The following is a 51,680-nucleotide window of genomic DNA, read 5'->3' on the forward strand; positions in this document are numbered from 1 at the left end:
GGCGCCGGGGGGGGGGGGCGGGCGGGCGGCCGCGCCCGGGCGGGGGCGGGGGGGGGGGGGGGCCGGGGGGGCCGGTGCGGCGCCGTTGCCGGGGGCGCTGCCCCCGGACCCCCGCGCCTCAAACGCCGGCGAGGCTGGAGCTGCCTCCGGCGGCGGCTCAAACGCCGGCGAGGCTGGAGCTGCCTCCGGCGAGGCTGGATCGGCCTCCGGTGGGGTCGGATCGGGCACCCGTGACGGTGAAGTCGAGGGGGCCGCGTGAGCAGGTTGATGCATGTCGCCTCCGGCGTCTACGCGCCGCCCGTCGCGCGGCGGGAGATCGTGGCGGTGTCCGCCGACGGGGCCCGGCTGCACGTCGAGGTGCACGGGGAGGAAGGGGCCCCGGCCGTGGTGCTGGCGCACGGTTGGACCTGTTCCACCGCCTTCTGGGCCGCCCAGGTGCGGGAACTGGCCAAGGACCACCGGGTCATCGCCTATGACCAGCGGGGGCACGGGCGCAGTCCGGCAGCGGTCGCACACAGCACGACCGCCCTCGCCGACGACCTCGTCGCGGTGCTCGGGGCGGCCCTGGACCCCGGGGAGCGGGCCGTCGTCGCAGGGCACTCCATGGGCGGCATGACGATCATGGCCGCCGCCGGGCGGCCGGAGTTCGCCGAGCACGTCGCCGCCGCGCTGCTGTGCAGCACCGGCAGCTCCCGGCTGGTCGAGGAGGCGCGGGTGCTGCCGCTGCGCGCCGGGGCCGCCCGGACCCGGATCACCGGCGCGGTGCTCGGCTCCCGGGCCCCGCTCGGGCCGGTCACGCCCGTCGCCCGCAAGGTCCTCAAGTACGCCACGATGGGCCCCGGCTCCGCCCCGGACAGGGTCGAGGCCTGCGCCCGGATCGTGCACGCCTGCCCGACCAAGGTGCGGCACGCGTGGTCCGAGGTGCTGGCCGGGCTCGACCTCGACGCGAACCTGGCCGCGCTGACCGTGCCCACCGCGGTGATCGGCGGCACCGCCGACCGGCTCACCCCGGTCACGCACGCCCGCCGCCTGGCCTCCGCGCTGCCGAACTGCGTCGGGCTGACCGAGCTGACCGGGATGGGGCACATGACGCCGATCGAGGCGCCGGAAGCCGTCACGCGCGCCATACGCGAGCTCGTGGGGACGGACACGAACGTGAACGGGAACGTGAACACCGACGTCGAGGAGAAGACGACATGAGCTCCCGCAGCAATCTGGAAGGCCAGGTCGCCGTCGTCACCGGCGCCGCCCGCGGAGTCGGCGAACTGCTCGCCCGCAAGCTGTCGGCGCGCGGCGCGAAGATCGCGCTCGTCGGCCTGGAGCCCGAGGCCCTCAAGGAGGTCTCCGAACGGCTGCACACCGACAGCGACCACTGGTACGCCGACGTCACCGACCACGAGGCCATGGCCCGCGTCGCCCAGGAGGTCAAGCAGCGCTTCGGCAAGGTCGACATCGTCGTCGCCAACGCGGGCGTCGCGGCCGGCGGGCCGTTCGCCGACTCGGACCCCGACGCCTGGCGCCGCGTGATCGAGGTCAACCTCATCGGCGGAGCGGTGACCGCCCGCGCCTTCCTGCCCGTACTGATGGAGAGCCGCGGCTACTTCCTGCAGATCGCCTCGCTCGCCGCGATCACCCCGGCCCCGATGATGACCGCGTACTGCGCCTCCAAGTCGGGTGTCGAGGCCTTCGCGCACTGCCTGCGCGCCGAGGTCGGCTACAAGGGCGTCAAGGTCGGCGTCGGCTACCTCTCCTGGACCGACACCGACATGGTGCGCGGCGCCGACCAGGACGAGGTGATGCGCGAGCTGCGTCAACGGCTGCCGTGGCCGTCCAACCGGACCTACCCGCTGGGCCCGGCCGTCGACCGGATCGTGGCGGGCATCGAGCGGCGCTCGGCGCACGTGTACGCGCAGTGGTGGCTGCGCGGGATGCAGGGGATGCGCGGCTACCTCCCGGGGATCATCGCGACGGTCGGACAGCGCGAGATGAAGCGGTTCGAACCGCGACTGGCCGGTGTTTCCAAGGGCCTTGTGGGGGCCGGTGGAGCGGCGGACGAGAAGGAACGCACCGTCGACCGCTGATCGAAATGCGGGGTTCGTCCGGCCGTGCAAGTCTGGTCGGGCCCGACCACCTACACCCCGCACGGAGTGAAAAGCATGGGTATCAAGGACCAGTTCCAGGACAAGGCCGAACGGCTCGCGCAGAAGGCGAAGTCGGAGGCCGCCGGAGCCACGGACGAGAGCGCCGAACGCTCTTCGCAGGCCGCCGAGCAGGCGAGGAGGAAGGCGCGGGGGGCGGACGACAAGGCCCGCGCGCGGTTCGACGACGACTTCGACGCCTGACCGATACCCGTACGGCGCCGAGGGGCGCGATTCCCGCGGTCGCGGGGATCGCGCCCCTCGGCGCTTGCTCGGGCGGCCGACAGGCCCTAGCGCGGCGGCAGCTTCGGGCGGCGGCGGTCCGGGACGTCCGTGTAGCCGGGCGGGACCGCGGCCGGGTCCTGTTCCAGCAGTTCCAGTGCCAGGTGCACGGCGTCGTCGAGCTGGGCGTGCCGGCCCTCCGCCCAGTCGAGCGGGGTGCGCAGGATCTCCAGGTCCGGTTCCACGCCGTGGTTCTCCACCGACCAGCCGTACTCCGGGAACCAGGCGGCGTTCATCGGCACCGTGATCACCGTGCCGTCGCCGAGGGTGTGCCGGCCCGTCATGCCGACCACCCCGCCCCAGGTGCGCTGGCCGACCACTGGGCCCAGGCCCAGCAGTTTGAAGGCCGCGGTGATCATGTCGCCGTCCGAGGAGGTCGCCTCGTCGGCGAGCGCCACGATCGGACCGCGGGGCGCGTTGGAGGCGTACGACACCGGCTGAGCGTTGCGCGTGAGGTCCCAGCCGAGGATCGAGCGGGTCAGCTTCTCGACCACCAGCTCGCTGATGTGCCCGCCCGCGTTGCCGCGCACGTCCACGATCAGCGCGGGCCTGGACATCTCCATGCGCAGGTCGCGGTTGAACTGCGCCCAGCCCGAGCCGCCCATGTCGGGGATGTGCAGGTAGCCGCACCGGCCGCCGCTGAGCTCGCGGACGACGGCGCGCCGCTTGGCCACCCAGTCCTGGTAGCGCAGCGGCCGTTCGTCGATCAGCGGCACGATCGCCACCCGGCGGGCCGGGCCCTCTCCGTCGCCGGGGGTGAAGGTCAGCTCGACGGTGGTGCCGCCGGCCGCCGACAGCAGCGGGTAGGGCCCGGTCACCGGGTCCACGGGCCGGCCGTCGACGTGGGTGAGCACCGCGCCGTCGCGGATGCCGGTGCCGGCCAGCGGGGAGCGGGCCTTGGAGTCGGAGGACTCGCCGGGCAGGATCCGCTTGACCACCCAGCCCTCCTCCCGGTGCACGAGGTTGGCGCCGAGCAGCCCGATGGCCCGCTGGTAGTGGGGCGGTCCTTCGTTGCGTCGGGCGGGGGAGACGTAGGCGTGCGAGGTGCCGAGTTCGCCGAGGACCTCGCGCAGCAGGTCCGCGAACTCGTCGGGGGAGGCGACCCGTTCGACGAGGGGGCGGTACTGGCGCAGTACGCCGTCCCAGTCGATGCCGCACATCTTCGGCTCCCAGAAGTACGCCTGGATGAGCCGGCCCGCCTCCTCGAAGGCCTGGCGCCACTCGGCCGCCGGGTCCACCTCGTGCAGGATGCGCCGCAGGTCGAGGTAGACCGTCGAATCGCTGTCGCCGGACTCGGTGGCGGGGGCCGCGCGCAGGTCGCCGTCGTCGTTGATGACGAGCCGGGTGCCGTCGCCGCTGACCGCGAACCAGTCCAGCCCGGAGGCCAGTTCCGTCTTGCGGGCCTTGGTGAGGTCGAAGTACTCCAGCGTCGGCTTGCCGCTGATGTCGTTCGGGTTGGCGAAGGTCTCGCCGAGCGCGCCCGAGATGGGCCAGCGCAGCCAGACCAGCCCGCCGCCGCTCACCGGGTACAGGGCCGAGTACTTGGACGCGGTCACGGGGAAGGGCGTGACCCGGCTTTCCAGCCCCTCCACCTCGACGGTCACGGTGCCGTCGCCCGTGTCGCCCTCGGCCGGGTCGAGTCCGCCCGCGGCGGGCCTGCCCTCGGCGGAGAGCGCGAACGGGGAGGGGGTGGCCGAGGACAGCGGCACCAGGTAGGGGCGGCAGCCCAGCGGGAAGGAGAGGTCGCCGGTGTGCACGTCGTAGACCGGGTCGAAGCCGCGCCAGGACAGGAAGGCCAGGTAGCGGCCGTCGCGGGTGAAGACCGGATTCTCGTCCTCGAAGCGTCCGTTGGTGACGTCGACGATGACGCGCGGCCCGGGGCCGGAGATCCGGGCCATCTTGATCTGCCGCAGCGAGCGCCCGATGCCCGGGTGCGACCAGGTCAGCCAGGCCCCGTCGGGGGAGAACGCCAGGTCGGTGACGGGCCCGTTGATGGACGTGATGAGCTCGGTGACCTCCCCGTCGGACTCCTCGGTGGCGTCGAGGAGCAGCAGCCGCCCGTCGTTGGAGGCGATCGCGAGCCGTTCCCCGTCCGGGTCGGACAGCAACTCCAGTACGCGGCCCAGCGCGCCGGAGGCCAGCCGGCGCGGCTCCCGGTCGCCGGAGGCGCGGGGGAGGTAGGCGATCTCGATCGCGTCCTCGCCCTCGGCGTCCGTCACGTAGGCGACCTGGCCGCCGGAGCCGAGCATCTCGGGCAGCCGGACCCGTACGCCCGGGGTGTCGGCGATGGTCCGCGCCGGCCCGTCGCGGTGCGTCAGCCAGTACAGGCTGCCGCGCACGACGACGGCACTGGCCCGCCCGGTGGTGTCGACGGAGAGGGAGTCGACGTGGCTGGCGGCCGGGACCTGGTAGGTCCTCCGGCCGGCGCGCGGGCCGCCGAGCCGGACGTCGAGCTTGCGGGGCACGGAGTCGGGGGCGAGGGAGTCGACGAGCCAGATCTCACCGGCGCACTGGTAGACGACCCGGCGGCCGTCGCTGGAGGCGTGCCGGGCGTAGAACTCCTCGTGGTCGGTGTGGCGGCGCAGATCGGTGCCGTCGGGCCGGCAGGAGTACAGGTTGCCGACGCCCTCGTGGTCGGAGAGGAAGGCGATGCGGCCGTCGACGAACATCGGGGCGTCGAGGTGGCCCTCGATGTCCTCCAGCAGCCGTTTGCCGTGCAGCCACAGCCGGCCGGTGGCGCCGCCCCGGTAGCGCTTCCACGCGGCGGGTTCGTGCGGCGGCTTGCCGGTGAGCAGCAGGGTGCGGTGCTCCCCGTCGATGTCGGCGACCTGGATGTCGGAGACCGGGCCCCAGGGCAGGCGCCCGCCGGGGCTGCCGTCCGTCGGCACCTTGTAGGCCCAGGAGTAGTAGGAGAAGGGCTGGCCCTGCGAGGTGACCGCGAGGACGTTGCCGTCCGGGTCCCAGCCGCAGACGCGGGTGTCGGTGGCGCCCCAGTAGCTGAGCCGGCGGACGGGCCCGCCGTCCACGGGGGCGAGGTGGATCTCGGGGTCGAGGCTGCGCCAGTTGGTGTAGGCGATGTGGCTGCCGTCGGGGGAGAAGCGGGGGTGGCTGACCCTGGTCCGGTCGACGGTCAGGCGCCAGGCCCGGCCCACCGGATCTCCAGGGGGAACCAAGGGCGCGACCCAAAGATCGTCCTCGGTGGCGAAGCACAGCAGGTCGTCGTGCAGATGCGGGAAGCGGAGGTACGCGACGTCGTGACTCACCCCCCAATGCTTTCCGCGCCAGGGGGGCCTGGCAACTCGTACAGGTGATCCAGACCACTCCCGCTAGCGAAACGGAACGGTTTCGTTTCGTTGGGGTGAGGGGGTATGGTCTTATGAGTACGAAGTGGTTTCGTTCGGGTGGAGGTGCGGAAATGGCCGAGGCGAGCGTGTCGCGGCGCAGTCGGATCACCCCCGAACGGCAGGCCGAACTGCACGAGGCGGTCCTCGACCTCCTGCGTGACGTCGGCTACGAGGCGTTGACCATGGACGCGATCGCCGCCCGTACGAAGTCCAGCAAGGCCACCCTCTACCGCCAGTGGGGGAGCAAGCCGGAGCTGGTCGCCAAGGCCCTGCGATGTACGCAGCCCGTCTCGCTGCGGGAGATCGACACGGGCAGCCTGCGCGGTGACTTCGCGCGCATGGTGGAGCACTCCGACGACGCGCAGATGGCCAAGGACACCGCACTGATGCGGGGTCTGACCCACGCCATCCACGAGAGCCCGGAACTCCACAAGGCACTGCGCGAGCTGCTCGTCGACCCGGAGATCAACGGTCTCCAGTCGATGCTGCGGCGCGCGGTGGACCGGGGCGAGATCAGCCCGGACTGCCGTGCCCTCGACTTCGTACCCCACATGCTCATCGGGGCGTTCATCGCGCTCCCCTTGATCGAGGACCGTCCGGTGGACCGGACCTTCCTCGGTGACTTCATCGACGCCGTGGTGTTCCCCGCCCTCGGCGTCTGATCCTCCTCGTTTCGCACAGTCCCCACAGCCCGTCGCTTTCCGCTGCTCCTGACACGCCGCTCTCGTCGTCGGGCCGGCACCTCCTGCCTTCCATCCCACGACCTGAACGGGAGAACCACCCTCGTGGCTACCTTCCTCTACCGGCTCGGCCGCGGCGCCTTCAGGCGCCGGGGCATCGTCGCCCTCATATGGGTGGCGCTGCTCTTCGCCGCAGGATTCGGCGCCGCCACGGCGGCAGCGCCCACCTCCGGTTCGTTCTCGATCCCCGGCTCGGAGGCCCAGAAGGCCTTCGACCTGCTGGACGAGCGCTTCCCGGGCATGTCCGCCGACGGCGCGACCGCCCGTATCGTCGTCAAGGCCCCCGCAGGCGCCAAGATCACCGACCCCGGACCCAAGGCCGAGGTGCAGAAGATCGTCGCCGGGCTGAAGTCCGGACCGGGCGGTGAGCAGGTCTCCTCCGTCGCCGACCCGTACGAGACCCACGCGGTCAGCCAGGACGAGACCGTCGCCTACATCAGCACCAAGTACGACGTCAGCGGCATGGAGCTGAAGGACACCACCCGCGACGCGCTCAAGGAGTCCGGCAAGGACGCCAAGGCCGCGGGCCTGAACGTCCAGATCGGCGGCGACGCCCTGATGGCGGCCCCCGAGACCGGCTCCGGCGAGGTCGTCGGCATCCTGATCGCCGGGATCGTCCTCGTCATCACCTTCGGCTCGCTGGTCGCGGCCGGGCTGCCGCTGCTGACCGCGCTGATCGGCGTGGGCATCGGCGTCTCCTCCATCACCGCGCTCGCCAACGTGCTGGACCTCGGCTCGACCACCTCCACCCTCGCGATGATGATCGGCCTCGCGGTCGGCATCGACTACGCCCTCTTCATCGTCTCCCGCTACCGCGCGGAGCTCGCCGAGGGCCGCGAGCGCGACGAGGCCGCGGGCCGGGCGGTCGGAACGGCCGGCTCCGCCGTCGTCTTCGCCGGTCTGACCGTGGTCATCGCCCTGGTGGGCCTGGCCGTCGTCAACCTCCCGATGCTCACCAAGATGGGCGTCGCGGCCGCCGGCACCGTCGTCATCGCCGTCCTGGTGGCGCTCACCCTGGTCCCGGCCATCCTGGGCTTCGCGGGCAAGAAGGTCCTGCCTGCCGGCCGGAAGAGCAAGCTGTTCGGCAAGGGCAAGCCCGCCGGTACGAAGGAGAAGCCCAACGGCGGCACCCGCTGGGCCCGCTTCGTCCTGCGCCGCCCGGTCATGGTGCTGCTGGCCGGTGTGATCGGCCTCGGCGTCATCGCGATCCCCGCGAGCAAGCTGGAGATGGGTCTGCCCGACGACGGCGCCCAGCCCGTCTCCACCACCCAGCGTCAGGCGTACGACCTGCTGTCCGACGGCTTCGGCCCGGGCTTCAACGGCCCCCTGCTGGTGGTCGTCGACGGCGACAAGGCGCTCGCCGACAAGACGGTCGAGCGGATCAAGGGCCTGGACGGCGTGGCCATGGTCACCCCGCCGAACCCGAACAAGGCCGGCGACGCCGCGGTCATCACCGTCATCCCGAAGGACCGTCCGTCCTCCACGCAGACCGAGAACCTGGTCCACGAGATCCGCGACGGCAACGGGGACGACGTCTTCGTCACCGGCGCCACCGCGATGAACATCGACTTCTCGCAGAAGATGAACGACGCGCTGCTGCCCTACCTCGCGCTCGTCGTCGGCCTCGCCTTCCTGCTCCTGATGCTGGTGTTCCGCTCGGTCCTGGTCCCGCTCAAGGCGGCCCTCGGCTTCCTGCTCTCCGTCGTCGCCGCCCTCGGCGCGGTCGTCGCGGTCTTCCAGTGGGGCTGGCTCGGCTCGCTCTTCGGCGTGGAGCAGACCGGTCCGATCATGTCGATGATGCCGATCTTCATGGTGGGCGTGGTCTTCGGTCTGGCCATGGACTACGAGGTCTTCCTCGTCACCCGCATGCGGGAGGCGTACGTCCACGGCGAGCGCCCGGGCCAGGCCGTGGTGACCGGCTTCCAGTACAGCGCCCGGGTGGTCGTGGCCGCCGCCGTCATCATGATCGCGGTGTTCGCCGGCTTCATCGGAGCCAGTGAGCAGATGGTCAAGATGATCGGCTTCGGCCTGGCCGTCGCCGTCTTCTTCGACGCCTTCGTGGTCCGCATGGCCATCGTCCCGGCGGTGCTCGCCCTGCTCGGCCACAAGGCCTGGTGGCTGCCCAAGTGGCTCGACCGGCTGCTGCCGAACGTCGACGTCGAGGGCGAGAGCCTGCGCAAGCACCTGGCCAAGGAGTCCTCCGACGGCCCGGAGGGCACCGGCAAGAGCCGCGAGCTGATCAACGCGTAACGGCTGCCACTCCCGCAGGCCGATCGGCCCCGCACTCCCTGATCACCGGGGGTGCGGGGCCGGTCCCGTTCAGGCGAGCCGGCGACCGGCGGGGGCCGGGGCGTTCGTACGGCGCAGGAAGCGGCGCAGGGCCGCGATGTCGAACTGCACCACCGCCACCCCCTCGGGGGAGTGGAACTCGACGACCGCCTGGACGCGGCCGCAGGGCCAGACGCGTACGTCCCCGGTCCCGGTCGGCGCCTGGAGGCCGGCTTCGAGCAGGGCGCGGGGGAACACCCACTCGTTCTCCGTGCCCTCGGGGGACAGCTCGGCGGGGAAGACGATCCGTACGGCCAGCGGTTCGGACTCGGCGAAGCGCAGGGCCACCGGGATCTTCCGGTAGAGGGGGTCGTCGCTGATCACGCGCGCGATCACGCGCTCCTCGACGGAGGTGGCGGTCGCTGTGGGATTCTCGGCGGTGGCTGACACGACAAGACTCCTCTTTTCGGCACATCTGCGTCCGTTTGTCCTCCAGCCTCGCACATTCCGGCGAAACCGCACGGTTCCATTTGTGTCTGAGACGCTCTTGCCAACGGTTTGCAACTGGGCACTATTCTTGGACGGCTGAAAACTGTTGTGAGAAGCGGAGCCCCTCCATGCACGTGCCCGACGGATTCATCAACGCACCCGTCTCGGTGGCCGCCGGAGTGACAGCAGCCGCCGCGGTCGCCGTCAGCCTCCGCGGCGCCCGCCGCGAGCTCGACGAGCGCACCGCGCCGCTCGCCGGCCTCGTCGCCGCCTTCATCTTCGCCGTGCAGATGCTCAACTTCCCCGTCGCCGCGGGCACCAGCGGCCACCTCCTCGGAGGGGCGCTCGCCGCGATACTCGTCGGCCCCTACACCGGCGTGCTGTGCGTGTCGGTGGTCCTCCTCATGCAGGGCATCCTCTTCGCCGACGGCGGGCTGACCGCGCTCGGCGTCAACATCACCGTCATGGGCGTCGTCACCGTCCTCGTCGCCTACGCGGTCTTCCGCGGGCTGCTCAAGGTGCTGCCGGCCGGCCGCCGCTCGGTGACCGTCGCCGCCTTCGCCGGAGCCCTGCTCTCCGTGCCCGGCGCGGCCGCCGCCTTCACCGCGATCTACGCCCTCGGCGGGACCACCGACGTGCCCATCGGCAAGGTGTTCACCGCGATGGTCGGCGTCCACGTGCTCATCGGCATCGGCGAGGCCCTCATCACCGCGGCGACCGTGGGCGCCGTGATCGCCGTACGCCCCGACCTCGTGCACGGGGCGCGCGGGCTGAGCACCCCGCTGAAGCTGCGCGTCGGCGGGGAACTGGTCGCGGCTCCCGCGGCCGCAGCGCCCGTCGCCGCCCGCTCCACCACGAAGGTGTGGGTCACCGGCCTGGTCACTGCCCTCGTGCTGGCCGGCTTCGTCTCCTTCTACGCCTCCGCCAGCCCCGACGGCCTGGAGAAGGTCGCCGCCGACCAGGGCATCGACGCCAAGGTCCAGGAGCACGCCGCCAAGGACTCCCCGCTCGCCGACTACTCCGTCAAGGACGTCGCCGACGCCCGCCTCTCCGGCGGCCTCGCGGGCGCCCTCGGCGTCGGCGCGACCGTGGCCGTGGGCACCGGGATCTTCTGGGTCGTACGGCGCCGCCGCACGACCGAGCCCTCGGCCGTCACCTCGGCCGCCGTCTGATGGCCGCCGTCTGATGGGCGCGGGACACGCCCACAAGCTCTACCGGCACGCCCACACCCCGGTCCACGACCTGCCCCCGCACTGCAAGCTGGCGGCTACCTTCGCCTTCGTCGTGGTCGTCGTCTCCACGCCGCGCGAGGCGGTGTGGGCCTTCGGGGCGTACGCACTCCTCATCGCGGCGGCCGCGGCAGCCGCCCGCATCCCGGCCGGCTTCCTGCTGCGCAGGCTGCTGATCGAGATCCCCTTCGTCGCCTTCGCCGTGCTCATGCCGTTCGTCGCGCAGGGCGAACGCGTGGAGGTCCTCGGCATGTCGCTGAGCGTCTCGGGCCTCTGGGGCGCCTGGAACGTCCTGGCCAAGGGCACCCTCGGCGTCGCCGCCTCCGTCCTGCTCGCCTCGACGACGGAACTGCGGGCCCTGCTGCTCGGCCTGCAACGGCTGAAGCTGCCCCCGCTGCTCGTACAGATCGCCTCCTTCATGATCCGGTACGGGGACGTCATCGGCGACGAGCTGCGCCGGATGTCCATCGCCCGCCGTTCCCGCGGCTTCGAGGCCAGCGGCATCCGCCACTGGGGGGTGCTCGCCAAGACGGCCGGCGCGCTGTTCATCCGCTCCTACGAGCGCGGCGAGCGGGTCCACCTCGCGATGGTCAGCCGCGGCTACGCCGGCTCGATGCCGGTGATCGACGAAGTCGTGGCCACCCGCGCCCAGTGGGCGTACGCGGCCGCGCTCCCGGTGACGGCCCTCGCCGTCTGTCTGATGGGATGGTCCCTGTGACCCCTGCTCCTTCCGCCCCGTCCCTCGAGGTGACCGGCCTCGCCTACGCCTACCCCGACGGCCACCAGGCCCTCTTCGGGGTGGACCTGAGCGTCGGGCGCGGCGAGCGGGTCGCCCTGCTCGGCCCCAACGGCGCCGGCAAGACCACCCTCGTGCTGCACCTCAACGGCATCCTGAGCGGCGGCGTCGGCTCGGTGGCCGTGGCCGGGCTGCCGGTGGAGAAGCGGAACTTCGCCGAGATCCGCCGCCGGGTCGGGATCGTCTTCCAGGACCCCGACGACCAGCTGTTCATGCCGACCGTGCGCGAGGACGTGGCCTTCGGCCCCGCGGCCGCGGGCCTGCGCGGCGCCGAGCTGGAGGAACGGGTGCGCGGGGCGCTGGAGCAGGTCGGCATGGCGGACTTCGCCGACCGGCCGCCGCACCACCTGTCCTTCGGCCAGCGCCGCCGGGTGGCCGTCGCCACGGTCCTCGCGATGCGGCCGGAGATCCTCGTCCTCGACGAGCCCTCGTCCAACCTCGACCCGGCCTCGCGCCGCGAGCTCGCGGACATCCTGCGCTCGCTCGACGTGACCGTGCTGATGGTGACCCACGACCTGCCGTACGCACTGGAGCTGTGCCCCCGTTCGGTGGTCCTCAGCGAGGGGGTCATCGCCGCCGACGGCCGCACCCAGGAACTGCTGTGCGACGAGGAGCTGATGCGGGCGCACCGGCTGGAGCTGCCGTTCGGCTTCGACCCGCGCACGCCCCTTCTGACGCGCCCCGCGCACTGATCGGCGCCGGCCCCCGGCGCGTCGTTCCGGGGGGCCCGGGAAGCAGGGCCGACCGGCAGGCGTTGCATGGTGGCGTAGGCGCCGTCGGGGCGCCGCGGCAGGTGCTGGGAGTAGACGTGGACGTCCACGGGTCGGTGGCGGAGGGCTTCGAGCCCGTCCGAGAGGCTTTCGTACGCAACTTCGAGGTGCTCGGAGACCGAGGCGCGGCGGTGGCCGTCTACCGGGACGGCCGCAAGGTCGTCGACCTGTGGGGCGGCACCAAGGACGCCGACGGCGGCGAAGGCTCCGAGCCCTGGGGAGAGGACACCGCGCAGATAGTCCGCTCCGCCACGAAGGGCGTCGCCGCCGCCGTGCCCCTGCTGCTGCACCAGCGCGGGCTGCTGGACCTGGACGCGCCGGTGGGCTCGTACTGGCCGGAGTTCAAGACGGGCGGCAAGGAGAAGACGCTCGTCCGCGACCTGCTCGCCCACCGGGCCGGCGTTCCGGCGCTGGACCGGGGGCTGACCGTCGCCGAGGCGGCGGACGGCGTCAGCGGGGCCCGCGCGGTCGCCGCGCAGCGGCCCTTCTGGGAGCCCGGAACCGAGCACGGATACCACGCGCAGACCTTCAGCTGGCTGGTGTCGGAGCTGGTGCTCCGGGCCACCGGCCGCACCGTCGGCTCGTTCCTGGCGGAGGAGATCGCCGAGCCGCTGGGGCTGGACTTCTGGATAGGCCTGCCGGAGACGGAGTCCCACCGGGTGGGGCGGGTCGCGCCCGTCGACCCGCCGGAGTCCGCGGGCCTGCTGAAGACCCGTCCGCGGCGCAACGTTTCCGAGGCCTACGCCGACCCGGCCTCGCTCACCCGGCGCGCGTTCGCCGCCATCGACCCCCAGCCGGACGAGAACGACCCCGCCTACCAGGCCGCCGAACTCCCCGGCTCGGCCGGCATCGGCACCGCCCGCGCCCTCGCGCGCTTCTACGGCGCCACCATCGGCGTGGTCGAGGACGGCGCCCGCGTCTTCACCCCGGAGACCACCGCGCTGGCCGGCCGGGAGCTGTCGTCGGGCCCCGACCGGGTGCTGATCGTGAACACCCGCTTCGGCCCCGGCTACATGCTGCACGGCCCGGCCTCCCCGCTGCTCTCCCCGGCCTCCTTCGGCCATCCGGGCCGCGGCGGCTCCCTGGCCTTCGCGGACCCGGAGTCGGGCATCGGCTTCGGCTACGTCACCAACGCCCACGCCAAGTCGGTCACGGCCGACCCGCGGGCGCAGGCGCTGGTACGCGCCCTCAAGTCGGCGCTCTAGCGTTCGCGTACGTCGGTGAGCGTGGCGCCCGCGTGCGCGACGAGCTCCTCGGGGGCCATCGGGAACACGCTGTTCGGGGTGCCTGCCGCCGCCCAGACCTCGGTGTGGGCCAGCAGGGACCGGTCCGCCAGCACCCGGGTGCGGGTGCGGTGCCCGAAGGGCGGGACCCCGCCGATGGCGTAGCCGGTGGTCTCCCTGACCACGGCCGCGTCCGCCCGGGTGACCTTGGCGGCGCCGAGCTCGCGGCGTACGGCCTCGACGTCGACCCGGGAGGCGCCGTCCATGAGGACCAGTACGGGGACGCCGTCGGCGGCGAAGATCAGCGACTTCACGATCTGGCTGAGCTCGCAGCCGATCGCGGCGGCGGCGTCGGCGGCCGTACGGGTCCCTTCGGGGAAGCTGCGGACGGTGAGGTCGAGGCCCAGCCCGTGCAGGGCCTCGGCGAACAGGGGGTGCGTGGGGGTGGTCGTCATGGGTGGACGCTAGCGCCGCGACTCCGCCCGGGTCGAGCGCGTTTCACCCCCACGGGGCCGGCCCCGACCCGGCGGCCCCGGACCGGAACCAGCCCGGGAGCCGGGTGCGGCCGGGTCCTTGCGGGGCTGGTCCCCTACCCGCCCTTCCACCGTTCCCTGGGGCTCCGCCCCAGACCCTGCGCCTCAAACGCCGGCGGGGCTGGAATGCCCGGCGGGCGGCAGGGTCGTATCCAGCCTCGCCGGCGTTTGAGGCGCCGCCGGAGGCAAAGCAGCCCGTCCGGCGATTGAGGACCGGGGGGCCCGGGGCGGAGGACCGGGGGGCCCGGCCGCCCGCCCGGCCCGACCCCGCCCGGGAGGGCTACCCGGCGTTGAGGACCTCCGCCACCAGCGGCCCCGCCGCCTCGCCGCCGTGGCCGCCCGCCTCGACCATCGCCGCCGCGGCCACGTCGCCGCTGAAGCCGGTGAACCAGCTGTCCGGGCTGCCCGCGCCGTCGACCTCCGCGGATCCGGTCTTCGCGCCCTTGTCCGAGCCGCCGACCGAGGCCATCGCCTCGCGCGCGGTCCCGCTCGTCGCCGTCAGCCTCATCATCTTCACCAACTGCGCCGACACCCCCGGCTTCAGGGCCCGTGCGGCGGTCGCGAGGGTGCGTCCGTCCAGTGAGGGCTTCACGATCACCGGCTGGCGGAACACCCCCGTCCGGGCGGTCGCCGTGATCGAGGCGACGTTCAGCGGGTTCATCGTGATCGTGCCCTGGCCGATGTACGCGGCGGCCGCGCCCGACCCCGACGCCTCCGGGACCGACCCGTCCACCGAGGCGACCCCGGTCTTCCAGTCGAGCCCGATGCCGAAGACGTCCTTGGCCTCCCGAGGCAGTGCGCCGTTGTCGCCCACGTTGTCGATCAGGCTGATGAAGGCCGTGTTGCAGGACCTGGCGAAGCTCGACGCGAAGGTCTCCCCCTCGGACTTGAAGTTGTTCAGGTTGTGGAAGGTCCGCCCCTCCCACGTGGCCGTGGCCGGGCAGGCCGCCGGCTTGTCCGCCGACACCAGGCCCTTCTCGATCAGCATGGCCCCCGTCACGATCTTCATCGTCGAGCCGGGCGCCCGCGCCCCCCGCATCGCCGCGTTGAAGCCGTCCTTGCGGTGGTTGGCCACGGCCAGGATCTCGCCCGTGCTCGGCTGGATCGCGACCACCGAGGCCTCGGGGTACTTCCCCACCGCCTTCTCCGCCGCCGCCTGCACGTCGGCGTCCAGGACGGTCCGGATCTCCCCCGGCTTCCCCTCGGCCAGCGTCATCAGGGTCCGCTTGGGCTCGTTGGGGCCGGCCGGCTCGATCCACACCTCCGCGCCCTTCGTGCCGCCCGCCTTCTCCCCGTACGCCTTGCGCAGGTCGTCCAGGACGGCCCGCAGCGAGGGGTACTGCTCGGCGGTCAGCTCCTTGCCGTTGCGGTCGAGCGCCTTGACCGGCGGGGTCGCGGGGGAGCCCGCGCGCAGCTTCTCGCCCCGCTGGAGCTGCGGGTGGATGATCGCCTCCTTCCAGTCGACCAGCGCCTTCCCGGTGGTCAGCCCGCGCACCACCGTGAGCCGGGAGTCGTAGGCGAGGGGCTTGGTCGTCCCCTCGTACGTGATCTCCGCCTCGACCTTGAAGGGCACGCCGGTGCCGTCGTACGCGCCGGGGGTGATCACGGCCTTGGACACGTGTGCCTTGGCCGTGAAGTCGCCCACGGCGGGCTGTGCGTCCTGCGCGTTGTTCGTCAGCGCGGCCGCCGCGGCCGAGTCCCCCGCGGCCCATGCGGCGAGGAAGGCCTTGGCGGTCTCCACCGTCTCCTTCTCCGTGATCGGCCCGCTGCCCTTGCCGGCCTGGACGGAGGTCGTACCGTCCTTCTCGCCGCTCTTCCCGCCCCCGCCGCCGTCCCCGACCAGCGTGTACACCCCGTACCCGGCGCCGCCGACGAGTGCGAGGAACACCCCGCCGACGATGGCGCCCTTTGCCGCCCCGTTCATTTTCCGGTCCTCCCCCGAGTGACGGTTCCCTGAACGTGTTCAAAGAACCCTTGGTGCGGACCTTACTCCGCGTCGTCACCCGAGTTCGCTCTCGTTACCGGACCGGAACCCGCGATGGCCGAAAGAGTGGGGGAAATGGCAGGAGGGCCCACCCCGACGAAGCGGGGAGGGCCCTCCTGGACGCCGGACGGGCGGGCTACGCGGTCAGACCCACGTGTCCAGCCACATCCGGCCCCGCCACGAGTCCATGGGGAGCGTCTGGCCGGTGTAGATGGGCCAGAAGTAGATGAAGTTCCACGCGATCAGCAGCACCAGCACGCCCGCCCCGATCGCGCCCAGCGCCCGCCGGCGCTCGCTCGAACCGGCCGGGCCCAGCAAGGCCCCGATCATCATCGCCACCGCCAGGCACAGGTACGGGACGAAGACCACCGCGTAGAAGTAGAAGATCGTCCGCTCCTGGTAGTTGAACCAGGGCAGCAGGCCCGCACCCAGCGCGCACGCGATGGCGCCCGCCCGCCAGTCGCGGCGGAAGAACCACCGCCACAGCACGTACAGCAGCGCGAAGCAGCCCGCCCACCACAGCAGCGGGGTGCCCAGCGCCAGCACCTCGCGGGCGCACTTGCCCGTCTCCGTGGCCGGGCAGCCGTCCGTGCCGGGCGCCGGGGACTCGTAGAAGTAGGAGACGGGCCGGCCCAGGACCAGCCAGCTCCACGGGTTCGACTCGTAGGTGTGGCCCGAGGTCAGGCCGACGTGGAACTTGTAGACCTCGGTCTCGTAGTGCCACAGGCTGCGCACCCACTCCGGCAGGAACGACAACGAGCTCTTCTGGTCGTACTTGGCAGCCCAGTCGCGCAGGTAGCCGCCCTTGCCGTCGTCGGGGCTGAAGATCCACCCCGACCAGGAGGCCAGGTACGTCACGACCGCGACCGGGACGGTCGACACGAAGGCGGGCAGCGCGTCGCGGCGCAGCATCGACGCGTACGGGGCCCCCGCGCCCGCGGTACGGCGCGCGGCCGCGTCCCACAGCACCGTCAGGACGCCGAAGAACGCCAGCGCGATGAAGCCGTTCCACTTCGTGCCGGCGGCCAGACCCAGGCAGACGCCCGCCAGGATCCGGTACGGCCGCCATCCCAGCCGCAGCGTCTCGGCGATCTTCACATCGGGCCGGGTACGGCCCTCCTCGTCCACCGGGAGGGCGTCCGCGAGCCGGGCCCGGGTCCGGTCCCGGTCGATCAGCAGCGCCCCGAACGCGGCCAGCACGAAGAACATCAGCACCAGGTCGAGGAGCGCGGTGCGGCTCATCACCAGGTGCAGCCCGTCCACCGCGAGCAGCGCGCCCGCCAGGCAGCCCAGGAAGGTGGAACGCAGCAGCCGGCGCCCGATCCGGCACAGCATCAGCACCGACAGGGTGCCGAGCAGGGCGGTCATGAACCGCCAGCCGAAGGGATCGAAGCCGAACATCCACTCGCCGAGCCCGATGACCCACTTGCCGACGGGCGGGTGCACGACGTACCCGGCGTCCGTCGGGAGGGCGACCGCGTGCGGATTGTCGAGGATCAGCTTGTCGATGTCCTTGGGCCAGCTCGCCTCGTAGCCCTGCTTGATCGTGGCCCAGGCGTCCTTGGCGTAGTACGTCTCGTCGAATATCACCGCCTTCGGGCTGCCCAGGTGCACGAACCGCAGCACGCCCGCGACCAGCGCCACCAGCACCGGTCCCGCCCACGCCAGGATCCGGTTCCACGTCCCCCACACCTCGGGCCGCAGACCGAAGGTCATCCACAGCTGTGGGGACGGCTGCGCGTACGGGGGCACCAGGCGGGTGCGCAGGTCCGTGCGCGCGGACGCGCCGGCGGATGGCGCGTAACCGAATCCGCGCAGGCGGCGAAGCCAGGTGGGCTGCTCTTCGGCCCGCCCCGACGGCAGGGCGGGAGGGGCCCCCGCGGGGCTGGGCGGCGGCGTCGCGGTACTGGTCACCGGCACATCGTAGGGAAGAGATCTGTGTGTGCCCCAGTACCCGGGGGGCGACGGGCCACGGGACTGAGAGGATGGGCCGGTGACGACTGACCAGCCCCTCCGCAGCGAACCCTCCTCCTCGACAGGCGTGCTCGTCCTCGCCGGGACGCCGATCGGCGATCTCGCGGACGCCCCGCCGCGGCTCGCGGCCGAGCTGGAGCGGGCCGACGTGGTCGCCGCCGAGGACACCAGGCGGCTGCGCCGGCTGACCCAGGGGCTCGGCGTGCACACCACCGGGCGCGTCGTCTCGTACTTCGAGGGCAACGAGTCCGCGCGCACCCCCGAGCTCGTCGAGGCGCTGGAGGACGGCAAGCGCGTCCTGCTGGTCACCGACGCCGGCATGCCCTCCGTCTCCGACCCCGGCTACCGGCTCGTGGCCGCCGCCGTGGAGAAGGACATCAAGGTCACCGCCGTCCCAGGGCCCTCCGCCGTGCTCACCGCGCTCGCCCTGTCGGGGCTGCCCGTGGACCGCTTCTGCTTCGAGGGGTTCCTGCCGCGCAAGGCGGGCGAGCGCCTCGGCCGGCTGCGCGAGGTCGAGGGCGAGCGGCGCACGCTCGTCTACTTCGAGGCCCCGCACCGGCTCGACGACACCCTGGCCGCGATGGCCGAGGTCTTCGGCGCGGACCGGCGGGCCGCCGTGTGCCGCGAACTGACGAAGACGTACGAGGAGGTCAAGCGCGGCGGCCTCGGCGAGCTGGCGGCCTGGGCGGCCGAGGGCGTGCGCGGCGAGATCACCGTCGTGGTCGAGGGGGCCCCGGCGGCCGGTCCCGGGGACGTGGACGCCGAGGAACTGGTGCGCCGGGTACGGGTGCGCGAGGAGGCGGGGGAGCGCCGCAAGGAGGCCATCGCGGCGGTCGCGGTGGAGGCCGGAGTACCCAAGCGCGAAGTGTTCGACGCGGTCGTGGCGGCAAAGAATGTGGCTCAAAAGATGCCCCAGGTCGGTAAAGGGCTAACCTGAAAAGCAAAGCTCAGACCGCGCACCGGGCGCTTTGGGACATGAGTCGCCCAAATACCGTCCAACAGTAGACAGGGCCTGATGCGCTCCCGCCCGAAGAGGCGTCCACTGGCAATGGCACCAGTGGAACAAGAGGAGCTGGCATGAGTGAGATCGCTGACACCCCGGTACCCGTGGCCGCCGCGGTACCGGGCCCCGTATCCGCTCCCGTGCAGACCGTGCACGAGGCGTACTCCTTCGCCTGCATGAAGTGCGGATACGCCTGGGAGCAGGCGTACGCGATAGAACACCACGTGGACGGCAGGGGCGAGCCGTTCATCATGTACATGGTCGGCGGCGAGCGGGTTCCCTCCCCGCTGTCCAACCCGACCTGCATGAACTGCGACGGCCACGTCGTGCGCATCATGCGGGCCGGTCAGGTCTCCTCGGTGCTCGGCACGATCGACAGGCTCTACCACCACCGCATCGCCCCGGGGATCGCCGGGCCGGTACCGGCCGGGGCGAACGTCCCCCGGACCCCCAAGCCGCGCGCGCACGACGCCCCGGGTCCCGTCCCGGTGGACGAGTCGGAGCGGCGCCGGGGCCTGCTCTCCCGGCTGAGGGGGATCTTCCGCCGGTCATAGGATCGGCCACATGAGCCCCTCCTCGAAAGACGCACCGCCGCCGCTGCCCGAACCCCTCCGGGTGGCGGTCGCGGATTCGCACACCCACCTGGACATGCAGTCCGGCACCGTCGAGGAGGGCCTCGCGAAGGCCGCCTCGGTCGGGGTGACCACCGTCGTCCAGGTCGGCTGCGACGTGAAGGGCTCCCGGTGGGCCGCCGAGACCGCGGCGGCGTACGAGAACGTCCACGCGGCCGTGGCCCTCCACCCCAACGAGGCCCCCCGCATCGTCCACGGGGACCCCGACGGCTGGTCCCGCCAGGGCGCGCGGGCGGGCGGCGGCGACGCGGCGCTCGACGAGGCGCTCGCGGAGATCGAGGCGCTGGCCGCCCTCGACCACGTCAAGGCGGTCGGCGAGACCGGACTGGACTACTTCCGCACCGGGCCGGAGGGGATGGCCGCGCAGGAGCGTTCCTTCCGGGCCCACATCGAAATCGCCAAGCGGCAGGGCAAGGCCCTCGTCATCCACGACCGCGAGGCCCACGCGGACGTACTGCGCGTACTGCGCGAGGAGGGCGCCCCCGAGCGGACCGTCTTCCACTGCTACTCCGGGGACGCGGAGATGGCCCGCGAGTGCGCCGCCGCCGGGTACTACATGTCCTTCGCCGGGACCGTCACCTTCAAGAACGCGGCCCCGCTGCGCGAGGCGCTGGCGGTGGCCCCGCTGGAACTCGTCCTCGTGGAGACCGACGCCCCGTACCTGACCCCGGCGCCCTACCGCGGCCGGCCCAACGCGCCGTACCTCATTCCGCTGACGGTGCGCGCCATGGCCGCCGTGCGCGGCATCGACGAGGACGCGATGGCCACGGCCCTGGCGGCGAACACGGCGCGCGCGTTCGACTACTGACACCACCGGACGCCATCCGCCCGTTCCGCCACCCTGAGTAGTCGTACAACTTTGGAGTGTGACGAATCCTCCGCTAAGGTGCCGTGCCCCGAACCAGCGGGTGCCGACCACCAGGGGAGCGAGCGTCGTGAGCGATACGCAGGGCAGTCACCGCCGCGGCCGACCGGGACCGGGGGCCGGGCCGACCGCCGCGAACGCCTCCGTGCCCGCACCGGGGCCCGCCGCCGGGCCGGGTGCCGGGCCGGGCTTCGGCCCGGCACCCGGGTCCGCCTCCGATCCCGCCTCGGGGTCCGCACCGGTCTCCGGCTTCGGGTCGGCACCCGAGTCCGGCTTCGGGACGGCACCCGGGGTCGGCATCGGGTCGGCACCCGAGTCCGGCTTCGGCCCGGCACCCGAGTCCGGCTTCGGCCCGGCACCCGAGTCCGGCTTCGGCCCGGCACCCGGGGTCGGCCTCGGGTCGGCACCGGAGCCGGCCTTCGGACCCGCCCCCGGGGGCGGCTTCGGGGCGGAGCCCGGGTCCGCAATTGCGGCCGTTCCGGAGGTTCCGGCCCCGCGGGGCGGCGGCGGGCGCGGCTCGCGGCGCCGGGCCCGGGGACAGAACCCCGACCGGCCCGCCGCCCCCACCCAGCAGGGCGGCGCCGCCGCACCCACCTTCGGCCGACGCCGGGCCCCGGCGGGCGGCGCGACGGCCACGGCCCCCGCCCCGCCGGGGCCCGGGCGACGACGAGGTGTCGAGGCACCGAGCCCGCCGGCCTCCCCACCCGGCGGGGAGGCCCCGCCGGGAGCCGGAAGGCGCCACGCCGGGCCCCCCGCCCCCGCCGGGCCCGGTACCGGACGCCGCCGGGGCGCGGAGCCCGCCACCTCGCCGGCCCCCGGGGGAACGGGCCGCCGCCGAAGCGCAGAGCCCACCGGCCTGCCGACCCCCACGGGAACCGGACGCCGCCGCGGCGGGGAGGCCGCCACCCTGCCGGCCCCCGCAGGGCCCGGCACCGGCCGGCGGCGGGCGGCCGGACCCCCGCCCACCCCGGGAGGGACCTGGCGGCGGATCGTGCCGCAGGCACTCGTCGTCGCCTTCCTCGCCGGCGGCACCACCGCCTTCGTCGCCGCCGACAAGACGGTCCGGCTCACCGTGGACGGCGTCCCCAGGAACCTCCACACCTTCGCCGACGACGTCGACGAACTCCTCGCCTCCGAAGGCCTCGGCATCGGCCCCCACGACCTCGTCGCCCCCGCCCCCGGCGAACCCCTCGACGACGGCGAAGAAGTCATCGTCCGCTACGGCCGCCCCCTGCGCCTGACCCTCGACGGACAGCCCCGCCGGCTGTGGACGACCGCCCGCACCGTCGAGGGCGCCCTGCGCCAGCTCGGCATCCGCGCCGAGGGCGCCTACCTCTCCTCCCCCCGCGAGGCCCCCGTCCCCCGCACGGGCCTCGCCCTCAGCGTCCGCACCGAACGCAGCGTCACCTTCCTCGCCGACGGCAGCGAACGCACCATCCGCACCAACGCGGCCACCGTCCAAGAGGGCCTCGACCAGGCCGGCATCACCCTCCACGGCCAGGACACCACCTCCGTCCCCCCGGACTCCTTCCCGCGCGACGGCCAGACCGTCACCGTCCTGCGCATCACCGGCACCCGCGAGGTCCGCGAGGAACGCATCCCCTACGCCGTCGAGAGGACCGAGGACCCCGACCTCTTCACCGGCACCGAGGTCGTCGCACGCTCCGGCCGGCCCGGCGCCCGCCGGGTGACCTACGGCCTGCGCACCGTCAACGGGGTCCGACAGAAACCCCGCCGCATCGCCGAGGAGATCGTCCGCGAGCCCGTCACCCAGCTCGTCAGGGTCGGCACGAAGCCACTGCCCACCTCCGTCTCCGGCGCCGACGGCCTGGACTGGGCCGCCCTCGCCCAGTGCGAATCCGGCGGCCGCCCCTCCGCCACCGATGCCTCGGGCACCTACGGCGGCCTCTACCAGTTCGACGTACGCACCTGGCAGGCCCTCGGCGGCAGCGGCCGCCCGCAGGACGCGCCCGCCGCCGAGCAGACGTTCCGGGCGAAGAAGCTCTACGTGCAGCGGGGGGCGAGCCCGTGGCCGCACTGCGGCCTTAGGCTTGCCCGGTGAGCACCGCAGAGCAGCAGCCCAACGAGAACCCCCCCGCCCCTTCCGACGCCCTCCTCGGCCCGGCCGACATCCGGGAGCTGGCCGCCGTACTCGGCGTGAAGCCGACGAAGCAGAAGGGGCAGAACTTCGTCATCGACGCCAACACGGTGCGCCGGATCGTGCGCACCGCCGAGGTGCGGCCCGACGACGTGGTCGTCGAGGTCGGGCCGGGGCTGGGCTCGCTGACGCTCGCTCTGCTGGAGGCCGCGGACCGGGTCACCGCCGTCGAGATCGACGACATCCTCGCGGCGGCGCTGCCCGCCACCATCGAGGCGCGGATGCCCGACCGCAAGGACCGCTTCGCGCTGGTCCACTCCGACGCGATGCTCGTCACGGAGCTGCCCGGGCCGGCGCCGACCGCGCTCGTCGCGAACCTGCCCTACAACGTGGCCGTGCCGGTGCTGCTGACCATGCTCGACCGCTTCCCCAGCATCGAGCGGACCCTCGTCATGGTCCAGTCGGAGGTCGCCGACCGGCTCGCCGCCGAACCCGGCAACAAGGTGTACGGAGTCCCCTCCGTCAAGGCCAACTGGTACGCGCACGTCAAGCGGGCCGGGGCCATCGGCCGCAAGGTCTTCTGGCCCGCCCCCAACGTCGACTCGGGCCTCGTCTCCCTCGTCCGCCGCACCGAGCCGATCAAGACGACCGCCTCGAAGGCGGAGGTGTTCGCGGTCGTGGACGCCGCCTTCGCACAGCGCCGCAAGACGCTGCGCGCCGCGCTCGCCGGCTGGGCCGGTTCGGCAGCGGGCGCCGAGGAGGCGCTGGTCGCCGCCGGGATCTCCCCGCAGGCGCGCGGGGAGTCGCTGACGGTGGAGCAGTTCGCCGCCATCGCCGAGCACAAGCCGCAGGCGGAAAGGCCGGCGCTGTGAACACGAGCGCTGTGAGCACGGGCGCGGGCGTGACCGTACGGGTCCCCGCGAAGGTCAACGTCCAGCTGGCGGTGGGTGCGGCGCGCCCCGACGGCTTCCACGACCTCGCCAACGTCTTCCTCGCCGTCTCCCTCTTCGACGAGGTCACGGCGGCACCGGCGGACTCCCTCACCGTCGGCTGCACCGGCCCGGACGCCGACCAGGTTCCGCTGGACCGTACGAACCTGGCCGCGCGGGCCGCCGAGATCCTCGCGGCACGGCACGGCATCTCCCCCTCGGTGCACCTCCACATCGCGAAGAACATCCCGGTGGCCGGGGGCATGGCGGGAGGCAGCGCCGACGGCGCGGCGGCCCTGGTGGCCTGCGACGCGCTGTGGGGGCTGAACACCCCGCGGGCCGAACTGCTGGACATCTGCGCGGAGCTCGGCAGCGACGTCCCCTTCAGCCTGGTCGGCGGGGCCGCGCTCGGCACGGGGCGCGGGGAGCTGCTGACCCCCGTGGAGGCGGGCACCTTCCACTGGGTGTTCGCGGTGGCCGACGGCGGGCTGTCCACGCCGGCGGTGTTCCGGGAGTTCGACCGCCTCGCCGAGGGCCGGGAGATCCCGGAGCCCGTGGCCTCGCCGGCACTCCTCGCGGCCCTCGCCTCCGGCGACCCGGACGCGTTGGCGGGCGCCCTGTCCAACGACCTCCAGCCGGCGGCGCTCTCGCTGCGGCCGTCGCTCGCCGCGACACTGGGCGCGGGCGTCGACGCCGGCGCCCTGGCCGCGCTCGTCTCCGGCTCCGGCCCGACCACGGCCTTCCTGGTCCGTGACCCGGAGTCCGCGCTGAAGGTGGCCGCGGCCCTGGAGGCCTCCGGCACCTGCCGCACCACCCGCGTAGCCTCGGCCCCTGCCCCCGGAGCCGTGGTCCTGCCGTAGCCCCGGCAGGGCCCAGGGCCGCCGCGCGGCACCCTGGGCTCCGCCCCGGACCCCCGCGCCTCAAACGCCGGCGGGGCTGGGTTTGCCTCCGGCGGCGCCTCAAACGCCGGCGAGGCTGAAATTGCCCTCCGGGCAATCCAGCGCGCCTGGCGGACTGCCTCAGCCAAATCCAGCCCCTCCGGCGTTCGAGGAGCGGGGGTTCGGGGGCGGAGCCCCCGCAGCGGCGCCGCAGGCGCCGGCAAGGCGCGGGTCCGGGCGGAGCCCGGGGCGTACTCAGGCCGGAGTTGAGTACCCGCACCCTGTCGGCGGAGCCGGGCCGCGGGCGACCGTGGGGACATGACAGCCAGCGCACGCGACATCGCCGGGGCCACCCCCGCCGGACGGGACCGGTACGTGGATCTGCTGAGGGTCGCCTCCCTCGGCACCGTCATCGGCGGGCACTGGCTCATGGCCGCCGTCGGCACCGGCGGCATGGGGAACCTCCTCGCCGTCGTGCCCCGGCTCCAGGTGCTCACCTGGGTGCTCCAGGTCATGCCGGTGTTCTTCTTCGTCGGCGGGTTCTCGCACGCGTTGTCCTACAGGTCGCTGGTGCGGCGGAGCGACGGCCGACCCGTCTACGCCGACTTCCTGCGCGCCCGGCTGCGCCGACTGCTGCGGCCCACGCTCGTCTTCGTCCTCGTCTGGGCCGTCCTCGCCCTCGGCGTGCAGCTCGCCGGAGCCGGCGACGGGCGGCTGAGCGGGGCCGCGCTGCGGATGGTCACGCAGCCGCTCTGGTTCATCGGGATCTACCTCGCCATGGTCGCCTTCACCCCGCCGCTGCTGAAGCTGCACGAGCGCCACGGCTGGGCGGCCTTCGCCGGGCTGTTCGGCGCGGCCGCCGTCGTCGACGTACTGCGCTTCGCGCTCGGCGTGCCCTACGTGGAGTTCCTGAACTTCGGCTTCGTCTGGCTCGCCGTCCACCAGCTCGGCTTCCTCCGCGCCGACGGCCGGATCCGCCGCCCCGCCCTCCTCGCCGCCGCCGGGCTCGCGGGGGCCGCGCTGCTGGTGGCGTACGGCCCGTACCCGCTGTCCATGGTCGGGATGCCCGGCGAGAAGGTCTCCAACATGGCCCCGCCCACCCTGGCCCTGCTCTGCCACGGCCTGTGGCTCGTCGGCGCCGTCCAGCTCCTGGCGAGGCCCGCCACCGCCTGGCTCGCCCGCCCCCGGGTCTGGCGCGGGGTCGTCGCCGCCAACGGGATCGCCATGACCGCCTTCCTCTGGCACCTCACCGCCATGCTCGCCGTGTACGGAGTCCAGCTCGCCGTCGGCATCGCCCTGCCCGAGCCCGCCACCGCCGCCTGGTGGGCGCAGGTGCCCGTCAGGATCGTGCTCGCCGCCGGCCTCACCGCGCTGCTCGTCGCCTGCTTCCGCCGCTTCGAGGCCCCGCCGGGGAAGGCCGCCGGGGCCGCCGCCGGCCCCGGCAGCGGGCCCCGCGCCGCCGCCGGCATCACCCTGTGCCTCCTCGGCATCCTGGGGCTCTCCATGACCGGACTCGGCGGCCTGCTCGACGGTCACAGCGCCACCCTGATCGCCGTTCCCGTCACCGCCCCGGCCGCCATCGCGATGGCACTGGGCGGCTGGCTCCTGGTGGAACGGTCCGGCACTGCCCGGCGCGTTAGGCTGAGGGGCTGATCCACACCCCTTCCCTGGAGCGCGTCTGATGGCCGTCAATCTGGTCAATGTCGAGGCAGTCAGCAAGGTGTACGGCACACGTACCCTGCTCGACGGCATCTCCCTCGGCGTATCCGAGGGGGACCGGATCGGTGTCGTCGGCCGCAACGGCGACGGCAAGACCACCCTCATCCGCATGCTGGCCAAGCTGGAGGAGCCCGACACCGGGCGCGTCACCCAGTCGGGCGGCCTGCGCATGGGCGTCCTCACCCAGCACGACTCCCTCGATCCCGCGGCCACCATCCGCCACGAGATCATCCGGGACATGGCCGACCACGAATGGGCCGGCAACGCCAAGATCCGCGACGTGCTGACCGGCCTCTTCGGCGGGCTCGACCTGCCCGGCTTCGGCCAGGGCCTCGACACCGTCATCGGCCCGCTCTCCGGCGGCGAGCGCCGCCGCATCGCGCTCGCCAAGCTGCTCATCGCCGACCAGGACCTCCTCGTCCTCGACGAGCCCACCAACCACCTCGACGTCGAGGGCATCTCCTGGCTGGCCGGCCACCTCCAGACCCGCCGCTCCGCCCTCGTCTGCGTCACCCACGACCGCTGGTTCCTCGACCAGGTCTGCACCCGCATGTGGGACGTCCAGCGCGGAGACGTCCACGAGTACGAGGGCGGCTACAGCGACTACGTCTTCGCCCGCGCCGAGCGCGAGCGGATCGCCGCCACCGAGGAGCAGAAGCGGCAGAACCTGATGCGCAAGGAGCTGGCCTGGCTGCGCCGCGGCGCCCCCGCCCGCACCTCCAAGCCGCGCTACCGCATCGAGGCCGCCAACGAGCTCATCGCCGACGTGCCGCCCCCGCGCGACAAGTCCGAGCTGATGCGCTTCGCCAACGCCCGCCTCGGCAAGACCGTCTTCGACCTCGAAGACGTCAGCGTCCACGCCGGCCCCAAGGTCCTCCTCAAGCACCTCACCTGGCACCTCGGCCCCGGCGACCGCATCGGACTCGTCGGCGTCAACGGCGCCGGCAAGACCTCCCTCCTGCGCGCCCTGGCCGAAGCCGCCCGCACCCAGGGCGAGTCCCAGCCCGCGGCCGGCCAGGTCACCGTCGGCAAGACCGTCCGGCTCGCCTACCTCTCCCAGGAGGTCGGCGAACTCGACCCGTCCCTGCGGGTCCTCGAAGCCGTCCAGCGCGTCCGCGACCGCGTCGACCTCGGCAAGGGCCGCGAGGTGACGGCGGGCCAGCTGTGCGAGCAGTTCGGCTTCACCAAGGAGAAGCAGTGGACGCCCGTCGGCGACCTCTCCGGCGGTGAGCGGCGCCGGCTGCAGATCCTGCGCCTGCTCATGGACGAGCCGAACGTCCTCTTCCTCGACGAGCCCACCAACGACCTCGACATCGAGACCCTGACCCAGCTGGAGGACCTCCTCGACGGCTGGCCCGGCTCGATGATCGTCATCTCCCACGACCGGTTCTTCATCGAGCGCACCACCGACACGGTGATGGCCCTGCTCGGCGACGCGAGCCTGCGGATGCTGCCGCGCGGCCTGGACGAGTACCTCGAACGCCGGCAGCGGATGATCGAGGCGGCCGCCCCGACGCCCGCGCCCGCCGCTGCCGCCGCGAAGTCCACCTCGTCCGGTGACTCCCGCGCGGCGAAGAAGGAACTCCAGAAGATCGAGCGCCAGCTGAACAAGCTCTCCGACCGCGAGAGCAACCTGCACGCGCAGATCGCCGAGCACTCCACCGACTACGACAAGGTCGCCAAGCTCGACGCGGAACTGCGCGAACTCCTCTCGGAGCGGGACGATTTGGAGATGCGCTGGCTGGAACTGGCCGAAGAGGCCCAGTAGCCGCAGCGCGCAACCGCCCCGATAACGGCGGCGTCACGGGCCGGTCCTCCCTTGGGAACAGGGGCGGAGCGGCCCGTTGTGCGAAGGCGGGCAGTGATAGAAAGGTCATCCCCCCACGACCATCCGAAGCCGAAGGTTGCGCTGATGACCGAGCCGCCCCAGCCGCCGCCCCAGCCGCCGACCCCTTCCGATTACGGTCACCTGCCCGGCCCCCCACAGCCCTCCGCGCACGGCTTCCCGCCGCAGGGCGCCAACCCGTACGCTCGGCAGCCCGCGCCCGAGCAGCCCCCTCGGCCGCAGCAGTTCCAGCAGCCCCAACAGCCCGCCACGCAGCCGATGTACGGCTACCCGCCGCCGCCCCCCGGCCTGCCCGGCATGCCCACGACCGTGCCCGCAACGCCGTCGAAGAAGAAGCCCACCGTGCTCGTCGCCGCCTCCGCGGCGGCGCTCCTGCTCGTCGGAGGCGTCGGCTGGATCGCCTTCGCCGGCGCGGACGACGACCCGAACAAGCCCGTCGCGCAGGGGTCGCCCGCCGACGGCAAGGCCTCCGCCTCGGCCTCCGTCGACAACGGCGACGGCAGCGGCAACGGCAGCGGGGAAGCCGACCTCAACTCCGGCCGCAAGCAGGGCGAGGGCAAGGTCCTCTGGCTCAAGACGGTCAAGATCGACGGCCCCGGCATGGGCGTGGAGTCCCCGGGCCAGTGGGTGGTCGGCGACACCGTCGTCAAGGGCGTCTGGAAGTCCCTCACCGCCTGGTCGACCGCCGACGGCAAGGAGAAGTGGACACTGCCCTTCCCCACGCTGATCTGCGCCACCAGCCAGCAGACCACCGCCGACGGCAAGACGGTCGTCATGTACAAGGACGGCGAGTCGGACACCGCCTCCTGCACCCAGATGCGCGTGGTCGACCTCAAGACGGGCAAGGAGGTCTGGTCGAAGGAGGTGCCCAAGGAAGGACTCTTCGACCTCTTCACCAGCCCCACGGTCGACATCACCGGCGACACCGTCGCCATCAACCGCGGCGGCAACGCCAGCGCCTTCAGGATCAGCACCGGCGACAAGCTGTTCACCGGCAACCAGGCCGAAGGCTGCGGAGCCGACTCCTACACGTCGGGCAACGGCAAGATGATCGCCCTCGCCACCTGCCGGGACGAGGACAGCACCGTCGAGGTCCAGGGCATCGACCCGGTCACCGGCGCGAAGGGCTGGACGTTCCGGCTCCCCCCGAAGTTCAAGGTCACCGGCATCCACTCGGTGGACCCGGTCGTCCTCGACCTCGGCAACGAGGGGAGCAAGGAACGCTCCATCGTCGTCCTCGGCCCCGACGGCAAGCAGACCGCCACCCTCACCGGCGAGGGCAACTTCCCCGTCGGCTGCGGCGACACCGGACTCTTCCGCTCCCTGACGACGTGCGATTCCTCCGCCGTCGCCGACAACACCCTGTACCTGGCCACCAGGGAATCGGGCGGCAAGGCGAACGAGATCGTCGCCTTCGACCTGGCCTCCGGAAAGGCCAAGTGGCGCACCCCGGCCGGGGACGGGCGCACCATCACCCCCCTCAAGGCCGCGGACGGACAACTGGTCTTCTACCGCCTGGCCGAGGAGGACAAGGGCGGCGAGATCCTCTCGATCCCCGCCGCCGGTGGCACCCCCACCGCGCTCCTGCGCAACCCGTCGGGCCCCGCCGCTCCGATCGAGCACTCGTTCCGTCTCCCGAAGGTCGACTGGGCGGACGGACGGTTCTTCATCTCCACCGGCCGGCTCAAGGCCGAGGGCAAGGAAGAGAAGCTCCTCATGGTCTTCGGAATGTGAACGTGTCCGACAGCCACCCACCGAGAGGCAGTAGCAACGCATGAGTACCCCGCCGCCCCCCAGCCAGCCGCCGTCCGGCGGCTTCGGAGCGCCGCAGGATCCCCCGCCGGGAGGCTTCGGCCCGCCCGGCGGGTTCCCCCCGCCTCCGCCGTCCGGGCCGTCGGCGCCTGCGCAGCAGCCTCCGGCCCAGCCCGCGACCATGCCGGCCCAGCCCGCGGCCCAGCCCGTGCCGCCGCCGCCCGCGCCGCCCGCCGCGCCGCCGGCCCCCGGACAGCCCGCGTACGGCTACCCGCAGCCCGGACCCGGTTACGGATACCCGCAGCAGCAGCCCGGGCCCGCCACCACGCCCATGTACGCCCCCCAGCCCCCGGCGACGGGCGCCCCGGCCGGCGGCGGCAACGACAAGCGCAACCAGCTGATGATCGTCGGCGCTGCCCTGCTGGCCGTCGTCCTCATCGTCGGCGGCGGACTCTGGTACGCCTCCGGCACCGGCGGCGGCGACGACGGCGGTCAGACCACCGCGGGCGGCGGCTCCAGCGCCTCCACGGGCAACGACAAGCCCCAGGACGGCGCCGGCGCCACGGAGAAGGCGCCCTCCAACCCGAAGGCGAAGACGCTCTTCAACCTGCCCAGCCCGCAGCCCGCCGAGCAGGTCGGCACCATCGGCTCCTGGATCACCGACTCCACCTACGTGAAGTCCGACGTGTCCAAGGTCGTCGGCTACAACCTGGTCGACGGCGGCAAGAAGTGGGAGATCCCGCTCCCGGGCGAGGTCTGCGGAGCGACCAAGCACGTCAGCCAGAACAAGTCGGCGATCCTCTTCCGGCCCACCCAGCCGACGGCCGAGACCAAGTACCCGGCGTGCAGCGAGGTCGGCGTCATCGACCTGGAGGCGGGCAAGCTCCTCTGGTCCGGCAACGCCAAGAGCGCCAGCGGCGGTGACCGTCCCGCGAACCTGCGCGAGGTCACCATCAGCGGCAACACCGTGGCCGCGGCCGACATCTCCACCGGCGGCGCCGCCTGGAGCCTCGCCGACGGCAAGCCCCTGTGGGTCCCCAAGGTCGACGCCGAACAGTGCCGCGACACCGGCTACGCCGGCGGCGAGGCCCTCGCCGTCATCCGCAAGTGCGGCCAGAGCCCCAACTACACGCTGTTCGCGCAGGTCCTGGACCCGAACACCGGTGCGCCCAAGTCCTCCTACAAGCTGTCCCCGGGCATCGACTACGCGAGCATCGTCTCCACCAACCCGCTGATCGTCGGCGCCGACGTCGGCAAGACCGCGAAGAACGCCACCGGCGTCAGCGACCTCTTCGTCGTCGACGACAAGGGCGAGCTGAAGGCCCGCATCGCGCTCACCTCCGGGAACTTCGCCGGCAGGTGCGCGGCCACCGACGTCGAGAAGTGCACGGGCATGGTCGTCGGCAACGGCAAGCTCTACCTGCCCTCCGACGAGCACCAGGGCAAGGAGGGCATCAGCCGCACCAACGAGCTGCTCTCCTTCGACCTGTCGACGGGCAAGCAGACCTCCGACCGCGCCGACGCGGGCGAGCGCTACCAGCTCACGCCGCTGCGCATGGACGGGCAGAACGTCATCGCCTACAAGGAGCCCCCGTACGACAAGGGCGGCCAGATCGTCAGCATCGACGGCAAGACGATGAAGGAAACCCTCCTCATGGAGAACCCGGCGGACAAGGCGACCCAGCGGGCGGAGATCGCCTTCTCGCCCGAGTACTCCGAATACCGCTACCACAACGGGAAGCTCTTCATCTCCCGCACGTCGGTCCGCAAGCCGATCTCGGACCGGGACCCGGAGTACCTCTTCATCTCCTTCACCGCGAGCTGACGCCCGCGCCCGCACGTGGCGGGAAGCCCCCGGAAGGTCCGTCCTTCCGGGGGCTTCTGCGTCGATACCGGGGCGGACCGTCGAACAAGCGTGTAGCTTGCCGGGTCAGATGATTCGGGGGTGGGTGCCTCAATGGGCGTACGGGTCGTGGTGGTCGACGACCACCGGCTGCTGGCCGAGGCGCTCGCCTCTGCCCTGAAACTGCGGGGCCACCGGGTGTTGGCGGCCACCGCGCCGTCCGCGGGTGCCGCCGAGCTGGTCATCAGCCGGGCCCCCGAGGTCTGCCTGCTGGGGACCTCGACGCCCGCCGAACCCGGGGTGTTCGAACCCGTCGTGCGGATCAAGCGGGAGCGCCCGCAGATCGCCGTCGTCGTCCTGGGCCCGGTGCCCAGCCCGCGCGGCATCGCCGCCGCCTTCGCCGCGGGCGCCTCGGGCTACGTGCGCCAGGACGAGCGGATCGAGGGCGTGGAGCGGGCCCTGGCCAAGGCGCGGGCGGGGGAGCCGGCCATCGCGCCCGGGCTGCTCCAGGGGGCGTTCGCGGAGCTCCTGAACCCCGCCGCCCAGCCCGACGACGAGGGCAGCAGGCTGCTGCGGCTGCTGACCCCGCGCGAGGTGGAGGTGCTGGTGCGGGTCGCGGAGGGGGAGGACACCCGGCTGATCGCGGCGGGCATGGCCATCGCCCCGAGCACCGCCCGTACGCACGTGCAGCGGGTCCTGATGAAGCTGGGCGTGGGCTCGCGGCTGGAGGCGGCCGCGCTGGCCGCCCGTACCGGCCTGCTGGACCGGGCGGCCCCGCCGCGGGGTGCCGGGGAGGCCTGATCGGGGCCCCGGATTTCCCCGGAGCCGCCTCATCCGGTAAGCCAGTCTCCTAGCACGCGCGTACCCCTGTGCGCGTTCTTCTGGGAGAGGCAGTAGTCGAGTGAGCAAGTACCTTGTAACGGGTGGCGCCGGATACGTCGGCAGCGTGGTCGCAGCGCACCTGCTGGAGGCCGGCCACGAGGTGACCGTCCTCGACGACCTCAGCACCGGTTTCCGCGAAGGCATCCCGGCGGGCGCCTCCTTCATCGAGGGCCGGATCCAGGACGCCGCGCGGTACGTGGACGCCTCCTTCGACGGCGTCCTGCACTTCGCGGCCTCCTCGCAGGTCGGCGAGTCCGTGGTGAACCCGGGCAAGTACTGGCAGAACAACGTCGGCGGCACCATGGCCCTGCTGGCCGCGATGCGCGAGGCGGGCATCGGCAAGCTGGTGTTCTCCTCCACCGCCGCCACCTACGGTGAGCCGACGGAGGGCCTGCTGACCGAGGCCTCGGTCACCGCGCCGACCAACCCGTACGGCGCCTCGAAGCTGGCCGTCGACCACATGATCGCCGGCGAGTGCGTGGCGCACGGCCTGGCCGCGGTGTCCCTGCGCTACTTCAACGTGGCCGGCGCCTACAAGGAGTTCGGCGAGCGGCACAGCCCCGAGACCCACCTGATCCCGCTGGTGCTCCAGGTCGCGCTGGGCGAGCGCGAGGCGATCTCGGTGTACGGCGAGGACTACCCGACGCCGGACGGCACCTGCGTCCGCGACTACATCCACGTCGCGGACCTGGCGGAGGCCCACCTGGCCGCGCTGGAGAACGCCACCGCCGGCGAGCACCTGATCTGCAACCTGGGCAACGGCAGCGGGTTCTCGGTGCGCGAGGTCGTCGAGACCGTCCGCAAGGTGACCGGCCACGAGATCCCCGAGGTCGTCGCCGCGCGCCGGGCCGGCGATCCGGCGAAGCTGGTGGCCTCCGCGCGCACCGCCCACGAGCGCCTGGGCTGGACCCCGAGCCGCCCGGACCTCACCGGCATCATCACGGACGCGTGGAACTTCGCGCGCAGGGACGCCTCCTGAACCACCCTGCTCATCGGCTTTCCCACGCGCCCCCCGCACCCTCCGGTGCGGGGGGCGCGTGCATGTCCGCGACGCGCCGTGGACGGGCGCTTCGCGCGGGCGCCCAGCGTGCACACGCCGGGTGAAATGGACCCCGTGCAACTGCCCGTGGCACACGCCGGTGCGGATACCGCCATCCGGACCTTCGGTGAAGTCGAATTCAAGCCACCACAAAGCCCGTTCGGACCGTCCCCACAGGAAAATCACAGGGAAAACTTCTGCTATTCGGCCAACCGCGTGTCGCCCCCGGCCCTACGCTGATGCGTGACACCGGTGGGGGCCGGTGTTGATTCAGGGGTCGAGACACGTCGGGTACGACGTCCGGTCCGGGGTAGTGCAGAGATGTCTCGGCGGCGGCCGGGCAGCTGCGGATCACCCGGTCCGGGCGCCGTACCCGCCGTCGTCCGTTCCCCTACCCTTGGGGGTTTTGTGGCTCGTATCCGGGTTCTCGTCGTCGACGATCACCGAATCTTCGCCGAATCGCTCGCAGCCGCGCTCGCGGCCGAGCCGGACGTGGACGTGTCCGCGGCCGGCAGCGGTCCGGCCGCCCTGCGCTGCCTCGAACGCGCGGTGGCCGAGGGCCGCCGCTTCGACGTCCTGCTCGTCGACGCCGATCTGGCCGCCGCTGCCGGGTCTCCGGGCGCCTCCGGCCCCTCCGGGGGCGTGCCCGTCCAGCGGGAGCCCGGTTCCGGGGCCGCGCCGCCGGGTGCGGACGGGATCGCGCTGGTCGCGACGGTACGGGGCGCCCACCCCGGCGTGCGCACCGTCGTCCTCGCCGAGCGCGACGAACCGCGTCGGGCCGCGCACGCGCTCCAGGCGGGGGCCTCGGGCTGGGTGGCCAAGGACTGCTCGCTCTCGCGGCTGCTGGCCGTGATCCGCGGGGTCCTGCGCGAGGAGACCCATCTGCCGCCCGCGCTGCTCACCGGGGTGCTGCGCGAGCTGACGGCCGCCCGCAAGCACCGTTCGGACAGCGAGCGGCTGGTCGAGTCGCTGACCCCGCGCGAGCACGAGGTGCTGCGCTGCATGGTGGCCGGGCTGGGCCGCAAGGACGTGGCGGCGCGGCTGTTCCTGTCCCCGCACACGGTCCGCACGCACATGCAGAACGTGCTGGGCAAGCTGGGCGTGCACTCCACGCTGGCGGCGGTGGCCCTGGCCCGCCGGGCGGGCGTACGGCCGGCCGATCTGGGGCTAGCCGGGGATGTTGTCGAACGGAGCGGTCAGCTGGCGTAGCAGCCCGGCGAGGTCCGCGCGCTGGTGCCGGGAGAGCTGGGCGAGGATCGCCCGCTCCTGGGCCAGCAGCCCGGCGAGGGCCTGGTCGGCGCGGTCGCGGCCCTCGGGGGTGAGCCGCACGAGGACCCCCCGGCGGTCGCTGGGGTCCGGGAGCCGTTCGACGAGGCCCTTCTTGGCGAGCCGGTCGATGCGGTTGGTCATGGTGCCGGAGGTGACGAGCGTCTGCGTCAGGAGCTGGCCGGGGGAGAGCTGGTAGGGCGCTCCGGCGCGGCGCAGGGAAGTCAGTACGTCGAACTCCCAGGGCTCCAGGCCGTGCTCGGAGAAGGCCAGCCTGCGGGCGCGGTCGAGGTGGCGCGCGAGCCTGCTCACGCGGCTCAGCACCTCAAGCGGTTCCACGTCGAGGTCAGGGCGCTCCCGGCGCCATGCCGCTACCAGTCGGTCGACCTCGTCCTCCATGCCGATCAGTGTAAGGGGTCTGTCGACATGAAGTCTCTTCACGTCAAGCCTCTCGATCACAACTATCTTGACGTCGAGATATAATTGCCGCGAGGGTGGGGCATGGAGCGTCCCGGAACGGATTCCGCTTCCGCCCGCCCCGCCAGCAGGGAGGCTCGAACATGTATTCCGATACCGCGCGCGCCGGCACCCCCACGTCCACCGCGCCGACCGCACCCACCTGGGACCCCCAGCAATACCTCCGCCACTCCGGACACCGCACCAGGCCCTTCCTCGACCTCCTGGCCCGCATACCCGAACTCCCCACCCGCCCCCGGACTCCGTCCGGGGGGACCCCCGCCGCCCGCATCGCCGACCTCGGCTGCGGCCCCGGCAACGTCACCACCCTCCTCGCCGACCGATGGCCCGACGCCCGGATCACCGGCTTCGACCTCTCCCCGGAAATGCTCCACCGCGCCGAACAGGAACACGCGGGCCCCACCCCCGGCGGAGGCAGCCTCGACTTCCAGCACGCCGACCTCGCCTCCTGGCTGCCCGACCGGCCCTACGACCTGATCGTCTCCAACGCCGCCCTCCAATGGGTCCCCAGCCACCCCGGCTCCTTCGGCGCCTGGATCAACGGACTGCGCCCCGGCGGCACCTTCGCCTTCCAGATCCCCGGCAACTTCACCGCCCCCAGCCACGCCCTGCTCGCCGAACTCTGCGACACCCCCCGCTGGCGCGCCCGGCTCGCCGGCCACGGCGCCCGCTACGTCCACCTCCTCGAACCCGCCGAATACCTCGCCCGCCTCACCGAACTGGGCTGCGCCGTCGACGTCTGGGAGACCACCTACCACCAGCTCCTCCAAGGCCCCGACCCCGTCCTCGACTGGGTCAAGGGCACCGCCCTGCGGCCCGTCCTCACCGCCCTCGGCGACGACGAGGACGCCGTCCACGCCTTCCTCGCCGAATACCGCGACCGGCTGCGCGAGGCCTACCCCCCCGGACCGCGCGGCACCGTGTTCCCCTTCCGCCGCATCTTCGCCGTAGCCCGCAAGGAGGCCTGACCGTGCTCACCGCCGTCGACCACGTACAACTCGCCGCGCCCCCCGGATCCGAGGACCTGCTCCGCGCGTACTACATCCACGTCCTGGGCATGACCGAGATCCCCAAACCGCCCGTCCTCGCCGCACGAGGAGGCTGCTGGTTCACCGCCGGACCCGTACAGCTCCACCTCGGCGTCGAGGACGACTTCAAGCCCGCCCGCAAGGCCCATCCCGGACTGCGCGTGACCGGCATCGTCGAGTACGCGAGCAGACTGGAGCAGCGGGGGGCCAAGGTCGTCTGGGACGACAACCTGCCCGGCCACCGCCGCTTCTACTCCGAGGACCCGGTCGGCAACCGGCTCGAATTCCTCGAACCCCACGCCCTCGACCCGCACACCCTGGAACCCTGCGCCTGACAACGGCCCACCCGCACCACGCGACGGCGCCCCGCCACCGGACCACCGGTGACGGGGCGCCGTCGCGTGCCCACGCACGACCCGCTCAGTTCTTGCGGCGGCCCACCAGCTGCGGCTTCGACTCCAGACCGTCCAGCCCGTGCCACGCCAGGTTCACCAGGTGCGCCGCGACCTCCGCCTTCTTCGGCCTGCGCACGTCCAGCCACCACTGCCCCGTCAACGCCACCATCCCCACCAGCGCCTGCGCGTACAGCGGCGCCAGCTTCGGATCGAAGCCCCGGGCCTTGAACTCCAGACCCAAGATGTCCTCCACCTGCGTGGCGATGTCACTGATCAGCGACGCGAACGTGCCCGTCGACTGCGCGACCGGCGAATCACGGACCAGGATCCGGAAACCGTCCGTATAGGACTCGATGTAGTCCAGCAGCGCGAACGCCGCCTGCTCCAACAGCTCCCGCGGATGCCCGGCCGTCAGCGCGCCCGTCACCCCGTCCAACAGCTGGCGCATCTCCCGGTCCACGACGACCGCGTACAGACCCTCCTTGCCGCCGAAGTGCTCGTACACCACCGGCTTGGACACCCCGGCCTTCGCCGCGATCTCCTCCACCGACGTGCCCTCGAAGCCCTTCTCCGCGAAAAGCGCCCGGCCGATGTCCAACAGCTGCTGGCGCCGCTCGGCGCCCGTCATCCGCACCCGGCGTCCTCGCCTGGGCTTGTCACTGCTGGAAGTACCGCCGTCGATCGCCACGTCCCCCATCATGCCGCTTTCGACGCGGTTTCCCTGCGTCGGGCATCGATGCGCGACTCCGACGGCCAGCGCACGTCCGTGGCCCACCCCAGCTGCTCGAACCAGCGGATCAGCCGGGCACTGGAATCGACCTGCCCGCGCAACACACCGTGACGGGCCGACGTCGGATCCGCGTGGTGCAGGTTGTGCCACGACTCACCACACGACAACACCGCGAGCCACCACACGTTGCCCGAACGGTCACGCGACTTGAACGGACGCTTGCCCACCGCATGACAGATCGAATTGATCGACCACGTCACGTGGTGCAACAACGCCACCCGCACCAGCGAACCCCAGAAGAACGCCGTGAACGCACCCCACCACGACATCGTCACCAGACCCCCCACCAGAGGCGGGATCGCCAACGAGAACATCGTCCAGAAGATGAAGTCGCGCGAGATCCGCCGGATCGCCGGATCCTTGATCAGATCGGGCGCGTACTTCTGCTGATCCGTCTGCTCCTCGTCGAAGAGCCAGCCGATGTGCGCCCACCACAGGCCCTTCATCAACGCCGGCACCGTCTCCCCGAACCGCCACGGCGAATGCGGGTCGCCCTCGTGATCCGAATACTTGTGGTGCTTGCGGTGATCGGCCACCCACCGCACCAGCGGACCCTCCACCGCCAGCGACCCCATCACCGCGAGCGCGATCCGCAACGGCCGCTTCGCCTTGAAGGAACCGTGCGTGAAGTACCGGTGGAAACCGACCGTGATCCCGTGACACGCCACGAAATACATGAAGACCATCAGGCCGAGATCCAACCAGCTCACCCCCCAGCCCCAGGCCAGCGGCACCGCGGCCAACACCGCCACGAAGGGAACCGTGATGAACAGAAGGAGCGCGATCTGCTCGATGGACCGCTTGTTCTCGCCGCCGAGAGTCGCGGACGGCACAGACCCGTCGGAGGGCGCGGACACGTCCTCGATCAGATCGGGACTGGTGGTCATGGAGGTCCCCTGAGGGTGAGAAGCCGGCAGGGCCGAGGTTACGGACCCGTAACCTACGGCAACGTAAGTATGGCGCAGGCAGGCCACCAGGCAACAGGCGCGCGCCCGAGGCGCGCGAGAGCACACCACCCCCACCACCAGGACACCCCCCGCACGGCCCCCCCACTTGCCGTCTGGTGAGACATTCGCCCAGGCACAACCACAGGACACCTATCCTGTCCCCGGCGGACAGCGCGGTCCGCACGGGCAGCCCGAGCTGCGCATCAGGAAGCAGCAGCGCTGCGCGCGGTCGGGAGCCCACCGCCCAGTAGCGCTCGAAACACTGCAAGGAGCCGCACCTGTGAGCAGTGCTGACCAGGCCCCCGCCCACACCACGGACGCCGCGAACGCAGAGCTGCGCGCGGACATCCGCCGCCTCGGCGACCTCCTCGGGGAAACCCTCGTACGCCAGGAGGGCCAAGACCTCCTCGACCTCGTCGAACGCGTACGCGCACTCACCCGAACCGACGGCGAAGCCGCCGCCGCCCTCCTCGGCGACACCGACCTGGAGACCGCCGCCAAGCTCGTGCGCGCCTTCTCCACCTACTTCCACCTCGCCAACGTCACCGAACAGGTACACCGAGGCAAGGAACTGCGCGCCCACCGCGCCGCCGAGGGCGGCCTCCTCGCCCGCACCGCCGACATGCTCAAGGACGCCGACCCCGAGCACCTGCGCGAAACGGTCAAGAACCTCAACGTCCGACCCGTCTTCACCGCACACCCCACCGAAGCCGCCCGCCGCAGCGTCCTCGGCAAGCTCCGCCGCATCGCCGCCCTCCTCGAAGAGCCCGTCACCGGCGCCGGCGACCGCCGCCGCCACGACCTGCGCCTCGCCGAGAACATCGACCTCGTCTGGCAGACCGACGAACTCCGCGTCGTCCGCCCCGAACCCTCCGACGAGGCCCGCAACGCCATCTACTACCTCGACGAACTCCACGCCGGAGCCGTCGGCGACGTCCTCGAAGACCTCGCCGCCGAACTCCAGCGCGTCGGCGTCGAACTCCCCGCAGGCACCCGCCCCCTCACCTTCGGCACCTGGATCGGCGGCGACCGCGACGGCAACCCCAACGTCACCCCCGACGTCACCCGCGACATCCTGATCCTCCAGCACGAACACGGCATCAGCGACGCCCTCGAACTCATCGACTTCCTGCGCTCGCTCCTGTCCAACTCGATCCGCTACGCCGGAGCCACCGAGGAACTCCTCGCCTCCCTCCAGGCCGACCTCGAACGCCTCCCCGAGATCAGCCCCCGCTACAAGCGACTCAACGCCGAAGAGCCCTACCGCCTCAAGGCCACCTGCGTCCGCCAAAAGCTCCTCAACACCCGCGAACGCCTCGCCAAGGGCACCCCCCACGAGGAAGGCCGCGACTACCTCGGCACCGCCGAACTCCTCACCGACCTCACCCTCATCCAGACCAGCCTGCGCGAACACCGCGGCGGACTCCTCGCCGACGGCCGCATGGACCGCACCATCCGCACCCTGGCCGCCTTCGGCCTCCAGCTCGCCACCATGGACGTCCGCGAACACGCCGACGCCCACCACCACGCACTCGGCCAGCTCTTCGACCGCCTCGGCGAGGAATCCTGGCGCTACGCCGACATGCCCCGCGACTACCGGCAGAAGCTCCTCGCCAAGGAACTCCGCTCCCGCCGCCCCCTCGCCCCCACCCCGGCCCCCCTCGACCCCGCCGGACACAAGACCCTCGGCGTCTTCTTCGCCATCAAGGACGCCTTCGAGAAGTTCGGCCCCGAAGTCATCGAGTCCTACATCATCTCGATGTGCCAGGGCGCCGACGACGTCTTCGCCGCCGCCGTCCTCGCCCGCGAAGCCGGCCTCATCGACCTCCACGCCGGCTGGGCCAAGATCGGCATCGTGCCGCTCCTCGAAACCACCGACGAGCTCCGCGCCGCCGACGTCATCCTCGGCGACATGCTCGCCGACCCCTCCTACCGCCGCCTCGTCTCCCTCCGCGGAGACGTCCAGGAGGTCATGCTCGGCTACTCCGACTCCTCCAAGTTCGGCGGCATCACCACCAGCCAGTGGGAAATCCACCGCGCCCAGCGCCGCCTGCGCGACGTGGCCCACCGCTACGGCGTCCGCCTGCGCCTCTTCCACGGCCGCGGCGGCACCGTCGGCCGCGGCGGCGGCCCCTCCCACGACGCCATCCTCGCCCAGCCCTGGGGCACCCTCGAAGGCGAGATCAAGGTCACCGAACAGGGCGAGGTCATCTCCGACAAGTACCTCGTCCCCTCCCTGGCCCGCGAAAACCTGGAGCTGACCGTCGCGGCCACCCTCCAGGCCTCCGCCCTGCACACCGCACCCCGCCAGTCCCCCGACGCACTCACCCGCTGGGACACGGCCATGGACATCGTCTCCGAGGCCGCCCACGGCGCCTACCGCGCACTCGTCGAGGACCCCGACCTCCCCTCCTACTTCTTCGCCGCCACCCCCGTCGACCAACTCGCCGACCTCCACCTCGGCTCCCGCCCCTCCCGCCGCCCCGACTCCGGCGCCGGCCTCGACGGCCTGCGCGCCATCCCCTGGGTCTTCGGCTGGACCCAGTCCCGCCAGATCGTCCCCGGCTGGTACGGAGTCGGCTCAGGCCTCAAGGCCCTGCGCGAAGCCGGCCACGAAGACGTCCTCACCGAAATGGGCGAGCGCTGGCACTTCTTCCGCAACTTCCTCTCCAACGTCGAAATGACACTGGCCAAGACGGACCTGCGGATCGCCCGCCACTACGTCGACACCCTCGTACCCGACGAGCTCAAGCACGTCTTCGACCGCATCGAAGCCGAACACGCCCTCACCGTCGCCGAAGTCCTGCGCATCACCGGAGGCGACGAACTCCTCGCCTCCCAGCCCGTCCTCCAGCAGACCTTCGCCGTACGCGACGCCTACCTCGACCCCATCTCCTACCTCCAGGTCTCCCTCCTGGCCCGCCAGCGCGCCGCAGCCGCCCGCGGCGAAGAGCCCGACCCGCTCCTCGCCCGCGCCCTGCTGCTCACCGTCAACGGCGTCGCCGCCGGCCTGCGCAACACCGGCTGACCCGACCGACGAACCCGCGGACACACGGAAAGCCCCCGCACCGACCCACGGTGCGGGGGCTTCCCCATGAAAAGACCTACGAGTTGTACGCCGACTGGGCGCGCTCCAGACCCTCCGCGATCAGACACTCCACCGCATCCGCCGCCCGGTCCACGAACCAGTCCAGATCCTTGCGCTCCGTCGACGAGAAGTCCTTCAGCACGAAATCCGCGACCTGCATCCGACCCGGCGGCCGACCGATCCCGCAACGCACCCGGTGGTAGTCCGCACCCATCGACTTCGTCATCGACTTCAGACCGTTGTGCCCGTTGTCCCCGCCGCCCAGCTTCAGACGCAACGTCGGATAGTCGATGTCCAACTCGTCATGGACCGCGACGACCCGCTCCAACGGCACCTTGTAGAAATCGCGCAGCGCCGTCACCGGACCACCCGACAGGTTCATGAAGGACATCGGCTTCGCCAACACCACACGACGGTTCGCGGGCCCCGGAGGCCCGATACGCCCCTCCAGCACCTGCGCACGCGCCTTGTGCGCCTTGAACTTGCCGCCGATCCGCTCCGCCAGCAGGTCCGCGACCATGAAACCGATGTTGTGCCGGTTCCCCGCGTACTCGCCACCCGGGTTCCCCAGGCCCACCACCAGCCAGGGAGTCGCCGCGTCGTCCGACATCAAAAACTCCTCAATCCCTCATACGAAGACGACCGCCGTCCCGCTCCAGTGGAGCCGGACGGCGGTCGGTCAGCAACTGCTGAGAAGGTGGGGCGAGGCTCAGGCCTCGGTGCCCTCGGCCTCGGCCTCGGCGGCCGGCTCCTCGGCCTGCGGGGCGACGACCTGCAGAACGGCGGTCTCACCGTCGACGGCCAGGGTGGTGCCGGCCGGCAGCTTCAGGTCGGAGGCGTGCACCGTGGCACCGGCCTCCAGGCCCTCGATCGAGACGGTGATCTCGGTCGGCAGGTGGGTGGCCTCGGCCTCGACGGAGATGGTCGCCAGCAGGGTCTCCAGCAGGTTGCCACCGGCGGCCAGCTCGCCCTCGGTCACGACCGGAACCTCGACGGTGACCTTCTCGCCCTTCTTGACGATCAGGAAGTCGACGTGGGAGATCGTGCGCTTCAGCGGGTGACGCTGGATCGCCTTCGGGAGGACCAGCTCGGTGCCGTCGCCCGCGATGTCCAGGGAGAGCAGCGCGTTCGGGGTCTTCAGCGCCATCATCAGGCCGTGGGCCTCGACGTTGACGTGCTTCGGGGCGGTGCCGTGACCGTAGATGACACCCGGGGTCAGGGCGTCACGACGGGCCTGGCGGGCCGAGCCCTTGCCGAAGGTGTCGCGCAGGGTGGCGGAAAGCTTGATCTCGGACATGCTCACTCCTCGTGGGGTGACGGAAAGAAGGACAGAGTCACCCGGCCGAAACGGCCTGCTACGAAGAGCGCGTCGATAACGGAGTGCCCGCACACAAAAGTGCGGCCTCCCTCGCCGAGCAACTTCAGGAGTCTACCCGGCGGGAAGGCCGCACTTCAAAAGGATCATTCAGAGGGTGTCAGTGGTCCTCTTCGAAGAGGCTCGTGACCGAACCGTCCTCGAAGACCTCACGCACCGCACGCGCGATCATCGGCGCGATCGACAGCACCGTGATCTTGTCGAGCTCCAGGTCGGACGGGTCCGGCAGGGTGTTCGTGAACACGAACTCGCTGACCTTCGAGTTCTTCAGACGGTCGGCGGCCGGACCCGACAGGATGCCGTGCGTCGCCGTCACGATCACGTCCTCCGCACCGTGCGCGAACAGCGCGTCGGCAGCGGCGCAGATCGTGCCACCCGTGTCGATCATGTCGTCGACCAGGACGCAGACGCGACCCTTGACCTCACCGACGACCTCGTGGACGGTCACCTGGTTGGCGACGTCCTTGTCACGACGCTTGTGCACGATGGCGAGGGGCGCGTCCAGACGGTCGCACCAACGGTCGGCCACACGCACACGACCGGCGTCCGGAGAGACGATCGTCAGCTTCGAACGGTCCACCTTCGCGCCCACGTAGTCCGCGAGGACGTTCAGGGCCGAAAGGTGGTCCACCGGGCCGTCGAAGAAGCCCTGGATCTGGTCCGTGTGCAGGTCGACCGTCAGGATGCGGTCGGCACCCGCGGTCTTCAGCAGATCGGCGACCAGACGGGCCGAGATCGGCTCACGACCCTTGTGCTTCTTGTCCTGACGGGCATAACCGTAGGACGGCACGATCACCGTGATGGAGCGGGCCGACGCGCGCTTCAGCGCGTCGATCATGATCAGCTGCTCCATGATCCACTTGTTGATCGGAGCCGTGTGGCTCTGGATCAGGAAGCAGTCCGCGCCGCGCGCCGACTCCTGGAAGCGGACGTAGATCTCGCCGTTCGCGAAGTCGAAAGCCTTGGTCGGCACGAGACCGACACCGAGCTGGTGCGCGACCTCCTCGGCCAGCTCGGGGTGGGCGCGGCCGGAGAAGAGCATCAGCTTCTTCTCGCCGGTCGTCTTGATCCCGGTCACAGCACTGTCTCCTCAGACGTGTTGAAAGCTGCTCGCCCCCATGTGCGTCCGTCCCGCACACGGTGAGCCAGCCGAATTGGGTGCACCTATCACGGTACGCCGTCCTGAACGTACCCGTTTCCGGTCAGTTCACCTCAACGGGCGTCGGAGTCCACCTGGACCGCCGACTGAGCCGCCGTCGCCGAGGCGCTTCCCGGGCGCTTCCGAGCCACCCAGCCCTCGATATTCCGTTGCTGGCCCCGGGCCACGGCCAGTGCACCGGCCGGCACGTCCTTCGTGATCACCGACCCGGCAGCGGTGTACGCACCGTCCCCGATGGTGACGGGTGCCACAAACATGTTGTCCGACCCCGTCTTACAGTGCGAGCCGACGGTGGTGTGGTGCTTGTGCTCACCGTCGTAGTTCACGAAGACGCTCGCCGCGCCGATGTTGGTGTACTCGCCGATCGTGGCGTCCCCGACGTACGAAAGGTGCGGCACCTTCGTGCCCTCGCCGATCGTCGCGTTCTTCATCTCCACGTACGTGCCCGCCTTGGCCTTCACGCCCAGGTTCGTGCCCGGACGCAGGTACGCGAAGGGGCCCACGGTCGCCTGCGCGCCGATCACCGCACTGTCGGACACCGTGTTGTCCACACGGGCGCCGGCGCCCACCTGCGTGTCCGTGAGGCGGCTGTTCGGGCCGACCTCGGCGCCCTCGGCGATGTGGGTGGTGCCGAGCAGCTGCGTGCCCGGGTGCACGATCGCGTCCTGGCCGAAAGTCACCGTCACGTCGATGAACGTGCTCGCCGGGTCGACGACCGTCACGCCCGCGAGCATCGCCTGCTCCAGCAGCCGCGCGTTGAGGAGCGCCCGGGCCTCGGCGAGCTGCACCCGGTTGTTGATCCCGAGGATCTGCCGGTGGTCGGCGCCCACGGCCGCGCCGACGCGGTGGCCGGCCTCGCGCAGGATGCCGAGCACGTCGGTGAGGTACTCCTCGCCCTGGCTGTTGTCCGTGCGGACCTTGCCGAGCGCGTCGGCGAGCAGGGCCCCGTCGAAGGCGAAGACCCCGGAGTTGATCTCCCGGATCGCGCGCTGGGCGTCGGTGGCGTCCTTGTGCTCGACGATCGCCTTCACGGCGCCGCTCTCCGAGTCCCGGACGATGCGGCCGTAGCCGGTGGAGTCCGGCACCTCGGCGGTGAGCACGGTGACGGCGTTGCCGTCGGCGGTGTGGGTGGCCGCGAGCTGGCGCAGGGTCTCGCCGGTCAGGAGCGGGGTGTCGCCGCAGACGACGATCACGGTGCCGTTCGGCGCGCCGCCGAGCTCTTCGAGGGCCATGCGGACGGCGTGCCCGGTGCCGTTCTGCTCGTACTGGACGGCGGTGCGGACATCGGCGTCGATGCCGGCGAGGTGCGCGATGACCTGCTCCCGGGCGTGCCCGACGACCACGACGAGGTGCTCGGGGTCCAGCTCGCGGGAGGCGGCGACGACGTGACCGACGAGCGAGCGCCCGCTGATCTCGTGCAGAACCTTGGGAGTCGCGGACTTCATGCGGGTGCCTTCACCCGCTGCGAGTACGACGACGGCTGCCGGGCGGTTGGCGCTCACGGGTGTGCCCTTCGGCTTTCGGGAGTGGACCCGTGAAGGATACCGGGGGGTTATGGGCCGGAAACGAGGGCGGGTCCTGACCGTGGAGGTCAGGACCCGAACGTCAGCAACTGGGTTGCTCGAGCTCCCGGAGAAGGATTCGAACCCTCATTCAATGGACCAAAACCATTTGTCCTGCCTTTAGACGATCCGGGATGGTTCGCCCGCTATGTCCGATTTCGTTGATCGGATTCGGCTACAGCCCCTACTATGCCGTACCACCAGCCTTCGACGCGACGATACAGATCCGCGCTTTTGAGTACTCGTACGGCGAGGCATCCGTGGTAGCTCTCGCCCGTGTTCTTCCGCTGAGTTGTCGGGTTGTGGCGCTTGACTGCGGTCTTGGTGAACTGTGACGGCTCGGCGTCGGCCAGGTTCGCCCAGAACCGCTCCGCCCCTGCGATGTCGGCACTTTCGTGGATCATCACGAAGTAGCGCAGTTGCTCCGCCTTGACGCCGAGCAGGCGCAGCCAGGCGAGGTAGACGCAAATCATGTTCGGGTCGCTGTTCACGAAGATCACGCGCTCGCGGCGGGCGTACGCCTTGTCCTTGCTGCCCTCCGACCAGTAGAGGCCGACGCCCAGGAGGAACAGTTCGCGGTCCGAGAGTGCACCGATCTCGGCTGCCGCCTCCCGTTTGATCTGGCGGCGCTCCTCGTCGCGGGCCTGGAGGGTCCGCTCCCAGCCGCGTTTCGCGATGGCCGACGCCTCCTCCGTGCTCCTCTGCCGTTCCGGCTTGGGGAGGTCCCGGACCCAGAGGGAGATCGAGCTCTTCGAGCAGCCGAGCTCCAGTTGGATCTGGTCGTACGTGAGGCCCTGGAGGCGGAGTTCCCGGGCCTTCGCGCGGAGGTCGTCCTTGGCGTTGGGGCGCTTGGTCCACTCGGGGGCCGGCTCGCCGTCCAGGAGGCGGTTCAGGATGTCGTTGTTGTGGACGTGGAGGCGGTCGCGGATCTGGCGGCGGCTGAGGCCCTCGCGGCGCAGGGTCACCGCCTGCTCCCGGAGGGATTCGAAGGTGGTGGTGCCGTGGCGGAGTCCGCCGGTGCCGTCGCCGGGGCGACGTCGGATTTCGGTCATGTCCCCAATGTCGTCCGGAATGCGGGATTCTGGTCTCGAATTCCGGGCTAATCATTCGTATGTGCGATTACTGCGAGTTCGTCGGAATTCCGGTCGACCGTGTGCCGGCCCCCCTGCGTACGCTGGTCGGCATGACCAATACGGGGGATGTGGAAGGCCGCGCCGGGCCGCCTGTGTGGTGGTGGGAGCGGCGGCGGGACGTCGTGGTGGACGTGGCGCTCGGTGTGGCGTCGGCCGTGGAGTGCGGGTTCGAGGGCGTGGACTTCGCCCGGGAGGCGGGGGTGCCGACCGGGGCCGGGGTGCTGTTCGGGGTGGCGGTGGGGGCCGTGCTCCTGGTGCGGCGCCGGTGGCCGGTGGCCGTGGTGCTGGTGGGCATCGGTGTGACACCGGCCGTGATGGGGTTCCTGCTCGGCGTGGTGGGCCTGTACACGGTGGCCTCCTCCGAGGTGCCCCGCCGGATCACCGCCACGCTGACCTCGATGGCGCTCGCCGCGACCTTCGCCGTGATGTACCTGCGGACCAGCGGGGACACGGAGGCCGGCCGGACGTTCGTGCTGATGCTGTCCGTGTTCGTGGCGGTGGCGCTGACCGTGCCGCCGGTGCTGCTCGGGTTGTACATGGGGGCCCGGCGGCGGCTGATGGAGAGCCTCCGGGAGCGGGCGGACTCGCTGGAGCGGGAGCTGTCGCTGCTGGCGGACCGGGCGGAGGAGCGGGCCGAGTGGGCCCGTACGGAGGAGCGGACCCGGATCGCGCGGGAGATGCACGACGTGGTCGCGCACCGGGTGTCGTTGATGGTGGTGCACGCGGCGGCGCTGGAGGCGGTGGCCGCGAAGGATCCGGTGCGGGCGGCGAAGAACGCGGCGCTGGTGGGTGACATGGGGCGGCAGGCGCTGACGGAGCTGCGGGAGATGCTCGGGGTGTTGCGGCGGGAGGAGCCGGTGAGGGCGACCCCGGTGGCCGCTGCCGTCTCCGTGGCGCTGGTGGGGGGCCCGGGTGTCGAGGACGGGCCTTCGCTCTGCGAGCTGGAGGCGCTGGTCGGGCAGTCGCGGGTGGCGGGGATGGCCGTGGAGATGGTCGTGCACGGCGAGGCGGTGTCCGCGTACGCGGCGGAGGTGGAGCAGACCGCCTACCGGGTGGTGCAGGAGGCGCTGACCAACTGCCACAAGCACGCTCCGGGCGCGCGGGTCGTCGTACGGCTCGCGCACCGGGAGGGGGAGGTGGCGATGCAGGTGGAGAACGGGCCGTGTGATGCCCAGGCCCCGGAGCCGGGGCTTCCCAGTGGGGGGAACGGGCTGGTGGGGATGCGGGAGCGGGTGTTGGGGCTGGGTGGGGTGTTCGTGTCGGGGCCGACGGACGGGGGCGGGTTCAAGGTGTCGGCGGTGCTTCCCGTGGCCGCCGGCGGGTAGCTCGGGTGTGTGGGTGCGGCGCTGTTGCCGGGGGGCGCTGCCCCCCCCGGACCCCCGCGCCTCAAACGCCGGCGAGGCTGGATTTGCCTCGGGCGGAGCCGGATGTGTCAGCCCGTGGTGAGGCGGGTGGGTTGGAGGCCCGTCAGGAGGAGGGTGAGGGCTTCGTCGAGGTTGGTGCCGAGGTACCAGTCGCCGGTGTGGTCGATGCCGTAGACGCGGCCCTCGCGGTCGATGGCCAGGTGGGAGCCGGCGTCGGCCTCGGCGCCCAGGGGGCAGAGTTCCGTGGACAGGGCGCGGCCCAGGTCGGCGAAGGTGCGGGCCAGGTGGAGGCCCGTGAGGGGGTCGACGTGGATCGTGGTGGGGGCTATCTGGCGGCCCGGTCCGCGGGTGGTGACGGTGAGGCCGCCGAATTCGGCCCAGGCCTCGACGGCGGCGGGGAAGACGGTGTGTCGGTGGCCGGCGGGGGTGGTGTGGTCCTTGAGGGCGTCGGCCCAGTACTCGGCCTGCTTGATGTCCCAGCGGCCGGGTTCCCAGCCGGCGGTGCGCAGGGCGGTGTCCACGGAGACGGGGAACCGGGTGGCCGAGGAGCGGTCGTAGGAGGCTGAGGTGGTGGTCATGGCTACTCGGCGGGGGTGAGGTCGACGTGGCGTACGCCGAAGTGGGCGAGGAGGGCCTCGCAGGAGCGGCAGGGGGGTGCGTAGCTGCCGTGGAGGGGGTCGCCGTCCTCGCGGATGCGGCGGGCGGTGATCTTCGAGTTCTTCAGGGCGCGGCGGGCCTCGCTGGGGGAGAGGGGTTTGCGGGAGGCTCGCTTGGAGCGGGCGCCCTCGATGGTGGTGAGGTGGCGGGAGAGCAGGATCGCCTCGGGGCAGCGGCCGGTGAATCGTTCGCGCTGGCCGCTCGTGAGGGTGTCGAGGAAGTCCTGTACGAGGGGGTGGAGTGCGGGTGGTTGGTCGCCCTTGCCGGCGGTGCTGGTGAGGGTTTCGCCGCGGACGGAGAGTGCGGCGGCGATGGTGGGCAGGATGCCGTCGCGGCGGAAGCGCAGGACGGGTACGGCGGGGCGGCCGTTGGTGCTGCTCCAGCGCAGGCGGGGGTCGCCGGCGGGGCCGCTCGCTTCGGGGGCCTGGGTGGCGGCCGGAGCGGTGGCTCTGGTGGTGGCCGGGCCCGTGGAGGGTCCGGTTCCGGGGCCGGTGGAGTCGGCCCGGTCTGTACGTGTTGCCGTGTTGTGCATGTTCGCGCTTTCCCTCCCGTGGCCGCGGTTGTCGCCGCTGTGCGCACGCCCCCGTGCTGCGGGGACAGCCTGCCAAATGTCATCCGTCATACGGAAGCGGGGTCGAATATTCGTATCAATTCGGATGTTCCAGGCCCGTGGGTGGGTGGGCCGGTCGTGGGCGGGTGACGCTCTTGCCCCAGCGCATAGGCTGTGGTGAACCAGCCAGATCCAGCAGGGGGCTACCGCCATGACGACAGGTCGGCTCGGGCAGCATGCCGCGCCACCCAACGCCGCGTACTCGGGGCAGGTCGTGCATTTCCCGGACCCGGTCCGGGCTGCTCGGCATCCCCATGGAGTGCGGATGGGCGGCGCGGGGCATCCGGATTTCTCCGCGTACGCGCGGGCGGCGGTGGAGATCGCCGAGCCGCCGGAGGGGTTCGGCGTGGACGAGCTGCGTCTGACGGACTACGTGTCCGCGAACGCCGCGATGAAGGCGACGGGTCACGAGCTGTGGGACACGGTCGGTCCGGTCGCGACGCCGCACGGTTGGACGTGGCACCACGTCGCGGGTTCGCGGCGGATGGAGCTGGTTCCGGTCGAGGTGAAGGCGTTGCTGCGGCATCACGCGGGCCTGGCGACGGCTCCGGTGGACCATGAGAAGCGTGGGACGCGGCCGTTGCAGGAGGTGCGTCCGGTGCACATGGGGCTGCCGAAGTCGGTGGTCTCGGTGTCGGAGTCGCAGGTGCAGGGTGTCGAGGAGGACCTCGGCTACCGGTTGCCGGAGGCGTACCGGTCGTTCCTGAAGGCGGCGGGCGGTTGTGCGCCGGTGGGTGCGGGCCTGGACGCGGACCTCGGGCTGTTGGTGGACCAGCCGTTCTTCACGGTGCGTGAGGAGGCGGCGGTCAACGATCTCGTCTACGTGAACAAGTGTCTGCGCGACCACCTGACGAAGGACTACCTGTGCGTGGCCTTCGCGCAGGGCGGGTTGCTGGCGTTGAAGGTCAAGGGCGAGTCGATCGGGTCGGTGTGGTTCTCGCCGTACGACGACGCGCGCGACCGGGACGGGTGGTCCGTCCAGGAGCGTGTGGAGCGGCTGTTGCTGCCGTGCGGCGCTGATTTCGATGCCTTCCTGGAGCGCTTGGCCGGCAATCCGCCGGAGCTGGAAACGGTGGCCGGTCTGATGGTGGACGGCGGATTCGCACGCTCGGTTCCCGTGGCGGGTCCGGCGCGGGTGGAGGGTTGAGCGCGCGATGGTGACGTTTGCGCAGGCGCAGGAGCGCGCCGAGGAGTGGATCAACGGGGACGTGCCCGGGTACCAGCATCGTGAGGTGCGGGTACGGGAGTTCGGGCTCGGGTTCGTGGTGTGGGCGGAGGATCGGGCGGCCGGTCCGGTGTCCGGTGGTGGGCGGCAGCGGCTGGTCATCGCGCGGGACAGCGGTGAGGTGACGTTGTGGCCGGGGTTGCCGGTGGGTGAGGTGATCCGCCGGTACGAGGAGGAGTACGGGGCGGCTGCGGCCGCGTCGGCTTCGGAGGCTTCGGTTCCGCCGCCGCGGATCGATTCGGAGCAGACTTCGTTCATCCTGAGTCCGCCGGAGTGGTTGCAGGAGGCTGCGGACCGGGCGGGGATTCCGCCGGCCGTGACGCCTCCGGCCGTGACGCCTCCGGCCGTGACGCCTCCGGCCGTGACGCCTGCGGTCGTGACGCCTGCGGCTGGGGCCGGTGGTTCGGGTTCGGGTGCGTCCGGGTCCGACGGTGCGGGTACGCCGGTGGGCGTGGCCGTGGCTGCCGCGGGTTCCGACGGGCCCGTGGATGCCGTGCCGGTTCGGGCCGCGGAGCCCGTGGACGCGGTGCCGTTGCGGCGTGGGGGTGAGATCCCGTACGAGCCGACGGCCAACGACGGGGTGCCGGCCGGGTCCACCCCGTGGGCCGGGACCGATGTGAATTCCGGTGGTGACGACGCATCCGTGCCGCTGCCCGCGACCGTGTTCGCGCCGCCGCTGTCCGGGTCGGACCTGGACGACGCCCCGTCCTCCGGGGTCGCTCCGGAGGCGAAGACCACGCTGATCCCCGGTGGCAGCAGCCTGCCGAAGACGCGGATCGTGCCGGCGCTCGGGGCGGACGCGGCGGACATCGCCGACGCGCCCACGAGCCGGGCGAGGATCGACCGGCCGGGCGACTCGGCCGGGGGCGCCGGTGGCGCTGCCGTGCCGCCCCCGCCGGTGGCTCCGGGTGCGTCCGGGGGGTCGGGCGCGCCGTTGTCGGCGGGAGTGCAGGAAGGACAGGGAGTGCAGGGAGTACAGGGAGTGCCGGGTACGCCGGGGGCGCAGGGTGCGCCGGTGCCGCCGCCTCCGCACGGAGTGCCCGGGGCGCCGCAGCCGCCCGGTCCGCCGGGGGTTCCCGGTGGCGGTTCGCTGGGTGGTGGGTTCGACCATGCCGCGACGATGTTGGCGGGTCCGGCGGTCACCGGTCAGCCGCCGGCGCCTCCGGGTCCGCCCGGGGCTCCGCGTGGTGGTGCCCCGCAGCCGCCCGGTCCGCCGGGGGTTCCCGGTGGCGGTTCGCTGGGTGGTGGGCTGGACCATGCCGCGACGATGTTGGCGGGTCCGGCGGTCACCGGTCAGCCGCCGGCGCCTCCGGGTCCGCCCGGGGCTCCGCGTGGTGGTGCCCCGCAG

42 protein-coding genes, 1 tRNA gene and 1 pseudogene are annotated in these 51,680 nt (G+C 72.1%); 28 read left to right on the top strand and 16 right to left on the bottom strand.

Going from position 1 to position 51,680, the window contains the following annotated elements; all coding sequences use genetic code 11:
• Positions 1–255 precede the first annotated feature (255 nt).
• The 3 genes from ACFYZL_RS24130 (at position 256) to ACFYZL_RS24140 (ending at position 2,342) form a co-directional block, all read left to right on the top strand.
• On the top strand, positions 256–1,200 hold the full coding sequence (locus ACFYZL_RS24130) for an alpha/beta fold hydrolase (protein ID WP_384759281.1): 945 nt from the start codon (positions 256–258) through the stop codon (positions 1,198–1,200).
• The gene (locus tag ACFYZL_RS24135) at positions 1,197–2,081 is read left to right on the top strand and encodes an SDR family oxidoreductase (RefSeq protein WP_384759279.1); all 885 of its coding nucleotides are present in this window, start codon (positions 1,197–1,199) and stop codon (positions 2,079–2,081) included. Before ACFYZL_RS24130 ends, ACFYZL_RS24135 begins: the two co-directional genes overlap by 4 nt.
• A gap of 75 nt (positions 2,082–2,156) precedes the next feature.
• Positions 2,157–2,342 carry a hypothetical protein gene (locus ACFYZL_RS24140; RefSeq protein ID WP_384759275.1) on the top strand — a complete coding sequence of 62 codons (186 nt, stop codon included), beginning with the start codon at positions 2,157–2,159 and terminating at the stop codon, positions 2,340–2,342.
• A gap of 86 nt (positions 2,343–2,428) precedes the next feature.
• Here ACFYZL_RS24140 and ACFYZL_RS24145 read toward each other — a convergent pair whose 3' ends face one another.
• Positions 2,429–5,683 carry a S41 family peptidase gene (locus tag ACFYZL_RS24145; RefSeq protein ID WP_384756868.1) on the bottom strand — a complete coding sequence of 1,085 codons (3,255 nt, stop codon included), beginning with the start codon at positions 5,681–5,683 and terminating at the stop codon, positions 2,429–2,431.
• 152 nt (positions 5,684–5,835) lie between these two features.
• On the opposite strand from ACFYZL_RS24145, the gene ACFYZL_RS24150 reads away from it, so the two are divergent.
• Both ACFYZL_RS24150 and ACFYZL_RS24155 read left to right on the top strand, forming a co-directional pair.
• Positions 5,836–6,426: a TetR/AcrR family transcriptional regulator gene (locus ACFYZL_RS24150; RefSeq protein ID WP_384756870.1), complete on the top strand. Its 591-nt coding sequence runs from the start codon at positions 5,836–5,838 to the stop codon at positions 6,424–6,426.
• 123 nt (positions 6,427–6,549) lie between these two features.
• Positions 6,550–8,754 (top strand): MMPL family transporter, encoded by a 2,205-nt coding sequence (locus ACFYZL_RS24155; protein ID WP_384756873.1) that lies wholly within the window; start codon positions 6,550–6,552, stop codon positions 8,752–8,754.
• A 69-nt stretch (positions 8,755–8,823) separates the two neighbouring features.
• On the opposite strand, the gene ACFYZL_RS24160 is transcribed toward ACFYZL_RS24155, so the two are convergent.
• Positions 8,824–9,222, bottom strand: coding sequence for an SsgA family sporulation/cell division regulator (locus ACFYZL_RS24160; protein WP_384595315.1), 399 nt, complete (start codon positions 9,220–9,222; stop codon positions 8,824–8,826).
• A 167-nt stretch (positions 9,223–9,389) separates the two neighbouring features.
• Here ACFYZL_RS24160 and ACFYZL_RS24165 point away from each other — a divergent pair, with 167 nt between their 5' ends.
• The 4 genes from ACFYZL_RS24165 to ACFYZL_RS24180 all read left to right on the top strand — a co-directional run bounded on the left by ACFYZL_RS24165 (position 9,390) and on the right by ACFYZL_RS24180 (position 13,261).
• Positions 9,390–10,433, top strand: a complete 1,044-nt coding sequence (locus ACFYZL_RS24165; protein WP_384756876.1) for an energy-coupling factor ABC transporter permease — start codon at positions 9,390–9,392, stop codon at positions 10,431–10,433.
• 13 nt (positions 10,434–10,446) lie between these two features.
• Positions 10,447–11,208 carry a cobalt ECF transporter T component CbiQ gene (cbiQ, locus tag ACFYZL_RS24170; RefSeq protein ID WP_384756879.1) on the top strand — a complete coding sequence of 254 codons (762 nt, stop codon included), beginning with the start codon at positions 10,447–10,449 and terminating at the stop codon, positions 11,206–11,208.
• Positions 11,196–11,978, top strand: a complete 783-nt coding sequence (locus tag ACFYZL_RS24175) for an energy-coupling factor ABC transporter ATP-binding protein (RefSeq protein ID WP_384756882.1) — start codon at positions 11,196–11,198, stop codon at positions 11,976–11,978. Before cbiQ ends, ACFYZL_RS24175 begins: the two co-directional genes overlap by 13 nt.
• 116 nt (positions 11,979–12,094) lie before the next feature.
• The gene (locus ACFYZL_RS24180) at positions 12,095–13,261 is read left to right on the top strand and encodes a serine hydrolase domain-containing protein (RefSeq protein WP_384756885.1); all 1,167 of its coding nucleotides are present in this window, start codon (positions 12,095–12,097) and stop codon (positions 13,259–13,261) included.
• Here the strand turns inward: ACFYZL_RS24180 and ACFYZL_RS24185 are convergent.
• The 3 genes from ACFYZL_RS24185 to ACFYZL_RS24195 form a co-directional block, all read right to left on the bottom strand.
• Positions 13,258–13,734, bottom strand: coding sequence for a YbaK/EbsC family protein (locus ACFYZL_RS24185; RefSeq protein WP_384756888.1), 477 nt, complete (start codon positions 13,732–13,734; stop codon positions 13,258–13,260). The genes ACFYZL_RS24180 and ACFYZL_RS24185 overlap by 4 nt on opposite strands.
• Before the next feature lie 358 nt (positions 13,735–14,092).
• The gene (locus ACFYZL_RS24190) at positions 14,093–15,736 is read right to left on the bottom strand and encodes a penicillin-binding transpeptidase domain-containing protein (protein ID WP_384758221.1); all 1,644 of its coding nucleotides are present in this window, start codon (positions 15,734–15,736) and stop codon (positions 14,093–14,095) included.
• 204 nt (positions 15,737–15,940) lie between these two features.
• Complete coding sequence (locus tag ACFYZL_RS24195) at positions 15,941–17,710, bottom strand: dolichyl-phosphate-mannose--protein mannosyltransferase (RefSeq protein WP_384758223.1); 1,770 nt, start codon at positions 17,708–17,710, stop codon at positions 15,941–15,943.
• A gap of 79 nt (positions 17,711–17,789) precedes the next feature.
• Here ACFYZL_RS24195 and rsmI point away from each other — a divergent pair, with 79 nt between their 5' ends.
• The 13 genes from rsmI to ACFYZL_RS24260 all read left to right on the top strand — a co-directional run bounded on the left by rsmI (position 17,790) and on the right by ACFYZL_RS24260 (position 34,465).
• The gene (rsmI, locus tag ACFYZL_RS24200; RefSeq protein ID WP_384758227.1) at positions 17,790–18,707 is read left to right on the top strand and encodes a 16S rRNA (cytidine(1402)-2'-O)-methyltransferase; all 918 of its coding nucleotides are present in this window, start codon (positions 17,790–17,792) and stop codon (positions 18,705–18,707) included.
• A gap of 140 nt (positions 18,708–18,847) precedes the next feature.
• Complete coding sequence (locus ACFYZL_RS24205; RefSeq protein ID WP_384758230.1) at positions 18,848–19,327, top strand: hypothetical protein; 480 nt, start codon at positions 18,848–18,850, stop codon at positions 19,325–19,327.
• Between the two features lie 10 nt (positions 19,328–19,337).
• Complete coding sequence (locus tag ACFYZL_RS24210) at positions 19,338–20,213, top strand: TatD family hydrolase (RefSeq protein WP_384595997.1); 876 nt, start codon at positions 19,338–19,340, stop codon at positions 20,211–20,213.
• A gap of 913 nt (positions 20,214–21,126) precedes the next feature.
• Positions 21,127–22,332, top strand: coding sequence for a ubiquitin-like domain-containing protein (locus ACFYZL_RS24215; protein WP_388681703.1), 1,206 nt, complete (start codon positions 21,127–21,129; stop codon positions 22,330–22,332).
• Positions 22,329–23,240, top strand: coding sequence for a 16S rRNA (adenine(1518)-N(6)/adenine(1519)-N(6))-dimethyltransferase RsmA (gene rsmA, locus ACFYZL_RS24220; protein WP_384737176.1), 912 nt, complete (start codon positions 22,329–22,331; stop codon positions 23,238–23,240). The genes ACFYZL_RS24215 and rsmA overlap by 4 nt, the downstream gene beginning before the upstream one ends.
• Positions 23,237–24,157 carry a 4-(cytidine 5'-diphospho)-2-C-methyl-D-erythritol kinase gene (locus ACFYZL_RS24225; protein ID WP_388681560.1) on the top strand — a complete coding sequence of 307 codons (921 nt, stop codon included), beginning with the start codon at positions 23,237–23,239 and terminating at the stop codon, positions 24,155–24,157. The genes rsmA and ACFYZL_RS24225 overlap by 4 nt, the downstream gene beginning before the upstream one ends.
• Before the next feature lie 336 nt (positions 24,158–24,493).
• Entirely contained in the window at positions 24,494–25,828 is a 1,335-nt protein-coding gene (locus tag ACFYZL_RS24230) for an acyltransferase family protein (protein ID WP_388681563.1), read from the top strand.
• A gap of 28 nt (positions 25,829–25,856) precedes the next feature.
• Complete coding sequence (locus tag ACFYZL_RS24235; protein WP_388681566.1) at positions 25,857–27,662, top strand: ABC-F family ATP-binding cassette domain-containing protein; 1,806 nt, start codon at positions 25,857–25,859, stop codon at positions 27,660–27,662.
• Between the two features lie 144 nt (positions 27,663–27,806).
• A complete protein-coding gene (locus ACFYZL_RS24240; RefSeq protein ID WP_388681569.1) occupies positions 27,807–29,474 on the top strand; it encodes a PQQ-binding-like beta-propeller repeat protein in 1,668 nt (555 codons plus the stop codon).
• A gap of 199 nt (positions 29,475–29,673) precedes the next feature.
• The gene (locus tag ACFYZL_RS24245; RefSeq protein WP_384752063.1) at positions 29,674–31,317 is read left to right on the top strand and encodes a PQQ-binding-like beta-propeller repeat protein; all 1,644 of its coding nucleotides are present in this window, start codon (positions 29,674–29,676) and stop codon (positions 31,315–31,317) included.
• Between the two features lie 132 nt (positions 31,318–31,449).
• Positions 31,450–32,136, top strand: coding sequence for a response regulator transcription factor (locus tag ACFYZL_RS24250; protein WP_388681706.1), 687 nt, complete (start codon positions 31,450–31,452; stop codon positions 32,134–32,136).
• Positions 32,137–32,236: 100 nt separating this feature from the next.
• A complete protein-coding gene (galE, locus tag ACFYZL_RS24255; RefSeq protein WP_384731579.1) occupies positions 32,237–33,196 on the top strand; it encodes a UDP-glucose 4-epimerase GalE in 960 nt (319 codons plus the stop codon).
• A 468-nt stretch (positions 33,197–33,664) separates the two neighbouring features.
• The gene (locus tag ACFYZL_RS24260; RefSeq protein ID WP_388681573.1) at positions 33,665–34,465 is read left to right on the top strand and encodes a LuxR C-terminal-related transcriptional regulator; all 801 of its coding nucleotides are present in this window, start codon (positions 33,665–33,667) and stop codon (positions 34,463–34,465) included.
• On the opposite strand, the gene ACFYZL_RS24265 is transcribed toward ACFYZL_RS24260, so the two are convergent.
• Complete coding sequence (locus tag ACFYZL_RS24265; RefSeq protein WP_388681576.1) at positions 34,424–34,921, bottom strand: MarR family winged helix-turn-helix transcriptional regulator; 498 nt, start codon at positions 34,919–34,921, stop codon at positions 34,424–34,426. The genes ACFYZL_RS24260 and ACFYZL_RS24265 overlap by 42 nt on opposite strands.
• A gap of 161 nt (positions 34,922–35,082) precedes the next feature.
• On the opposite strand from ACFYZL_RS24265, the gene ACFYZL_RS24270 reads away from it, so the two are divergent.
• On the top strand, positions 35,083–35,967 hold the full coding sequence (locus tag ACFYZL_RS24270; RefSeq protein ID WP_384752073.1) for a trans-aconitate 2-methyltransferase: 885 nt from the start codon (positions 35,083–35,085) through the stop codon (positions 35,965–35,967).
• A gap of 2 nt (positions 35,968–35,969) precedes the next feature.
• Positions 35,970–36,362: a glyoxalase gene (locus tag ACFYZL_RS24275; RefSeq protein WP_384752076.1), complete on the top strand. Its 393-nt coding sequence runs from the start codon at positions 35,970–35,972 to the stop codon at positions 36,360–36,362.
• Positions 36,363–36,447: 85 nt separating this feature from the next.
• On the opposite strand, the gene ACFYZL_RS24280 is transcribed toward ACFYZL_RS24275, so the two are convergent.
• Positions 36,448–37,122, bottom strand: coding sequence for a TetR family transcriptional regulator (locus ACFYZL_RS24280; protein WP_384591860.1), 675 nt, complete (start codon positions 37,120–37,122; stop codon positions 36,448–36,450).
• On the bottom strand, positions 37,119–38,099 hold the full coding sequence (locus ACFYZL_RS24285) for an acyl-CoA desaturase (protein ID WP_384752079.1): 981 nt from the start codon (positions 38,097–38,099) through the stop codon (positions 37,119–37,121). The genes ACFYZL_RS24280 and ACFYZL_RS24285 overlap by 4 nt, the downstream gene beginning before the upstream one ends.
• A 340-nt stretch (positions 38,100–38,439) precedes the next feature.
• Between ACFYZL_RS24285 and ppc the strand changes: the two genes are divergently transcribed.
• On the top strand, positions 38,440–41,187 hold the full coding sequence (gene ppc, locus ACFYZL_RS24290) for a phosphoenolpyruvate carboxylase (protein WP_384752082.1): 2,748 nt from the start codon (positions 38,440–38,442) through the stop codon (positions 41,185–41,187).
• A 76-nt stretch (positions 41,188–41,263) separates the two neighbouring features.
• Here ppc and pth read toward each other — a convergent pair whose 3' ends face one another.
• From pth to ACFYZL_RS24320, 6 genes are all read right to left on the bottom strand, one after another.
• Entirely contained in the window at positions 41,264–41,857 is a 594-nt protein-coding gene (gene pth / locus ACFYZL_RS24295; protein WP_384752085.1) for an aminoacyl-tRNA hydrolase, read from the bottom strand.
• Between the two features lie 99 nt (positions 41,858–41,956).
• Complete coding sequence (locus ACFYZL_RS24300; RefSeq protein WP_384752088.1) at positions 41,957–42,544, bottom strand: 50S ribosomal protein L25/general stress protein Ctc; 588 nt, start codon at positions 42,542–42,544, stop codon at positions 41,957–41,959.
• Between the two features lie 178 nt (positions 42,545–42,722).
• Entirely contained in the window at positions 42,723–43,700 is a 978-nt protein-coding gene (locus ACFYZL_RS24305; protein WP_376659817.1) for a ribose-phosphate diphosphokinase, read from the bottom strand.
• A gap of 134 nt (positions 43,701–43,834) precedes the next feature.
• On the bottom strand, positions 43,835–45,283 hold the full coding sequence (glmU, locus tag ACFYZL_RS24310; RefSeq protein ID WP_388681590.1) for a bifunctional UDP-N-acetylglucosamine diphosphorylase/glucosamine-1-phosphate N-acetyltransferase GlmU: 1,449 nt from the start codon (positions 45,281–45,283) through the stop codon (positions 43,835–43,837).
• Positions 45,284–45,407: 124 nt separating this feature from the next.
• A tRNA-Gln gene (locus ACFYZL_RS24315) sits at positions 45,408–45,478 on the bottom strand.
• Between the two features lie 11 nt (positions 45,479–45,489).
• The gene (locus tag ACFYZL_RS24320) at positions 45,490–46,395 is read right to left on the bottom strand and encodes a hypothetical protein (protein WP_384752093.1); all 906 of its coding nucleotides are present in this window, start codon (positions 46,393–46,395) and stop codon (positions 45,490–45,492) included.
• A 131-nt stretch (positions 46,396–46,526) separates the two neighbouring features.
• Between ACFYZL_RS24320 and ACFYZL_RS24325 the strand changes: the two genes are divergently transcribed.
• Positions 46,527–47,801 (top strand): sensor histidine kinase, encoded by a 1,275-nt coding sequence (locus tag ACFYZL_RS24325; RefSeq protein ID WP_384752096.1) that lies wholly within the window; start codon positions 46,527–46,529, stop codon positions 47,799–47,801.
• Between the two features lie 107 nt (positions 47,802–47,908).
• Here the strand turns inward: ACFYZL_RS24325 and ACFYZL_RS24330 are convergent, their stop codons facing one another.
• Positions 47,909–48,418, bottom strand: a complete 510-nt coding sequence (locus ACFYZL_RS24330) for an SUKH-3 domain-containing protein (protein ID WP_384758423.1) — start codon at positions 48,416–48,418, stop codon at positions 47,909–47,911.
• A gap of 2 nt (positions 48,419–48,420) precedes the next feature.
• The gene (locus ACFYZL_RS24335; protein ID WP_388681595.1) at positions 48,421–49,029 is read right to left on the bottom strand and encodes a YwqJ-related putative deaminase; all 609 of its coding nucleotides are present in this window, start codon (positions 49,027–49,029) and stop codon (positions 48,421–48,423) included.
• A gap of 229 nt (positions 49,030–49,258) precedes the next feature.
• On the opposite strand from ACFYZL_RS24335, the gene ACFYZL_RS24340 reads away from it, so the two are divergent.
• Together ACFYZL_RS24340 and ACFYZL_RS24345 are read left to right on the top strand one after the other, a co-directional pair.
• A complete protein-coding gene (locus tag ACFYZL_RS24340) occupies positions 49,259–50,254 on the top strand; it encodes an SMI1/KNR4 family protein (protein ID WP_388681598.1) in 996 nt (331 codons plus the stop codon).
• Between the two features lie 7 nt (positions 50,255–50,261).
• Positions 50,262–51,680 (top strand): annotated as a pseudogene (locus ACFYZL_RS24345) (hypothetical protein); the annotation flags it as partial.

Origin of the sequence: Streptomyces sp. NPDC001717, from assembly GCF_042892775.1 — a bacterium.
Lineage (GTDB): Bacteria > Actinomycetota > Actinomycetes > Streptomycetales > Streptomycetaceae > Streptomyces.

Excerpts from the sequence above, each read along its gene's own strand:
- ACFYZL_RS24300 (WP_384752088.1), bottom strand. The coding sequence starts at position 42,544 with ATGTCCGAGATCAAGCTTTCCGCCACCCTGCGCGACACCTTCGGCAAG.
- ACFYZL_RS24330 (WP_384758423.1), bottom strand. The coding sequence starts at position 48,418 with ATGACCACCACCTCAGCCTCCTACGACCGCTCCTCGGCCACCCGGTTC.
- ACFYZL_RS24205 (WP_384758230.1), top strand. The coding sequence starts at position 18,848 with ATGAGTGAGATCGCTGACACCCCGGTACCCGTGGCCGCCGCGGTACCG.
- ACFYZL_RS24245 (WP_384752063.1), top strand. The coding sequence starts at position 29,674 with ATGCCGGCCCAGCCCGCGGCCCAGCCCGTGCCGCCGCCGCCCGCGCCG.
- ACFYZL_RS24285 (WP_384752079.1), bottom strand. The coding sequence starts at position 38,099 with ATGACCACCAGTCCCGATCTGATCGAGGACGTGTCCGCGCCCTCCGAC.
- ACFYZL_RS24235 (WP_388681566.1), top strand. The coding sequence starts at position 25,857 with ATGGCCGTCAATCTGGTCAATGTCGAGGCAGTCAGCAAGGTGTACGGC.
- ACFYZL_RS24320 (WP_384752093.1), bottom strand. The coding sequence starts at position 46,395 with ATGACCGAAATCCGACGTCGCCCCGGCGACGGCACCGGCGGACTCCGC.
- ACFYZL_RS24280 (WP_384591860.1), bottom strand. The coding sequence starts at position 37,122 with ATGATGGGGGACGTGGCGATCGACGGCGGTACTTCCAGCAGTGACAAG.
- ACFYZL_RS24250 (WP_388681706.1), top strand. The coding sequence starts at position 31,450 with ATGGGCGTACGGGTCGTGGTGGTCGACGACCACCGGCTGCTGGCCGAG.
- pth (WP_384752085.1), bottom strand. The coding sequence starts at position 41,857 with ATGTCGGACGACGCGGCGACTCCCTGGCTGGTGGTGGGCCTGGGGAAC.
- ACFYZL_RS24140 (WP_384759275.1), top strand. The coding sequence starts at position 2,157 with ATGGGTATCAAGGACCAGTTCCAGGACAAGGCCGAACGGCTCGCGCAG.
- ACFYZL_RS24150 (WP_384756870.1), top strand. The coding sequence starts at position 5,836 with ATGGCCGAGGCGAGCGTGTCGCGGCGCAGTCGGATCACCCCCGAACGG.
- ACFYZL_RS24210 (WP_384595997.1), top strand. The coding sequence starts at position 19,338 with ATGAGCCCCTCCTCGAAAGACGCACCGCCGCCGCTGCCCGAACCCCTC.
- ACFYZL_RS24165 (WP_384756876.1), top strand. The coding sequence starts at position 9,390 with ATGCACGTGCCCGACGGATTCATCAACGCACCCGTCTCGGTGGCCGCC.
- cbiQ (WP_384756879.1), top strand. The coding sequence starts at position 10,447 with ATGGGCGCGGGACACGCCCACAAGCTCTACCGGCACGCCCACACCCCG.
- ACFYZL_RS24265 (WP_388681576.1), bottom strand. The coding sequence starts at position 34,921 with ATGGAGGACGAGGTCGACCGACTGGTAGCGGCATGGCGCCGGGAGCGC.
- ACFYZL_RS24270 (WP_384752073.1), top strand. The coding sequence starts at position 35,083 with ATGTATTCCGATACCGCGCGCGCCGGCACCCCCACGTCCACCGCGCCG.
- ACFYZL_RS24340 (WP_388681598.1), top strand. The coding sequence starts at position 49,259 with ATGACGACAGGTCGGCTCGGGCAGCATGCCGCGCCACCCAACGCCGCG.
- ACFYZL_RS24240 (WP_388681569.1), top strand. The coding sequence starts at position 27,807 with ATGACCGAGCCGCCCCAGCCGCCGCCCCAGCCGCCGACCCCTTCCGAT.
- ACFYZL_RS24185 (WP_384756888.1), bottom strand. The coding sequence starts at position 13,734 with ATGACGACCACCCCCACGCACCCCCTGTTCGCCGAGGCCCTGCACGGG.
- ACFYZL_RS24335 (WP_388681595.1), bottom strand. The coding sequence starts at position 49,029 with ATGCACAACACGGCAACACGTACAGACCGGGCCGACTCCACCGGCCCC.
- ACFYZL_RS24325 (WP_384752096.1), top strand. The coding sequence starts at position 46,527 with ATGACCAATACGGGGGATGTGGAAGGCCGCGCCGGGCCGCCTGTGTGG.
- ACFYZL_RS24230 (WP_388681563.1), top strand. The coding sequence starts at position 24,494 with ATGACAGCCAGCGCACGCGACATCGCCGGGGCCACCCCCGCCGGACGG.
- ACFYZL_RS24190 (WP_384758221.1), bottom strand. The coding sequence starts at position 15,736 with ATGAACGGGGCGGCAAAGGGCGCCATCGTCGGCGGGGTGTTCCTCGCA.
- ACFYZL_RS24175 (WP_384756882.1), top strand. The coding sequence starts at position 11,196 with ATGGTCCCTGTGACCCCTGCTCCTTCCGCCCCGTCCCTCGAGGTGACC.
- ACFYZL_RS24135 (WP_384759279.1), top strand. The coding sequence starts at position 1,197 with ATGAGCTCCCGCAGCAATCTGGAAGGCCAGGTCGCCGTCGTCACCGGC.